The following is a 57,671-nucleotide window of genomic DNA, read 5'->3' on the forward strand; positions in this document are numbered from 1 at the left end:
GGTCGTCGCGGCGGAAGCCGCCCGAGGGACGCTCGTCACGACGGTCACGGTTGAAACCGCCCGAGGGACGGTCGTCACGGCGCTCGAAGGAACGGCCGCCACGGTCGTCACGGCGGTCGCGGTTGAAGCCACCGGTGGGGCGGTCGTCGCGGCGGAAGCCGCCCGAGGGACGCTCGTCACGACGGTCACGGTTGAAACCGCCCGAGGGACGGTCGTCACGGCGCTCGAAGGAACGGCCACCACGGTCGTCACGGCGGTCGTTGTCCCGACGGAAGCCACCACGGTCGTTGTCACGACGCTCGAAGGAACGGCCACCACGGTCGTCCCGACGGTCGTTGTCCCGACGGAAGCCACCACGGTCGTTGTCACGACGCTCGTACGAACGACCGCCACGGTCGTCCCGACGCTCGTCCTGCGCGACCGGCTGCTCGGGCACGGACAGGGCCTCGGCCGCCTCCGCCACCACGGCCTGCGCCTCGGCGACCGCGGCCTCCGGGTCCTCACCGCGCTCGCGGGCGGCACGGGCGACCAGGCGGTCGGCCTCCTCGCGCAGCTCGGTCGCGCGGCGCTGCGCCCGCTCCAGCTCCTTGGTGAGCTGGGCGACCTCGCGCTCGGCCTGCTGAGCCGCGTTGGCCGCGGACTCGGACTGGACCTCGGTCATCGAACGGGCGCCGGTGATCTCGGCGACCTCGGGCTCGAAGGCCGTACCGGAGTTGATGATGTGACGCCCGGCGTCGACGCCCGCGTCCTCCATCAGCCGGAAGATCTGGCGGCGCTGGTGCGGCAGCGACAGGGACACGACCGTGCCGGTGCGGCCGGCGCGAGCGGTACGGCCCGCGCGGTGCAGGTAGTCCTTGTGGTCACCGGCCGGGTCCACGTTCAGGACGAGGTCGATGCCGTCGACGTGGATGCCGCGGGCGGCGACGTCGGTCGCGACGAGCGCGTTGACGTAACCGTCCTTGAAGTCGGCCAGCGTGCGGGTCCGCGCGCCCTGGGTCATACCGCCGTGCAGCGCGTCGGCCTTCACACCGGCCTCGCGCAGCTGCTCGGCGATGCGGTCGGCGCCCAGCTGGGTGCGGACGAAGATGATGGTGCGGCCCTTGCGGGAGGCGATGGCCGCGGTGACCGGCGCCTTGTCCTTGGGCTTCACGATCAGGATGTGGTGCGACATGGTCGTCACGTTGCCCTGGGCGCTGTCGACCTCGTGCGTCACGGGGTTGCTCAGGTAGCGCTTGACCAGCGTGGAGATCTCGTTCTCCATGGTGGCCGAGAACAGCATCCGCTGGCCGCCGGCCGGGACCTGGTCGAGCAGCTCGGTGACCTCGGGCAGGAAGCCCAGGTCGGACATCTGGTCGGCCTCGTCGATGACGGCGACCTCGATGTCCTGGAGGGAGCAGGCGCCGCGGTTGATGAGGTCGCGCAGCCGTCCCGGGGTGGCGACGAGGATGTCGACGCCGCGCTCCAGGGCGTAGATCTGGTTGCTCATGGACGTACCGCCGCAGACGACCTTCATCTTCAGGCCGAGCTGGTCGCCGTAGGGCTGCAGCGCGTCCGCGACCTGCATCGCGAGCTCACGGGTCGGGGTGAGGATGACGGCGCGCGGCCGGTGCTTCTCGGTGCGGCCGCCGGACAGGCGGGCCATGGTCGGCAGACCGAAGGAGAGGGTCTTGCCGGAGCCGGTGCGGCCACGGCCGAGGATGTCCTTGCCGGCCAGGGCGTCCGGGATGGTCGCGGCCTGGATCGGGAAGGGGGTGGTCACGCCGTTCTGCGCGAGCTTGCGCACGACGGCCTCGGGGAGACCGAGGTCCGCGAAGGTGACCTCGGGAGCTTCCACGACGTTTTCGGTGCCCTCGTTCTCGGGCACGACGACGTGATCAGTACTGGAAATGGACATGCGTATGCGAAACCTTCCGGAGTCTCGTCGGCACGCGCCCGTCAACTCCGTGATTCGCAATACGACCGCCTCTATGCGGTCAGCCACGGCAAGGGAGAGAACGCGCCACACGGCGCTCTTCTGTCTTGGCGCCGGGCAAATGATCAAACGATCTATAACCATACGCACCCGTCACCCCCGAAGGCAAACCGATGCCCGCGTATGTATCGGAGGTCACTCCGGGCCTTTCGCCGTCTCCGGGCCTTTCGCTGTCACACCGGCGAACCGGCCGTGGGTGCGGGTTCGCGCTGGCTGAGCTGCGTCCCGGTCTCCGGCTGCGCCGACGAGGAGGGCTCGGCGGGCGGCGGCGAGGGCGTGGGCGACGCGGGCGGCTCACTGGGCAGCGGCGGCTCGGGATCGGGCGAACGCGTGGGCGCCGGGTCGGTCCTCGTCGGCGAGGGCACCGGTTTCACCGAGTGCCCCGGCTTCGCGCCCGCCGAGGCCGACGCGGCGGCTCCCGCCGAGGCGGACGCGGACGGGGAGGCGGACTCCTCCCCGGGCTTCCCCTTGCCGTGCTTGCCGTGTTTGCCGTCCGAGCCCGTCCCGCCGAGCCCCACGGAACCACCCGAGCCCGCCGGTCCCCCGTCCGGCGCCTTTCCGCCCCGCTCTCCGGCGGAGTGCGACGGCTTCGCGCCGCCGCCTCCGTCGTCCCCGCCCACGCTCATGCAGCCCGCTGCGGCGGCGACGGCCATGACCGTGGCGGCCAGACGGACGGGTACGTACAAGGGGCGCACGAGCAGCCACCTCCGAGGGCGGTCGTCAAAGAGTCAACCTGCCCAACTCCCGCCGCCCACAAGAGGACACGCGCCCCGTTCGAAACCCACTCACCCGTACCCGAGCGCGTGCAGCCGGGCGTCGTCGATCCCGAAGTGATGGGCGATCTCGTGCACCACCGTGACCTCGGTCTCCGCGACGACGTCCTCGCGCGACTCGCACATCCTGAGCGTCGGTCCCCGGTAGATCGTGATGCGGTCCGGCAGCACCCCGGCGTACCACTCGCCCCGGTCGGTCAGCGGGGTGCCCTCGTACAGCCCGAGCAACTCGGGATCGTCCGCCGGTGGTTCGTCCTCGACGAACACCGCGACGTTGTCCATCAGCCGCGTCAACTCCGGCGGAATCCGGTCCAGCGCCTCGGCGACCAGTTCCTCGAACTCCTCGCGCGTCATCTCCAGCACACGCCCATTCTCCGGTACGACACCGTCGTACGAGAGTCATGAGCACGCCCGCATATCCACGAGCGGACTTGGGCATACGGGACCAATGGCCCGCGTCCCCGCCGCAGTCCTGAACGTCCGGAGCATCCTGAACACGCTACGAAGGCCCCCGCGAGCCCTCGCCCGCCACTACGGCAGGCGCCGCTCCCACCCGTCCGTCGAGCTCGTCCACCAGCCGCACCCCTGGGCCCGCGCCCTCGGTCTCGTCGCCGTCGTCCTGATGGGCACCTGGCTCGGACTGCTGATCGTCGGCAACGTCCGGGTCCCGGTCGGCCCCATGAACACGACGATGACCCTGCGCCCGTCCCTGACCGGCGGCACGAAGATCAACATCTCCCCGCTCGGCGCGCTCCAGCTCGACAGCCACCAGGCCCCGGTCCGCCTCGACGTCAACGTCGACCAGCTCGACCCGGAACGCTCCCAGGCCCTCGTCGACCACCCCGAGCGGCTCTCCGGCCTCCAGGACGAGGTCGCCAAGGACGTCGAGCACGGCACCCTCGACCTCGCCCTGCGCTCCTGCGTCGCCGTGGTGGCGGGCGCCACCGCACTCGGCCTCGCGGTCTACCGCCGCCCCCGCCGCGCCCTCGCGGCCGGCGGCCTCGCCCTCACGCTCCTGGCGGCCTCCGGCGGCACGGCGTACGCCACCTGGAACCCGGAATCCGTCCTGGAGCCGAAGTTCTCGGGGCTGCTCTCCTCCGCGCCCTCCCTGGTCGGCAACGCGCGCAGCATCGTCACCGAGTTCGACGTCTACCAGAAGGAGCTGGCCCGCCTGGTGACGAACGTGACGAAGCTCTACGACGTCACGTCCACGCTCCCCGCCTACCAGCCGGACCCCACCACGATCCGGGTCCTGCACGTCTCCGACATCCATCTCAACCCGGCGAGCTGGAAGATCATCGCCTCGCTGGTGGAGCAGTACAAGGTCGATGTGATCGTCGACTCCGGCGACACCATGGACCACGGCACGGCGGCGGAGAACGGCTTCCTCGACCCGATCCCGGACCTCGGGGCGCCGTACGTCTGGGTCCGCGGCAACCACGACTCGCTGACCACCCAGCGCTACATGGAGGGGCTGAAGGGCGTCCACGTCCTCGACAACGGCCGGGCGCAGACGATCGCCGGACTGCGGTTCGCCGGCATGGGCGACCCCCAGTTCACCCCCGACCGCTCCACGAACCCGGGCGCCGACGAGTCCCAGGAGGCGGCGGGCGACCGCCTTGCCGCGGCCCTGCGCGCACAGCGGGCCGCGGGCACGCCGGTCGACCTCGCGATCGCCCACGAACCCTCGGCGGCCCGCCGGGTCGACGGCGAGGTCCCGATGATCCTGTCCGGGCACCTCCACCACCAGGAGATGGAGGTCATGGACAAGGGCACCCGGCTGCGCGTCGAGGGCTCCACGGGCGGCAGCGGACTGCGGGCCGTGGAGGGCAAGTACCCCGACCCCATCGAGGCCTCGATCCTCTACCTGGACCGCGACACCCGCCGTCTCCAGGCCTGGGACGAGATCAAGCTCGGCGGCCTCGGCCTCACGACGGCGGAGGTCAGCCGCCACCTCCCGGAGGACAACCAGCCAGGAGCGACACCGTCCCCGACCGGCTCCCCCACGCCCTCGCCGTCCGGCTCCTCCTCGGGCAGCCCTTAAACCGTTTTGGCGATACCTCCCGGCATCCCATATGCTTCTCACGTCCCCGACGCGCTGAGAAGCGCCCAGGCGGGCCGATAGCCCTCATCGTCTAGCGGCCTAGGACGCCGCCCTTTCAAGGCGGTAGCACGGGTTCGAATCCCGTTGGGGGCACGCAACACCGTGTGCGACACTGTTCGTGCACAACGCTTGGTCCTGTGGAGCAGTTTGGAGTGCTCGCCACCCTGTCAAGGTGGAGGCCGCGGGTTCAAATCCCGTCAGGACCGCTGAGGTTTCCCCGGAAGCCTCGCGGCTGGGTAGCTCAGTTGGTACGAGCGACCGCCTGAAAAGCGGTAGGTCGCCGGTTCGACCCCGGCCCCAGCCACAGCACAGACCCCGATCTCCGGATCGGGGTCTTGTTGTATGTGCCGCGCGACGCCGGACAAAACCGTTCGCCAGTAATTTCCCGGGGATGAGATCCTGGATCGCGTATGTCTACGCACCCTGCCCCCGCCCCCGGCTCTCCCTCCTTCGGGGACCTCGCCGCCCGCCTGACCGAGCTGTCCCTGCGTGACGCGCACCGGCTCGGGCGCAGGCTCGAAGGCGCGCGCAAGATCCGCAAACCGGAGGCGCGGGCCGCCGTGCTGGCCGAGATCGAGGCGGAGGTCGGCAAGGGCGAGGAGCGCGTGGGCGCCCGGCGCGCGCGGGTGCCCGCCGTGTCGTATCCCGAGCAGCTGCCGGTCAGCCAGAAGAAGGGCGACATCGCGGCCGCCATCCGCGACCACCAGGTCGTGATCGTGGCCGGCGAGACCGGCTCCGGCAAGACCACCCAGATCCCCAAGATCTGCCTGGAGCTCGGCCGGGGTGTCAAGGGCATGATCGGGCACACCCAGCCCCGCCGGATCGCCGCCCGCACGGTCGCCGAGCGGGTCGCCGAGGAGCTGGACACCCCGCTGGGCGAGGCCGTCGGCTGGAAGGTGCGCTTCACCGACCAGGTGAACCCGGAGGCCACCTTCGTCAAGCTGATGACGGACGGCATCCTGCTCGCCGAGATCCAGACCGACCGCGAGCTGCGCGCCTACGACACGATCATCATCGACGAGGCCCACGAGCGGTCCCTCAACATCGACTTCCTGCTCGGGTACCTGGCCCAGCTGCTGCCGAAGCGCCCCGACCTCAAGGTCGTCATCACCTCGGCGACCATCGACCCCGAGCGGTTCTCCCGGCACTTCGGAGACGCCCCGATCGTCGAGGTCAGCGGCCGTACGTATCCCGTGGAGGTCCGCTACCGGCCGCTCCTGGAAGAGGACTCGGACGACTCCGACCGCGACCAGATCACCGCGATCTGCGACGCGGTCGAGGAGCTCCAGGGCGAGGGCAAGGGCGACATCCTCGTCTTCCTCTCCGGCGAGCGGGAGATCCGCGACACCGCCGACGCCCTGGTGAAGAAGAACTACCGCTTCACCGAGGTCCTCCCCCTCTACGCCCGGCTCTCGCACGCCGAGCAGCACCGCGTGTTCCAGCCGCACACCGGGCGCAGGATCGTTCTGGCGACCAACGTCGCCGAGACCTCCCTCACCGTCCCGGGCATCAAGTACGTCATCGACCCCGGCTTCGCCCGCATCTCCCGCTACAGCCACCGCACCAAGGTGCAGCGGCTGCCCATCGAGCCGGTCTCGCAGGCCAGCGCCAACCAGCGCAAGGGCCGCTGCGGCCGTACCTCGGACGGCATCTGCATCCGCCTGTACAGCGAAGAGGACTTCAACGCCCGCCCGGAGTTCACGGACGCCGAGATCCTGCGGACGAACCTCGCCTCCGTCATCCTCCAGATGACCGCGGCCGGCCTCGGCGACATCGAGAAGTTCCCCTTCATCGACCCGCCGGACCACCGCAACATCCGCGACGGCGTCCAACTCCTCCAGGAACTGGGCGCATTGGACCCGGCGCAGAAGGACGTACGCAAGCGGCTGACCGACACCGGCCGCAAGCTCGCCCAGCTGCCCGTCGACCCGCGCCTCGCGCGCATGGTCCTGGAGGCCGACAAGAACGGCTGTGTCCGCGAGGTCATGGTCATAGCCGCCGCGCTGTCCATCCAGGACCCCCGCGAGCGCCCGGCCGACAAGCAGACCCAGGCCGACCAGCAGCACGCCCGCTTCAAGGACGAGACCAGCGACTTCCTCGCGTACCTGAACCTGTGGCGGTACGTCCGCGAGCAGCAGAAGGAGCGTGGCTCGTCGTCCTTCCGCCGGATGTGCAAGCAGGAGTACCTGAACTTCCTGCGCATCCGCGAATGGCAGGACATCTACACCCAGCTGCGCACGGTCGCCAAGCAGATGGGCATCCACCTCAACGAGGAGGACGCCGCCGACCAGTCCGTCCACGTCTCCCTCCTCGCCGGCCTCCTCTCCCACATCGGGATGAAGGACGTGAAGGACGGCAACAAGAACGAGTACCTGGGCGCCCGCGGCGCCAAGTTCGCGATCTTCCCTGGCTCCGCGCTCTTCAAGAAGCAGCCGCGGTTCGTGATGTCGGCGGAGCTGGTGGAGACCTCGCGCCTCTGGGCCCGGGTCAACGCCAAGATCGAGCCCGAGTGGGTCGAACCCCTCGCGGAACACCTGCTGAAGCGGACGTACTCCGAACCGCACTGGGAGAAGGACCAGGCCGCGGTGATGGCGTACGAGAAGGTCACGCTGTACGGCGTGCCGATCGTCGCCCAGCGGAAGGTGAACTACGGCCGTATCGACCCGGAGTCGAGCCGCGAGCTCTTCATCCGCAACGCCCTGGTCGAGGGCGACTGGCGCACCCACCACAAGTTCTTCGCCGACAACCGCAAGCTGTTGAGCGAGGTCGAGGAGCTCGAACACCGCGCCCGGCGGCGGGACATCGTGGTCGACGACGACACCCTCTTCGACTTCTACGACCAGCGAGTGCCCGAACACGTCGTCTCCGGCGCCCACTTCGACTCCTGGTGGAAGCGGAAGCGGCACGAGGAGCCCGAATTCCTGGACTTCGAGCGGGAGATGCTCATCCGGGAGTCGGCGGAGGCGGTCACCAAGGACGACTATCCGGACTCGTGGCGGCAGGGGCCGCTGAAGTTCCGGGTGACGTACCAGTTCGAGCCGGGCGCGGACGCGGACGGTGTGACGGTCCACATCCCGCTCCAGGTCCTGAACCAGGTGAAGGACGAGGGCTTCGACTGGCAGATCCCGGGTCTGAGGGAGGAGTTGGTGACGGAGCTGATCCGTTCCCTCCCCAAGCCGATCCGCCGCAACTACGTCCCGGCACCGAACTTCGCGAGACGCTTCCTGGACACGGCGGTACCTCTCCAGGAACCGTTGACGGTCACGATGGCCCGCGAGCTGAAACGCATGGTCGGAGTTCCCTTCGAGGCCGACGACTTCGACCAGTCGCGGATCCCGGACCACCTGCGGATCACCTTCCGGATCGTCGACGAACGGCGCCGCAAACTGGCCGAGGACAAGGACCTGGAGTCCCTGCGCCTGAAGCTGAGGCCGAAGGCACGCCAGGCCCTCTCACAGGCCGCTGCGGCGACGGCGGAGCGTCAGGGCGGCGAATCCCTGGAGCGCAAGGGCCTGACCGACTGGACGATCGGCACGCTCACGCGCGTCTTCGAGACCCGTCGGGCCGGTCAGCCGGTGAAGGCCTACCCGGCCCTGGTCGACGACGGCGACACGGTCTCCGTCCGCCTCTTCGACACGGAGGCCGAGCAGGCCGAGGCGATGTGGAAGGGCACCCGGCGGCTGATCGTGCGCAACATCCCGGTGAGCCCGGCGAAGTTCGCGTCCGAGAAGCTGACCAACCCCCAGAAGCTGGCCCTGTCGGCGAACCCGCACGGCTCGATCCAGGCCCTGTTCGAGGACTGCGCGACGGCGGCCGCGGACAAGCTGATCGGGGACTTCGGGGGGCCGGCGTGGGACGACGAGTCGTATCGCAAGCTGTACGACAAGGTGCGCGCGGAGATCGTCGACACGACGGTCCGTACGGTCGGACAGGTGCAGCAGGTGCTCGCCGCCTGGCAGGCCTGTGAGCGGCGCCTGAAGGCCGTACGGAGCCCGGCGCTGCTGGCGAACCTGGCGGACGTGCGCAAGCAGTTGGACGGGCTCGTGAAGCCGGGCTTCGTGACGGAGACGGGCCTGCGCCGGCTGCCCGACCTGATGCGCTACCTGGTCGCCGCCGACCGCCGGCTCCAACAGATGGCGACGAACGTCCAGCGGGACACGACCCGCATGGAGAAGGTCCACGAGATGCAGGACGAGTACGCCTGGCTCCTGGAACAGCTCCCCCAGGGCCGGCCCGTGCCCCAGCAGGTCCTGGACGTCCGCTGGATGATCGAGGAGCTGCGGGTCAGCTATTTCGCCCACGCGCTCGGCACCGCGTACCCGATCTCCGACAAGCGGATCGTGAAGGCGATCGACACGCTGGCTCCGTGACGACGCCCACACGGAGGGTGAGTTCGACCAGGACCTCCCTGCTCCTGTACAGTCCTTCTCGCAGCGCAACGCAGCAGTAAGCGCCGCGAAACCTGGTCCTGTGGAGCAGTTTGGAGTGCTCGCCACCCTGTCAAGGTGGAGGCCGCGGGTTCAAATCCCGTCAGGACCGCAGTAGAAGCGAGGCCCGCATCCCGGCAACGGGGCGCGGGCCTTCTTCGTCCCCACAGGCCGCGCCCGCGGCGGAGCCGCAATCAGACACAGCAAATCCCGTCAGGACCGCAGCAGAAGCGAGGCCCGCAACCCGGCAACGGGACGCGGGCCTTCTTCGTCCCCAGAAGCCGCGCCCGCGGCGGAGCCGCAACCAGACACAGCAAAACCCGTCAGGCCCGCAACAGAAAGCCAGGCCCGCAACCCGGCAACGAGGCGCGGGCCTCCTTCGCGTGTGGACGCCGGTCCAGGCATTCCAGCCCGTCCGGCGTTTGAGGACGAGGCCCCTTCAGGGCCGAAGCGGGGGGCTGGGGGCGGCAGCCCCCAGGACGACCACTGGAGCGCCGAACAAGGGCTCGACAGCGGCCACGCCATCTTGACGGCGCCCCCAGACCCCGGTACCCAGAAACCAGGCCCCCGTTCCCAGCGGAGCCCGGAGGTGGCGTATGGCGGCAACGGTCAGGCACGAGACGCGGGCGCTGCTCCGCGCGCACCTGTCGGCCGCGTCGTCGTATCGGCATCTGACCCGCCACTGCCCGATCTGCCACCGCCTGTTGCGGCTGGCGATGGACTCCGCACCGGCAATCCCCGTCACGGCCCCGGAGGAGGCCGTCGAGGACGAGAGCCCCTCCCCGGCGTAACGCCCTTTAGCGCACCGGGCTCGACGGCAACAAGGACTCTGGCATGTGACGGGAGTCACCGCATGAGTTTTTGAAACCGTGGAACTTACCCCTCCCCTACAATAGGTCAATTTAATATGTGCAATTGCACTCCTGCCCGCACTGCCGACCGCGCTCCCGCTCGCACGTGCCCCAGGGCCGCCCCACAGGAGATCCGACACCCCTCCCCAGACTCCGACAAGGCCGCTCACAGAGCCGCCCGCCACCCACAGTCCGCGCACAAAAAAGATCGCGCTGGACTCGGCGGAGTCCAGCGCGATCGACGACGAGGTTGAGAATGGGCCCTGTTGGGGCAGGACCCGCGTCGCTTGGAGCTAGTGTTCGGACGCCGCGGCCAGCTGGGGGGCAGGCCGGTTTGTCCGGTTATTCAGTTGTTCAGGCCTCGCTGCGCTGCTGCGGGATGCCCGCGAGCAGAGCGCGGACCTCAGCCTCGCGGTAACGGCGGTGCCCGCCGAGCGTACGGATGGACGTGAGCTTGCCGGCCTTCGCCCACCGCGTGACCGTCTTCGGGTCCACGCGGAACATCGTGGCGACCTCAGCCGGGGTCAGCAGCGGCTCGGCATCAGGGGTGCGAGCGGTCATGAGCGGCCTCCTCGGGAGAACCGAACCTTCTCGGTTCTTTCCTCTAAATTCTGCACCTTGACCCGCGTTGCCCGAAATGGCGGATGCGGGTCGAGTCGGTTATAGGACGAACGGCTTGTCCTCGGCACTACAACTACACCATCTGTCCAGCCGCGTCGGCCAAACCGATGGAATTGCCCCCCAGGTGTTCATCGGCGACGGAAGCCGATGGACCATGCCATAGCGGACAGTCACGCCACTGTGACGATCAGTCACGCCAGCGATCAGGAGTCACCAGACCCCCCAAAGCGGAACCTCCCCCGGGCCCCTTGTCCTATTTTGGCATGAGGAGGGGCAAGAGATGCAAGAGCCGGGTACGTGCGGTCCGTCACGCTTGACACTCCGTGAGGTGTACGCCCGGATCGGGACCTACGTCCCTTGTCGGTGAGACTTCAGGGGAAGTTGAACACCTTGAGCGAGGACGAAACCCCAAAACGGGCGTCAGGTCAAACGCCTGTTCGTGACATGGGGCACATTCAGTTCGCCGAACGACGGTCCCTGACGGTCCGCCAGCGCTCCACGAGCCGCCCGTAGGCCTCGCCGGCCGCGGCCCCGTCACCGTGCCTGAGCGCCTCGATGCCCTCGGCCACATCCGCCGCCGAGTGGTCGTCCTCCAGCTCGCCCGGCGGCAGCACATGCACCAGACCGCCGTAGTCCAGCTCGACCAGCGAGCGCGGGTGGAACTCCTCCAGCCAGCGCCCCACATCGATCAGGCCGTCGATGAGCGGCCCTTCGTCGACGGCGTCCTTCAGGGCCCGCAGAGCCCGCGCCACGCGCCGCCGGGCCTGCACCATGGGCGTGCGGTAGCGCAGCATCGGCGGGATCTCGCCGGAGCCCTTGTCGAAGCGCCGCTCCTCGTCGGAGACGAGCACGAACCAGTTCAGCGGCACCTGCCAGGTCGCGGTGCGGATCCAGGGCCGGGCGTCCGGGTTGCGGGCGAGCCAGCGCTCGTAGTCCTGCGCGGTCTGGCGCCGTACGACCTCCGGCAGCACCGCGTCCAGCACCGGGCCCGGCAGCTCCTCGCCGAGCTCCTCCAGGGCCAGCCAGCCGCGCAGCCGGGTGCGCCACGGGCACACGCACACCACGCCGTCCACGTCGAGCACGAACGCGTCGCTGCTCTCGTGCACCGGCACCGGGACGGGCGGGGTGGGCAGCAGATCGGCCAGGGAGCGGCGCAGCTCGTCCTGGTACGAGGGACGGTCCGGGCGGCGGGCGTAGCGCGCCCAGTGGCTGCGCTCGGGCTCGGGGAAGGCGGCCAGCGGTTCGTACACGCGCAGATAGGTCGCGTACGGGACGATCACCGAGGACACCTTGGGCACGCCTGCTCTCTCCCCCGCCGCCTGCCGGGAAAACCTGCGAAACCCGCACACAAACGTGCGGGAAAACTATGCAAATCGTCGCACGTCCGTACGCCGGGAGAAGGTGATCCTGAGCACTGCACGGTCCAGGGCCCCGACAGGCCCTAATCTCGTGCTCACAGGCCCCGCCACCCTTACGGGCGCCTGTGTCCCATCGCCGCAATGGACCCAGGAGTCACCACAGTGACCGACGTAACCGGCGCCGCCGCCGACGTGCTGCACACCCTGTTCCACTCGGACCAGGGCGGTCATGAGCAGGTCGTGCTCTGCCAGGACCGCAAGAGCGGCCTCAAGGCCGTCATCGCCCTCCACTCCACCGCGCTCGGCCCCGCCCTCGGCGGGACCCGCTTCTACCCGTACGCGAGCGAGCAGGAGGCCGTCGCCGACGCGCTGAACCTCGCGCGCGGGATGTCGTACAAGAACGCCATGGCCGGGCTCGACCACGGCGGCGGCAAGGCCGTGATCATCGGCGACCCGGAGCGCGACAAGAGCGAGGAACTGCTCCTCGCGTACGGCCGTTTCGTGGCCTCACTCGGCGGGCGCTACGTCACCGCCTGCGACGTCGGCACCTACGTCGCCGACATGGACGTCGTCGCACGTGAGTGCCGCTGGACGACCGGCCGCTCCCCCGAGAACGGCGGCGCAGGCGACTCCTCCGTCCTCACCGCCTTCGGCGTCTACCAGGGCATGCGGGCCAGCGCCGCGCACCTGTGGGGCGACCCGTCGCTGCGTGACCGTACGGTCGGCGTCGCCGGTGTCGGCAAGGTCGGGCACCACCTGGTCGAACACCTCCTGGAGGAGGGCGCCCAGGTCGTGATCACGGACGTACGGCAGGAAGCCGTGCGGCGGATCGCCGACAAGCACCCCTCCGTCGGCGTGGTGGCCGACACCGAGGCGCTGATCCGGGTCGAGGGCCTGGACATCTACGCCCCCTGCGCGCTCGGCGGGGCGCTCAACGACGGCTCCGTGCCCGTACTGACCGCGCGGATCGTCTGCGGCGCCGCCAACAACCAGCTCGCGCACCCCGGCGTCGAGAAGGACCTCGCCGACCGCGGGATCCTCTACGCGCCGGACTACGTGGTGAACGCCGGCGGGGTCATCCAGGTCGCCGACGAACTGCACGGATTCGACTTCGAGCGGTGCAAGGCGAAGGCGGCGAAGATCTACGACACCACGCTCGCCATATTCGCACGTGCGAAGGACGACGGGATTCCGCCGGCCGCGGCGGCCGACCGGATCGCCGAGCAGCGGATGCACGAGGCGGCCGGGAAACGGGCGTACTGACGTGTGAGCGGTACCCGTCGGCGCACTCTTGGAGAGAACTCTCACGTTCGTCGGCGGGTCGGCCGCTCAGAAGTGGTTAAAATCGCGGTTGACCAGCGGGGACGGGGCTCCCCGAGGGTCCTGTGGCCGGGCCCGTGGTGCGGGCGACGTACCGTATGGGCGTGGGCTCAGGTACCGTGGAAGCCCTACGGACCGGTCTCTCCGCGGAGAGCCCGTTCCAGATCATGAACGCGTGTCAAGACTCTGGGGCCACCGAGCCCCGTATCCGAGGGGGTCGAGCCATGGGGCGCGGCCGGGCAAAGGCCAAGCAGACGAAGGTCGCCCGCCAGCTGAAGTACAGCAGCGGCGGGACTGATCTGTCGCGTCTGGCCAATGAGCTGGGCGCTTCGACTTCGAGCCAGCCGCCGAATGGCGAGCCGTTCGAGGACGACGACGAGGAAGACGACCCGTACGCCCAGTACGCGGATCTCTACAACGACGACGAGGACGAGGACGAAGAGTCCGGCCCGTCGTCCCAACACCGCCGCGGCGCTTGACGCTCCAGCTGTGCTCAACCCGGTCCGGTAGTGGTCCACACCACCGGACCGGGTTTTGCGCTGCCTGTCAGGCGCTGTAGTCGCCCACCAGCTCGGCGCCGGTCTCCTTGTCGCCGCGGTCGGTGATCTCGCCCGCGACCCAGGACTCGACCCCGCGGTCGGCCAGGGTGGCCAGGGCGACGTCCACCGACTCCCCGGGGACGATCGCGATCATGCCGACGCCCATGTTCAGCGTCTTCTCCAGCTCCAGGCGCTCGACCTGACCGGTCCTGCCGACGAGGTCGAAGATCGGGTCCGGGGTCCAGGTGGTGCGGTCGACGATCGCGTGCAGGCCGTCGGGGATGACCCGGGCCAGGTTGGCCGCCAGGCCGCCGCCGGTGACATGCGAGAAGGCGTGCACCTCGGTGGTGTTGATCAGGGCCAGGCAGTCCAGCGAGTAGATCTTGGTGGGCTCCAGGAGCTCCTCGCCGAGAGTGCGGCCGAGCTCGTCGATCCGGGCGTCCAGGGCGAGGCCCGCCTCGTTCAGGAGCACATGCCGCACCAGCGAGTACCCGTTCGAGTGAAGACCCGAGGCCGCCATGGCGATGACGGCGTCACCCTTGCGGATGCGGTCCGCGCCGAGCAGCCGGTCGGCCTCCACGACGCCCGTACCGGCGCCGGCGACGTCGAAGTCGTCCGGGCCGAGCAGACCGGGGTGCTCGGCCGTCTCGCCGCCCACCAGGGCGCAGCCGGCGAGCACACAGCCCTCGGCGATGCCCTTGACGATCGCGGCGACGCGCTCGGGGTGGACCTTGCCGACGCAGATGTAGTCGGTCATGAACAGCGGCTCGGCACCGCACACCACGATGTCGTCCATGACCATCGCGACCAGGTCGTGGCCGATGGTGTCGTAGACGCCCAGCTGGCGTGCGATGTCGACCTTGGTGCCGACGCCGTCGGTGGCGGAGGCCAGCAGGGGACGCTCGTAGCGCTTGAGGGCGGAGGCGTCGAAGAGGCCGGCGAAACCGCCGAGGCCGCCGAGGACCTCGGGGCGCTGCGTCTTCTTCACCCACTCCTTCATCAGCTCTACGGCGCGGTCGCCCGCCTCGATGTCGACGCCCGCGGCTGCGTAGCTGGCACCAGTTGTCTCAGACATGGCTAGTGAGAACCTTCGTGTCGTACTGCAGGTGGGACGGGCTGCCTACGGGCGACGGATCGCGTCGGCGGCGGCCGTGGCGGCGGGCCCCGCGGCCAGCTCGGTCTCCAGGAGCTGCTTGCCGAGCAGCTCGGGGTCCGGGAGCTCCATCGGGTACTCGCCGTCGAAGCAGGCGCGGCAGAGGTTCGGCTTGGCGATGGTGGTCGCCTCGATCATGCCGTCGATGGAGATGTAGGCGAGGGAGTCCGCGCCCAGGCTGGTGCCGATCTCGTCGATCGTCATGCCGTTGGCGATGAGCTCGGCGCGGGTGGCGAAGTCGATGCCGAAGAAGCAGGGCCACTTGACCGGCGGCGAGGAGATCCGGATGTGGACCTCGGCGGCGCCCGCCTCGCGGAGCATGCGGACCAGGGCGCGCTGGGTGTTGCCGCGCACGATCGAGTCGTCGACGACGACCAGGCGCTTGCCCTTGATGACTTCCTTGAGCGGGTTCAGCTTCAGGCGGATGCCGAGCTGGCGAATGGTCTGCGAGGGCTGGATGAACGTACGGCCTACGTAGGCGTTCTTCACCAGACCGGCACCGAAGGGGATGCCGGACGCCTCGGCGTAGCCGATGGCCGCCGGGGTGCCGGACTCCGGGGTCGCTATGACCAGGTCCGCCTCGACGGGGGCTTCCTTCGCGAGCTTGCGGCCCATCTCCACGCGGGAGAGGTAGACGTTCCGGCCGGCGATGTCGGTGTCGGGGCGCGCCAGATAGACGTACTCGAAGACACAGCCCTTGGGCTTCGCTTCCGCGAATCGGGAGGTGCGCAGGCCGTTCTCGTCGATGGCGACGAACTCGCCCGGCTCGATCTCGCGGACGTAGCTGGCGCCGCAGATGTCGAGGGCGGCGGACTCGGAGGCGACGACCCAGCCGCGCTCCAGACGCCCGAGGACCAGCGGGCGGATGCCCTGCGGGTCGCGGGCGGCGAAGAGGGTGTGCTCGTTCATGAAGACCAGCGAGAAGGCGCCCTGGACCTGGGGGAGGACCACGGGAGCGGCCTCCTCTATGGTCAGCGGCTTGCCGTCCTCGTCGACCTGGGCCGCGAGGAGCGCGGTGAGCAGGTCGGTGTCGTTGGTCGCGGCCACCCGGGGGCTGCGGCCCTCCTGCTTGGGCAGGTCGGCGACCATCTCGGCGAGCTGCGCCGTGTTGACCAGGTTGCCGTTGTGGCCGAGCGCGATGGAACCGTGCGCGGTGGCACGGAACGTCGGCTGGGCGTTCTCCCAGACGGAGGCGCCGGTGGTCGAGTAGCGGGCGTGACCGACCGCGATGTGACCCTGGAGCGAACCGAGAGAGGTCTCGTCGAAGACCTGGGACACGAGGCCCATGTCCTTGAAGACGAGGATCTGGGAGCCGTTGCTGACCGCGATACCCGCGGATTCCTGGCCCCGATGCTGGAGGGCGTAGAGCCCGAAGTAGGAGAGCTTGGCGACCTCTTCGCCCGGAGCCCAGACACCGAAGACGCCACAAGCGTCCTGGGGGCCCTTCTCACCGGGGAGCAGGTCGTGGTTGAGTCGTCCGTCACCACGTGGCACGGTTCCGAGTGTAGGCGAGATCGACCACCGGTCCGAATTCGCGGAGAGTGGGCTTTCTTACTCCGCTCGGGCCGTAACGCTCCTCCCGGGAGCCTTGGTGATCTTCAGGGAATCGTGTTCCTGCTGGTAGGAGACCTTGCCGGTGAGGATTCCGGCGAGCTCGCGCTCGGTCTTCATCACCGGTCCCGAACACATCATGCGTGTGGTCGCGAGGCGCCCGAACTCGATGGTGCCGTCCTTCACCGTCGCCTTGCCGTGGAAGGTGTTGCAGCCGAGGCTGCCGGTGATGGTGTTGTTCTTGGTGAGGGTGAGGTAGGCGTTCTCGCCGAGGTGCCAGCGGGTGCCCTTCAGGGCGGGCGGCTTCTCCTCGCGCAGGGTGATGGTGTCGCGCCGCGGGCTGGTCAGGGTGAGGGTCCTGGCACCCGCGGGCCCGTCGAGCCCGGCCTTCAGGTCGTTGTCGAAGACGTCGACGAACTTCTCCTCGAACTCCCCTACGGCCCCTGGGCAGCCCATCAGTGTCCTGACGAGGTCGGTGACCTTCACGGTGTCGCCCCGGATGGCCACGTCGGCTCCGATGCTGTTGCACCCCACGGAGCCACCGGAGTCCCCGCCGTCCATCTCGGGTTCGGCGGCACCGGGATGGAAGTCGATGTGGGCCCTCTTGAGGGCGCCCTTCGTGGGCAGGGTGTAGTCCTTGCCGTCGACGGTGACCTTCCGCGGCACCCAGGAGGTGTCGGCGATGGTCGAGACGTCCTCGGCGGGGCTGCCCACCGACTCGGTGCCGCAGGCGGTCAGGACGGTGGTCCCGGCCAGGGCCGCGGCCGCGTACTTGGCGTATGTCGTCCGCTTCATGGCTCTTTGACGCATGAGGCGGGAGAAGGGTTCAGCCCGTCATGAGCCGATCAGCTCATCAGCTCATCAGCGGAAGCAGCCCGCCCAGGTCCGCCCGCTCCCCGCTCGCGCTGACCTTGGCCGCGTCGAGCGCGTCCTTCCAGGTCAGCCGGCCGGTGGCGAGGCGGATCCAGGTCAGCGGGTCGGTCTCGACGACGTTCGGCGGGGTGCCGCGGGTGTGCTTCGGCCCCTCGACGCACTGCACCACGGCGTACGGCGGGATCCGCACCTCGGTCGAACCGCCGGGTGCCTTGGCGGCGAGGGCGTCGGCGAGGAGACGGGTGCAGGCGGCGAGGGCCTGGCGGTCGTAGGGGATGTCCAGGCCGGGCACGGCGGCGCTCAGGTCGTCGGTGTGGACGACGAGTTCGACGGTCCGGGTGACCAGGTAGTCGGACAGGGTCATGGCACCGGTGCGGGCGGCGAGGACGCGGGAGTCGGGGGCGGTCAGCGCTTCGAGGAACCGCTCCTCGGTCCGGGCGTACAAGGCGTCGAGGTCCGGGTGGGCGGTGGCCAGCTCCCGGGTGCCGTCGGCGATGTCACCGGCCCGGGCGGCGGTGGCGAAGGGCCAGTCGAGGAGGGAGAGCCGCGGCGCGGGCGGCTCGTCCCGGGCGAGGTTCCGGCTGACCGTCTCGACGGCCATGGTGAGGTGTGCGGCGAGGTCCCGCACGGTCCACTCCCCCAGCCGCGTGGGGAGCTCCAACTGCTCGGGAGACAGTGTGCGTACGGCCTCTCGTACGTGTCCGAACTGGGCCTGCACGGCCTTGCGGATCTTGACGGAGTCGTAGGTGCGGGTGCGCTTCCTGGCCGGGGGCATGGCGGTGAGCCTAGTCCGGTCACCCCACGGCGAAGGCCCCGTCCGTCACGACGACGGGCGGGGCCTTCGGAGTCGTACGGCCGCCGGCTACTTGAGCAGGGCCGGGATCGTCTCCTCGTGCGCCGTGCGCAGCTCCTCCAGGGAGAGTTCGAACTCGCCCTGGAGCTCGATCGTGTCGCCGTCGACGACGCCGATGCGGGTGACGGGCAGGCCCCGTGCGCCGCACATGTCGTTGAAGCGGACCTCCTCGGAGCGGGGGACGGCCACGACCGCGCGGCCGGCCGACTCCGAGAACAGCAGCGTGAAGGCGTCCAGACCGTCCGGGACGATCAGACGGGCGCCCTTGCCCCCGAGCAGCGCCGACTCCACGACTGCCTGGATCAGGCCGCCGTCGGAGAGGTCGTGCGCGGAGTCGATCATGCCGTCGCGGCTGGCGGAGATCAGGATCTCGGCGAGCAGGCGCTCACGCTCCAGGTCGACCTTGGGCGGCAGACCGCCGAGGTGGTCGTGGATCACCTGGGACCAGGCCGAGCCGCCGAACTCCTCGCGGGTGTCGCCGAGGAGGTAGAGCAGCTGGCCCTCCTCCTGGAAGGCGACCGGGGTGCGGCGGGCGACGTCGTCGATGACGCCCAGGACCGCGACGACGGGGGTCGGGTGGATGGCCACCTCGCCCGTCTGGTTGTAGAGGGAGACGTTGCCGCCGGTGACCGGGGTGCCCAACTGCTGGCAGGCGTCGGCCAGTCCGCGGATGGCCTCGGCGAACTGCCACATGACGGCCGGGTCCTCGGGCGAGCCGAAGTTCAGGCAGTCGGAGACGGCGAGCGGCTTGGCACCGGTCGTCGCCACGTTCCGGTAGGCCTCCGAGAGCGCCAACTGCGCGCCCGCATAGGGGTCCAGCTTCGCGTAACGGCCGTTGCCGTCGGTCGCGATGGCGACACCGAGGCCGGTCTCCTCGTCGATGCGGATCATGCCGGAGTCCTCCGGCTGGGCCAGCACCGTGTTGCCCTGCACGAAGTGGTCGTACTGCGAGGTGATCCACTTCTTCGAGGCCTGGTTGGGAGAGGACACCAGCTTCAGGACCTGGTCCTTCAGCTCCTCGCTCGACGAAGGCCGCGGCAGCTTGTTCGCGTCGTCCGCCTGGAGCTCGTCCTGCCAGGACGGGCGGGCGTACGGGCGCTCGTAGACCGGGCCGTCGTGGGCGACCGTGCGCGGGTCGACGTCGACGATCTTGCCGCCGTGCCAGTAGATCTCCAGGCGGTCGCCGTCGGTGACCTCACCGATGACGGTGGCGATGACGTCCCACTTGTCGCAGATCTCCAGGAACCGGTCGACCTTCTCCGGCTCCACGACCGCGCACATGCGTTCCTGCGACTCGCTCATGAGGATTTCCTCGGGCGAGAGCGTCGAGTCGCGCAGCGGTACGTCGTCCAGGGTGACGCGCATGCCGCCGGAGCCGTTGGAGGCGAGCTCGGAGGTGGCACAGGACAGACCGGCCGCGCCGAGATCCTGGATGCCGACGACCAGCTTCTCCTTGAAGGCCTCCAGGGTGCACTCGATGAGGAGCTTCTCCTGGAAGGGGTCACCGACCTGGACGGCCGGACGCTTCGACGGCTTGGCGTCGTCGAAGGTCTCGCTCGCCAGGATCGACGCGCCGCCGATGCCGTCGCCGCCCGTGCGGGCCCCGTACAGGATGACCTTGTTGCCCGCGCCGGACGCCTTCGCAAGGTGGATGTCCTCGTGCCGCATCACACCGATGGCACCGGCGTTGACCAGCGGGTTGCCCTGGTAGCAGGCGTCGAAGACGACCTCGCCGCCGATGTTGGGGAGCCCGAGGCAGTTGCCGTAGCCGCCGATGCCGGCGACGACACCGGGGAGCACCCGCTTGGTGTCGGGGTGGTCGGCCGCGCCGAAGCGCAGCGGGTCGACCACGGCGACCGGGCGCGCGCCCATCGCGATGATGTCGCGCACGATGCCGCCGACCCCGGTGGCCGCGCCCTGGTAGGGCTCGACGTACGAGGGGTGGTTGTGCGACTCGACCTTGAAGGTCACGGCGTAACCCTGGCCGACGTCCACCACACCCGCGTTCTCGCCGATGCCGACGAGAAGGGCATCGCTCTGCGGGGCCTTCTCGCCGAACTGGCGCAGGTGCACCTTCGACGACTTGTACGAGCAGTGCTCGGACCACATGACCGAGTACATGGCGAGCTCGGCACCGGTGGGCCGGCGCCCGAGGATCTCGACGACCCTCTCGTACTCGTCCTTCTTCAGGCCCAGCTCGGCCCAGGGCAGCTCGACGTCGGGGGTCGCGGCCGCGTGCTCGACCGTGTCCAGAGGCGTCCGGCTCATGCGTTGACCAGCTTCTTGAGGATCGACGTGAAGAACGGCAGCCCGTCGGTACGGCCCGTACCGATCAGCGGCTCGGTGGCGTGCTCCGGGTGCGGCATGAGGCCCACGACGTTCCCGGCCTCGTTGGTGATGCCGGCGATGTCACGGAGGGAGCCGTTGGGGTTGAAGTCGAGGTAGCGGAAGACGACCCGCCCCTCGGCCTCCAGCTTGTCGAGGGTGTACTCGTCGGCGACGTACCGGCCGTCCATGTTCTTCAGCGGGATGTGGATCTCCTGGCCGGACGTGTAGTCGACGGTCCAGGCGGTGTCCGCGTTCTCCACCCGCAGCTTCTGGTCGCGGCAGATGAAGTGGAGGTGGTCGTTGCCGAGCATCCCGCCCGGGAGCAGGTGGGCCTCGGTGAGGATCTGGAAGCCGTTGCAGATCCCGAGGACCGGGAGTCCCGCCCTGGCCTGCTCGATGACCGTCTCCATCACCGGCGAGAAGCGGGAGATGGCGCCGGCCCGCAGATAGTCGCCGTAGGAGAACCCACCGGGGAGGACGACCGCGTCGACCTGGTGGAGGTCCTTGTCCTTGTGCCAGAGGGCGACCGGTTCGGCACCCGCGAGACGGATCGCACGCTGGGTGTCCCGGTCGTCGAGGCTGCCGGGGAAAGTGACGACGCCAATACGAGCGGTCACTTCGCGGCCTCCGCGACTTCCTCCACCTTGACGGTGAAGTCCTCGATCACGGTGTTGGCGAGGAAGGATTCCGCAAGATCGTGGATGCGGGCGAGCGCGGCCTCGTCGACCGGTCCGTCAACTTCCAGTTCGAATCGCTTTCCCTGACGTACGTCGGAGATGCTGTCGAAACCCAGTCGCGGCAGTGCGCGCTGGACCGCCTGGCCCTGGGGGTCGAGGATCTCCGGCTTGAGCATGACGTCGACTACGACGCGTGCCACTGGCACTCCCGGTGGTGTGGTGCTGAGCAGGTTCCTTCAGACTACCCGCACAAAATTTCTACGCGCGTTGAGTTGTAGGAATCTACGTGACGGCCATCACGGAGCATCGCCGACGTGGCCGGTCGCGAAAATTTCCGGGAAAGATCTCAGATCGACACCCGATACCTATTGCGCTCGGACACGCGGAAGGATTTAGTCGAGCTTCACAATGCATTGTCGGGCACTGTACAAATGAATTGGCAACGTGCCGTACGAAGGGACCGATATTCGTGGCGCAGAAGGTCGTGGTCACTCTCTTTGACGACATCGACGGCTCGGAAGCGGCGGAAACGATCGCCTTCGGACTCGACGGCAAGTCGTACGAGATCGACCTGAATCAAGCCAATGCCGAGAAACTGCGTAAGGCGCTCGAGCCCTACGTGGAGGCCGGCCGCAAGCGGTCCAGGTCGGGCAAGGCGTACCGGCAGACCGAGGTCGCTCCCGACCCGGCGGCGGTCCGGGCCTGGGCCCAGGCCAACAAGATGGACGTCCCCGCCCGCGGACGGATCCCGAAGAAGGTCTACGAGGCGTTCACCGAGGCGCAGTAGACCCCTGTCGATGCCGGGTCACCCGCCCCTCGGAGCAACCGACTTGCGTTGCACCCCACCTGGTCAGCTAGAGTCTGGAGCACGCCGAGGGGCGAGGCCGAAAGGCCCAGCTCACGGAGTCACGCGGGTGTAGTTCAGTAGTAGAACATCCCCCTTCCAGGGGGAAGGCGCAGTGTGCAATTCCTGTCACCCGCTCTGCACCACCGATCCGATCCGGTCCTGTGGATCAGGTAGGATGGTGCCCGCGCCGATCGGTGAGAGCCGGTCGGATGCAATGCGGACGTAGCTCAGTTGGTAGAGCGCAACCTTGCCAAGGTTGAGGTCGCGAGTTCGAGCCTCGTCGTCCGCTCTGAATCAAGCCCTCCGGTTTCTGCCGGGGGGCTTTTTCATGTCTCGCCGGTGATCGACCGGTCGTCTGACATTTGTCATACGGAGTGGTGACAGCGCGCACTGCTGTCGCAACCGGTCCGCCGGGACGCTGGGTTCATGAACACCGACGAACACGAACACGTGATTGAGGTCACCGACCTGCGGCGTGTGTACGGGGGCGGGTTCGAGGCCGTGCGCGGGATCAGCTTCTCCGTCGACCGCGGAGAGGTCTTCGCGCTGCTCGGCACCAACGGCGCCGGCAAGACGTCCACCGTCGAACTCCTCGAAGGGCTCGCCCGGCCGAGCGACGGCCGGATCCGCGTCCTCGGACACGATCCGTTCACCGAGCGTGCCGCCGTACGGCCGCGGACCGGGGTGATGCTCCAGGAGGGCGGCTTCCCGTCCGAGCTGACCGTCGACGAGACCGCGCGGATGTGGGCCGGCTGCGTCAGCGGGGCCCGGCCGCCGCTGGAGGTACTGGAACTGGTCGGACTCGCCCGGCGTACGGACGTACGCGTCAAGCAGCTGTCCGGCGGTGAACGCCGGCGCCTGGACCTGGCGCTCGCGCTGCTCGGCGACCCCGAGGTGCTGTTCCTCGACGAGCCGACGACCGGGCTGGACGCCGAAGGGCGCCGGGACACCTGGGAGTTGGTGCGGGCACTGCGCGACCGCGGGACGACGGTGCTGCTCACCACCCATTACCTGGAGGAGGCCGAGGATCTCGCCGACCGGCTGGCGATCCTGCACGAGGGGCGGATCGCGGCCACCGGGACACCGGCCGAGGTGACCGCGGCCCAGCCGGCGCGGATCTCGTTCGAGCTGCCGGACGGCTACTTCGTGGGGGACCTGCCGCCGCTCGGGGAGCTCGGGGTGTGCGGACACGAGGTCGACGGGGGCCTCGTACGGCTGCGGACGCGGGAGCTGCAGCGGACGGCCACCGAACTGCTCGTGTGGGCCGAGCGTGCCGGGGTCGAACTGCGGCGGCTCGATGTGCGGTCGGCCTCGCTGGAGGAGGCGTTCCTGGGGATCGCGGCGCGCGAGGAGGTCGCGGCATGAGCACGCTCACCACTCCCGCGGGCAGGCTGGGCGCCCTCGCCCGCGCCGAGTTCACGCTGCTCGGGCGCAGCAAGGCCACGCTCGTCGCGGCCGTACTCGTGCCGCTCGCACTGCCCTTCAGCCTGCGGTCCGTCGTGGACGACATGGACGTCGAGGAAGCCGGGCTGAGCGTCGGCCTGGTGCTGCTGCCGGCCTCGATCGGCTTCGCCCTGCTGTTCGGTGTGTACGGCGCCCTCGCCGCGATCTACACCTCCCGGCGCGAGGAGCTGGTGCTGAAGCGGCTGCGCACCGGGGAGCTGCGGGACGTCGAGATCCTCTGCGGGACCGCCTTGCCGATCGGCGCGACCGGGCTCACCCAGTCCCTGGTGCTGGTGGGCGCGAGCACGGTGCTGCTCGACGTGCCCGCGCCGCGCTCGCCCCAATTCGTCGTTCCGGGGCTGCTGCTGGGCCTGCTGATGTGCGCGGCGCTCGCGGCCGTGACGGCGGCCGTGACCCGGACCGTGGAGAGCGCGCAGGTCACCACGCTGCCGTTCGTGATGATCTCGATGATCCTCTCGGGCGTGGCCGTACCCCTGGAGCTGCTGCCCGACACGTTCGCGTCGGTGTGCGAACTGCTGCCGCTGTCACCCGTGATCATCCTGATCCGCGGCGGGTGGGCGGGAACGCTGTCAGGGTACGAGGCGCTGGGCGCCGTCGCGACCGCGGTGGCCTGGACGGTACTGGCCGTGTTCGCTGTGGGACGGTGGTTCCGGTGGGAGCCGAGGCACTGACGTACGGGGAGAACATGCGGGAGCCGGGGGGCTGTTGGCGGCGGGAGAACTCGCCGGCGCGGGAGCCGGGGGGCTGGTGGCGGCGGAAGAGCACGCCGGCGCGGGAGCCAGGGGGCTGGTGGCGGCGGAAGAGCACGCCGGCGAAGGTGGAGACGTACACGCGGTGGTCGTTCCATTTCTTTGCGGTGATCTACGTCGCCTCGATCGGTCTCCCGGTCCTCGGACAGGTTACGGGGCAGCTCGCGGTCTGGCTGGTGCTGCTGGTGAGCGTGCACGCCGTGATGTGTGCGGTGACCGCGTCGCGGGCGCTCGACTGGACGCGTGGGCGGCGTGAGCAGCCGGTGCGGACGCTGGGGGCGCTCGGGGCGGTCACGCTCGCCATCGGCGTCGCGGTGATCGGCATCGCCGAGCGGGGCCCGCACGACGACGGTCTCGACATGGCGACGGGCTCGGTCTTCGTGGGCGTGCTGACCTTCGGGGCGGGCATCGGCGCGCTCGGTGTCCGCAGGCGCCGACGGGTGCTCGCGCTCGTGGGCGGCTTCGCCGGGGGCGCCGCGCTCGGCGGTTTTCCGCTGGGACACGCCCTCCCGGAGTCCCTGGTCACCGGGGTCGTGGTGCTGACCGCCGCCGGATTCCTCGCCTTCACCTCCGTCTTCTCCGTCTGGCTCCTGAACGCCGTCTACGAACTCGACACGGCCCGCGAGACCCGCGCCCGGCTCGCCGTCGCCGAGGAACGGCTGCGGTTCGGGCGGGACCTGCACGACGTGATGGGCCGGAACCTGGCCGTCATCGCGCTGAAGAGCGAACTGGCCGTGCAACTGGCCCGCCGGGGGCGTGCGGAGGCCGTGGACCAGATGACCGAGGTGCAGCGGATCGCGCACGAGACACAGCGCGAGGTGCGGGACGTCGTACGGGGATACCGGGAGGCCGATCTCGAGGTCGAACTCTCGGGAGCGCGAGGCGTGTTGACCGCCGCCGGTATCGACTGCGAGGTCACCGGGCAGCCGGGCGGACTGCCCGCCGAGGTGCAGTCGGCGCTCGGCTGGGTGGTCCGGGAGGCCACCACGAACGTCCTGCGGCACGGGGACGCCAAACGCTGCGTGGTGGCGCTGCGGAGAGAGGAGGAGCGGGTGGTGCTGACCGTGGAGAACGACGGGGTGTCACGATCGCCTGGCAGCGGCGGGTCCGGGCTCGCCGGGCTGCGGGAGCGGCTCGCGGCCGTGGCCGGGACGCTGGAGGCGGGGCCGGTGCGGGAGGGTGTGTTCCGGCTGGCGGCGCAGGTGCCGCTGGTGGCGACGGAGGGGGTCTCGTGACCGTGGGTGTGCGGGTGCTGCTCGCCGACGACGAGCATCTGATCCGGGGGGCGCTCGCCGCGCTGCTCTCGCTGGAGGACGACCTGGCGATCGTCGCGGAGGCGGCCACCGGACCCGAGGCGCTGGCGATGGCCCTGGCGCACGGGCCCGACGTCGCCGTACTGGATCTCCAGATGCCCGGTGCGGACGGTGTGAAGGTCGCCACATCCCTGCGGTCCGAACTGCCCGGGTGCAAGGTGCTGATCGTCACCAGCCACGGGCGGCCAGGGCACCTCAAGCGGGCCCTGGAAGCGGGCGTGCGCGGGTTCGTCCCGAAGACGGTGAGCGCCCAACGGCTCGCGGAGATCATCCGCACGGTGCATGCCGGAAACCGTTACGTCGACCCGGAATTGGCCGCCGACGCGATCTCCGCCGGGGACTCGCCGCTGACCGCCCGGGAGGCCGAGGTCCTGGAACTCGCCGCCGACGGAGCGCCCGTCGCGGAGATCGCCGAACGGGCCGCGCTGTCCCAGGGGACCGTACGGAACTACCTGTCCTCGGCCGTCTCCAAGCTCGGGGCGGAGAACCGGCACGCGGCCGTGCGGCTCGCACGGGAGCGAGGTTGGGTATAGTGGTTCTCGCGCCACGGCGCATGCGAACGTAGCTCAGTTGGTAGAGCGCAACCTTGCCAAGGTTGAGGTCGCGAGTTCGAACCTCGTCGTTCGCTCCGTTGAGAAGAAGCCCCCCGGTTTTCACCGGGGGGCTTTTCCGTTACGACCAGCTCGTGCCGGTCAGTCGCTCGTACGCCTCGATGTACTTGGCGCGGGTGCGGTCCACGACCTCCTGCGGCAGCGCCGGCGGGGGATGCTCGCTCTTCCGGTCCCAGCCGGACTCCGCCGAGGTCAGCCAGTCGCGCACGAACTGCTTGTCGTACGACGGCTGTGCGTGCCCCGGCTCCCACTGGTCGGCCGGCCAGAAGCGGGAGGAGTCCGGGGTGAGGACCTCGTCCGCGATGACCAGGGTGTCGCCGTCGAAGCCGAACTCGAACTTGGTGTCCGCCAGGATGATCCCGCGGTCCCTGGCGATGTCCCGGCCGCGGCTGTACACGGCGAGGGTCGCCTGGCGCAGCTGGGCGGCGGTGTCGGCGCCGACCTGGCGGGCGACCTCCTCGTAGGAGACGTTCTCGTCGTGCTCGCCGACGGCGGCCTTGGTGGCCGGAGTGAAGATCGGGGCGGGCAGCTCGCTGCCGTCGGTGAGTCCCTCGGGGAGGGCGAGGCCGCAGACCGTGCGGGACTCGTTGTACTCCAGCAGGCCCGAGCCGGTGAGATAGCCGCGGGCGACCGCCTCCACGGGGACCATCTGGAGCGACTTGCAGACCAGGGTGCGGCCGGCCCAGTCGGCGGGGGCGCCTTCCGGCACGTCGGTGCTCAGGACGTGGTTCGGCAGCAGGTCGGCGATCTGGTCGAACCACCACAGCGACAACTGGGTGAGGACGCGGCCCTTGTCGGGGATCTCGGTCGGCAGCACCCAGTCGAAGGCGGAGATACGGTCGCTGGCGACCATCACGAGGTCGCCCGCCTCGTTCTGGTACAGCTCGCGCACCTTGCCGGTGTGCAGGTGCACCAGGCCCGGAACCTGGAGCGGCTCGGGCTTTTCTACGAATCCGGACACGGTTCCTCCCCGTGGTTATTTCCAACGGGTCGATTGTCCCGTATGGGGCGCTGACCTTGGACTTGGGGTGTGCTGAGGGTGTGCTGCGGGTGTGCTGCGCGGGCGGTGCGGGTGGGGTGCGCGGGCGGTGCGGGTGTGGTGCGCGTCTGTTCTGAGCGCGGTGCGGGTGGGGTGTGTGAGCTCAGTCACGCTTGCAGATGTGGTCCAGGAGGTTGGCGGTGGCGCGCTGGACACGGGTGTCGACATGGCCCGGGCGGTCCAGTGCCGGGGACCAGGCGAAGGTGCCGGCGGCGAAGACCAGGGCGCCGGACGGGGCGCGGTAGAGGGAGGTCTCCTGGTGGCGGAGGGTGCCCTCGCTGTCGGCGTAGGGCGAGTGCGCGAGCAGGATGCGGTCGTCGTGCTCGGGGAGCGGGGTGCGCGGGAAGTACCGGTCGGCCTCGCCCGCGACCAGGCCGGCGATCTCGTCGCCCTCGTGCGCGCCGGTCGCGTCCCACAGCCAGTGCTCGGCGTTGCGGACGATCAGGGGGTGCGGCTCGGGCACCCTTCCCGCGTACTGGATGCCGACCAACTGCTGTTCCGGACGGTCGACTTCACGCCAGAGCACCGGCTTTCCCGGCCCCTTGCGCTTTCGGCAGGTGAGCAGCCGGTCGGGGACGCCGGACGGCGAAGGGCCCAACTCGACCTGCCAGTACATGGTGTTGGCGGACAGGAAGACGAGCGAGGTGCCGCCGTCCCGCGCCCGCTCGACCGTGCGGCGCATGGCCGTCGACCAGTACTCGTCGTGGCCGGGGAAGACCAGGCCCCGGTAGCGGGTGGGGTCGAGGTGGCCGGCGTGCAGGTCGCGGGCGTCGGCGTAGGCGAGGTCGTAGCCGTAGCGCTCGGCGAAGCGGATGAAGTCGTAGGCGTGGCCCACATGCATCGGCAGACCCGCGCCCGCGTACGGCCGGTCGAAGGAGACCGTGGTCGCGGCGTCGGCCTCACCGAGGAGCCGGCCCTGTTCGTCCCAGGCGTGGTAGAGGCTGGCGCCGGTGCGGCCGTCCTCCGGGTAGAGGTTGTACGCCTGCCAGGTCACGTCGGGCAGCAGGAGCAGCAGGTCCGCGGGGTGGTTGTCCCGGACCGTGAAGGGGATGTGCGACCGGTAGCCGTCGGCGGTGGTGAGGACGGCGACATACGCCCCGATGCTCCAGTACGACGGGATCTGCAACCGCCAGGACAGCCACCAGTGGTGGCAGGACACCGTGCGGTCCGCGGTCAGCGGCGGAGGCTGGACGATGCCGGAGAGACGGGGGCTGGTGGTGATCTTCGCCGCGCCGTCGCCGCCGTAGTGGCCGATGCGGTAGATGTCGACGCCGAACTCCTGCGGCGGGTCGACGGTGATGTGGAAGTCGACGGCCTCACCGGGGGCGACCGCGCCGGTCGAGGCGAAGCCCTTGATCTGGCGGCGGACGTCGTCGGCGGAGCGGGGGCCGCCGCCGGGGGCGGTGCGGGGGGCTGTGTGAGGGCCTGTGTGAGGGGCTGTGCGGGGGGAGGGGACGCGGGGCGTGTTCGTGTTTGTGTTCGGGGTGTGTGCCGGGTCCGTCTCGACGTACCAGGGGACCACCTGGCCGGTGTCGTCGAAGTACGTCTCACTGCCGCGCAGCCAGGGAACGGGGCCCTGGCCGAAGGGGTCGGTCACGGCGTGCGCGAGTGCTCCCGACTCCCAGCGGCGGATGTGCTCCGGGCCTGGCCCTGGTCCCATGGTCGGTCCCCTCCCTCGTGCCCCCGTTGGTCGTCCTGTGCGGTGCGATGCCGTGCGGCGCTGTGTGGGGCGCTTCGGGCGGTGCTCTCTTGTCCTGTGCGGGATCGGTCCCAGCACATCACATTCCGCACTCAGGCTGTCACTACTCGTGGGGAATCGACCGGAAGTGGAAGCCGGTGTTCCGTCTCTGTCAGACGAGGCGGACGGGCTTCTCGGGGCGTATCCCCGACTTGACCAGCCAGGCACGCAGAGGGGCCGGGTCGCCGTCCTCCACGAGGCTGAGCACGCGGGGGGCGAGGTCCGCGGCGCGCTCGCCGTTGATGAGCAGGGACGGACCGTCGAGCCAGTCCAGGCCCGGGGTGGCGCCGGCGGTGTCGATCGCGGCACAGCAGACCATCGCGGTGACGTGGTCGGTGAGGAGCTCCCGGGCACTGCGGGGCGGCTGGAGCGGGAAGAGGGGGAGGGCGGTCTCGTCCCAGCTGGTGGTGTCGGGGGTGGTGCGGGTGCGGGGAGCGGCGGCTTCCTCACGAGCGAGCTCGGCGGTGAGGGCCGCGGCGAGGGTCTCGGCTTCGAGTGCTGGGGGGCTCTGGGGGGCGGTATCGCCGTCGGCGACCGGGGGAGCGGGGGGTGCGGGTGCGTTGGGGGCGGCGGCGTTGGGTGCGGCGGCTTTGGGTGCGGCGGCGTTGGGTGCGGCGGCTTTGGGCGCGAGTGCGGGTGCCGTGTCCGGCTGGGCGGGTGCGTCGGGCGTGACTTCGGGTGCGACTGGTCGGTTCTCGGCCGGGGGCGATTCGCTCTCTACGGTCGGGCCGTCGCCGGAGGGGTCCGGGCTGTGCTCCGCGGTCGTGTCGCCGCCGGAGGGGACCGGGCTGTGCTCCGCGGTCGTGTCGCCGCCGGAGGGGACCGGGCTGTGCTCCGCGGTCGTGTCGCCGCCGGAGGGGACCGGGTTGTGCTCCGCGGTCGTGTCGTCGTCCCGTGACGCTGGTACGGGGGCCGCGGGGTCCGTGTCCTGCAACGGCGGCGCAGGCTCTGCGGCCGCGGAAACGGGCGTGTGCGGTGAGGTGGGGTCGAGCAGTGCGGCGGCGCGGTCGGCTGCCGTGGTCGGTGCGCGGTCCGTCGCCGTGTCGTCGGTGGGCGGGGTCGGTACGAGGTCTGCGGCGCCGGAGGTCGGCGCGTGCGGGTGGGGGGGCGCCGGGTGACCGGGCATCGGGTGACCGGGCGTCGAGTGACCGGGCTCGTCGGCGGACTCGACCGCTGCCGTGGACTGTGACTCCGGACCGGCAAGCCGATCCCGATCAGTAGGGCTGAACTGTGGCATCGGGTCGGCGGCGGCCCCGTCCACCGCCGTGGACTGTGCCGTGGCGTCCGTCAGCCTGGGTGAGGACAAGTGGGCCAGGACCCGGGAGAGGGTCGGGGCGTCGGATTCCGGCGCGGTGGTGCCGGGGGCTCGGCTGACGCCCTGGGCGTCGAGGACCCGGTGGAGGCGGGCCGCGTCCAGGCGCCACTTTCGGTCCACGACCTCCTCCGGATACTCCTGCCAGTCCACCGGCGACCAGTCCGGGCCGGTCTCCGCCGGGCCGCCGTGGAAGAGGCGGGCGGCGAGCAGGGAGGCGGCCTCGTCGATCGCGCCAGGTTCTTCGAGCAGGTCGCAAGCGGGGCGCTCACCCAGGCGGGAGGCGAACCCTTCTGCCAGGCGGTCGCGCCGCGACAGCTCGGTGAGGGCGGCCACCACTCCCGCGTCCAGACGGGAGGGCCAGCGGCCCATCCGCCAGGCGGGCAGCGCGACCCGGGTCAGCAGCCGGTCCCAGCCCGCGTACGCGAGTCCCACCTGCTCCTGGGCCACGATCCGGAGGCCGTAGTCCACAGCCTGTGCACGCTCGGCGGCCGCGGCGGCGACCCCGCGCTCCATCTGCGTCGCGTGCTCCCGACAGCCGCGCAGGAGGAGACGGGCCACCCAGGCGACCCCCGCGCACACCACACGGGTGAGCGGGCAGCGGCCGGGGACGGACCCGACGGCCACCGCCGCGTCCAGCCCCCGTACGAAACGGCGGGCCGCCGCTATGTCGGGGTGGGCCGAGGGGCCCGTACCCGCGACGACCGGCGCGAGGACCGCGCGCAGTTCACCGACGCGCATCCACCACAGGAACGGCGAGCCGATGACCAGCACCGGTGCGGCCGGCACCCGGCGGTGGGAGCCGCGGACGCCCGCGATCTCGTCGTCCCGGCCCTCCTGCGGGGGCGGGCCGTGGGCAGGGTGGGTGCGGTCCTCCAGCCAGCTGTCGCAGTCCGGGGTGAGCGCTATCGCGGAGGGGGCGGGGACGTCCAGGCGGTCGGCGAGGTCGCGCACCATGCGGTACAGGTCGGGCGCGGACTCCTCGGCGATCGCGACGGTCGGACTGACGGCGGGCCGGGCACGGGCGATGACCAGGGCGACGGCCCCGGCCGCGAGCAGCACCCCGGCCCCGAGAACGCTCATGACCACCCGGGCGCTGTCCCAGAACCCGCCCACGAGATGGCCGGTCGAACCCCCGGCGAGCAGCACCACGGCCACCGCCGCGGGCAGCAGCGCCACGGCCAGCGCGCGGCTGCGGACGCGCAGCACGGCGACGGCCCGGGAGCGCGCGGCCTGCGCGCCCATCTCCACACCGATGCCGGTCATGACCGGACCTCACCCCCTCGCTGCCGTCCTGAATGCCCAGCTGTCCTGGCGTTGCTCACTCCCCCACTGTGGCACCCACCACTGACATCGCAATGCCGGTGGGCCAAGTGCCGGACCGCTTGCGCCGCACCCTAGTTGGGCCCCGGATCCCCGTCAGCCGTATGGAGTCGCGGTCACTCGATGGAATGGCTTTGGGGAAAGGTGGATGACGTACAGCAAAGATCAGGCCCCGAATCCTTAGACGGATCCAGGGCCTGTCGGGTTGTTCGGGGCGGTGGTTTCGCCCCGGTTTTCGGGCTTGCTTCCGGGCTTGATTCGGGCTTGTTTGATTCGGGCTTGTTTGATTCGGGCCTGTCAGGCGCCGGACGCCGCCTTCGCCGCGATGTCCGTCCGGTGCTGGGAGCCGTCGAGCCGGATGCGTCCCACGGCCCGGTACGCGCGCTCGCGGGCCTCGGTGAGGTCCTTGCCGGACGCCGTGACCGACAGGACGCGGCCGCCGGCGCTGACGACGGAGTCACCGTCCCGCCTGGTGCCGGCGTGCAGGACGTACGCGTGCGGGGCGTCCTGCTCGGCCACCTCGTCGAGGCCGGTGATCGGGTCGCCGGTGCGCGGGGTGGCGGGGTAGTTGTGGGAGGCGACGACCACGGTGACCGCGGCGTCCTCGCTCCAGCGCAGCGGCGGCAGGTCCTCGAGGCTGCCGTTCGCGGCGGCGAGCAGGACACCGGCCAGCGGGGTCTTGAGGCGGGCCAGGACGACCTGGGTCTCGGGGTCGCCGAAGCGGGCGTTGAACTCGATGACCCGCACGCCGCGTGACGTGATCGCGAGACCGGCGTACAGCAGACCGGAGAAGGGGGTGCCCCGGCGGCGCATCTCGTCGACCGTCGGCTGCAGAACCGTCTGCAGGACCTCGTCCACCAGCTTCGGGTCGGCCCAGGGCAGCGGGGAGTACGCGCCCATGCCGCCGGTGTTCGGACCCTCGTCGCCGTCGAGGGCGCGCTTGAAGTCCTGGGCGGGCTGGAGCGGCAGCACGGTGTCGCCGTCGGTGATGGCGAAGAGGGAGACCTCGGGGCCGTCGAGGAACTCCTCGATGACGACCCGCTCGCATGCGTTCGCGTGGGCCGTCGCGGCCTCGATGTCGCTGGTCACGACGACGCCCTTGCCCGCGGCCAGACCGTCGTCCTTGACGACGTACGGGGCACCGAAGGCGTCGAGGGCCTCGGCGACCTCCTCGGGGGTCGTACAGACGTACGAGCGGGCGGTCGGCACTCCGGCGGCGGCCATGACGTCCTTGGCGAAGGCCTTTGAGCCCTCGAGCTGCGCGGCCTCCCCGGACGGGCCGAAGACCGGGATGCCCACCTCGCGCACGGCGTCGGCGACCCCCGCGACCAGCGGGGCCTCCGGGCCTACGACGACCAGGTCGGCGCCGAGTCGCTGCGCGAGCGCGGTCACCGCCCCGCCGTCGAGGGCGTCGACCGGGTGCAGCTCGGCGACCTCGGCGATACCGGCGTTGCCGGGTGCGCAGTGCAGTGCGCTGACGTCGGGGTCGAGGGACAGGGAGCGGCACAGGGCGTGTTCGCGGGCGCCGTTACCGATGACGAGGACCTTCACGGGGGTCAGCCTAACGGGGTTTTTGTGGGGGGTTCCTAAGGGGTGGAGGCAGCGGAGCCGTAGGTTCCTCCAAGGTGCTCATCCAAGGTGGTCCTCCAAGGTGTCCTCCAAGACGCCTTCGGGGGAGGCGTCCTGTTCCTTGCCGAGGCGTTGTGTTGCTTGGCGAGGCGCCTTCAGATGAGCCGGCGCTGCTCCCCCGTAGCTGCCTCCCCTACTCGTTGGTGATCTCCTCCACCACGGTCGCCCCGAGCTCCCGCACGATCAGTTCGCGGCCGGAGAGGGCCGACTCGTTGAGGTCCGGGTCGTCGTCCTCGGGGATGTCGTCCTCGATGGAGACGGGCGGGGGTTCCGGCGCGGACCGCCGGGGCGCGGGGGCGGTGGCCGGTGTGGGGGCGGGCGACGGCGTGGGCCGGTCCGCCGGGGCGGGCGTCGGCTGGGGGGAGGCGGGGGTCTGGGGGGCCGGGGCGCCGTAGCCGCCCGAGTTGCCGGTGCCGGTGCCGGTGCCGTAACCGCCTGTGCTGCCGCCTCCGCCGTAGCTACCGCCGCCGTTGTTGAAGCCACCGCTGTTGAAGCCGCCGGGCGCCGGGGGGGCCGCGCCGCCGCCCGACGGGTCGACGACGGCCTCGATCTTCCACTGCACGCTGAACTGCTCGGCGAGCGCCTGCCGCAGCACCTCCTCGCTGCCGCTGCTCGCGAAGTTGTCGCGGGCTCCGGCGTTGACGAAGCCGAGCTGGAGTGTAGTGCCGTCGAAGCCGGCCACCTGGGCGTTCTGGCTGAGCAGGATCCAGGTGAAGCGGCGGCGGTTCTTGACGGCTTCCAGGATGTTGGGCCAGAGCTGGCGGGGGTCGAGACCGCCGGCCGGCGGAGCGTAGGCGGCCGGTCCGGGTGCCGAGGCCGGGGAGGCCGCGGGGGCCGGCTGGGCCGGTGCCGGGGTGGCGGCGGGACGGTGCGCGGTGGGTGCCGCGGGCTGGCCTCCGCCGGCCGGGGTCGCGGTGGGCCAGCCACCGGGTCGTCGACCGCCGCCTGCGGGGGCGGCGGCGGGCCAGGCGCCGGGGGCGGGGGCGGGGGACGAGGAGGCGGAGGCGGGTGCTGATTGCGCGACGGACGGCTGGTGGGGTGTGGGGGGTGCTTGGGGTGCTTGGGGCTGGCTGGGGTGGGGGCCGGCCGGAGAAGCGGGGGCCTGATCTGCGGAAGCGCCCTGCGCCGGCGACCCGGCGGGCGGCGCCAGGTCGGCGGGCGGCGCCGAGTCGGCCGTAGCACCGGGGAATCCGCCCGGGCCGACGGCTCCTCCGGGGATGCCGCCGCCCGGGAGCCCGCCCCCTTGCGCACCAATGCCAGCGCCAGTGCCCATGCCTCCCGTACCGCCGGCCGGGCCCGAGGCTCGTACCGCCGCCCGGGCCGCGGCAGGGCCGCCGCCGGGCGGGACCGGAGCGGACGGCGGGATGGCCGCTGCGACAGGGCCCGAGGCCACTCCCCCGTGGGCCTGCGCCTCCGACCCCGGTCCCGGCCCCGGCACGTACCCCATCGCGGGAGCACCGCCGCCGGCCGAGAAGTTCACGCCTCGCTCGATGCGGTCGAGGCGGGCCATGACGGAGCGCTCGTCCCCGTAGGCCGCGGGGAGCAGCACCCGCGCGCAGATGAGCTCCAGCTGGAGACGGGGCGAGTTCGCGCCGCGCATCTCGGTGAGGCCTTCGTTGACGAGGTCGGCGGCGCGGCTGAGCTCGGCGGCGCCGAAGGTGCCGGCCTGGGCCTGCATGCGCTCGATGACGTCGGCGGGGGCGTCGATGAGCCCCTTCTCGGCGGCGTCGGGAACGGCGGCGAGGATGACCAGGTCCCGCAACCGCTCCAGCAGGTCGGCGACGAAACGGCGCGGGTCGTTGCCCCCCTCGATGACACGGTCGACGACCTCGAAGGCCGCGGCCCCGTCACCGGTGGCGAAGGCCTCGACGACGGAGTCGAGGAGAGAGCCGTCGGTGTAGCCGAGGAGAGAGGTGGCCATGGCATACGTCACACCCTCCTCCCGTGCTCCGGCGAGCAGCTGGTCCATGACGGACATGGAGTCACGAACGGAGCCCTGCCCGGCCCGCACGACGAGCGGAAGCACCCCGTCCTCAACGGGGATGTTCTCCTTGCCGCACACCTCGCCGAGGTATTCCCGCAGGGTGCCGGGCGGTACGAGCCGGAAGGGGTAGTGATGGGTCCGCGACCGGATCGTCCCGATGACCTTCTCGGGCTCGGTGGTGGCGAAGATGAACTTGAGGTGCTCCGGGGGCTCCTCGACGACCTTCAGCAGCGCGTTGAACCCGGCCGACGTGACCATGTGGGCCTCGTCGATGATGTAGATCTTGTAGCGGCTGCTCGCCGGGCCGAAGAAGGCCTTCTCCCGCAGCTCACGGGCGTCGTCCACGCCTCCGTGGGAGGCGGCGTCGATCTCGATGACGTCGATGGAACCCGGCCCGTTGCGCGCGAGGTCCTGGCAGGACTGGCACTCGCCGCAGGGGGTCGGTGTGGGCCCCTGCGCGCAGTTCAGACACCGGGCGAGGATCCGCGCGCTGGTCGTCTTGCCGCACCCGCGCGGACCGCTGAACAGGTACGCGTGATTGACCCGGTTGTTCCGCAGCGCCTGCTGCAGCGGGTCGGTGACATGCTCCTGCCCGATGACCTCGGCGAACGACTCCGGGCGATAGCGGCGGTACAGCGCGAGAGACGACACGCCTACGAGGTTATAGGCGCCCACTGACAACCGGCCCCGGTGAGCCCTCACCCGGGTCCCGGGAACGCGAACGCCCCCCACGCACCCGCCAGAGCCAACCTACCCTTGCTGCCTTCCGGCCCTGGGGGAGTTCAGTCAGATAGCGCCGCGTGAGGGGCTGCCCAAACAGTACCCGATGGCGAGGGGTGGGAACGAGTTCGCGAGCACTCCTCAACGTCTTGTATTGTTTGCGGCGGAGGATTCGCCTAGAGGCCTAGGGCGCACGCTTGGAAAGCGTGTTGGGGGCAACCCCTCACGAGTTCGAATCTCGTATCCTCCGCCAGTGCCTCACCGGGCACGATGTCGAAGGGCCCCGCTGTTCGCAGCGGGGCCCTTCGTCGTTGTCCGTCTCAGTTTCCGTCTCAGTTGGGCTTCAGGTCGTCTTCGGTGGCTCCCAGAGAGCGTCACCGACTTGTTGGGCGACCTTGCGCAGGAGCGTTCCGGTGACGTGCATGTAGCGGGCGCGCATGCGTGCCGCTCCCCCGGGCTCCCAGCCCATGATCGCGTCGACCACGACGTCGGGGACGCCGAGGATCAGGAGGACGGTCGCGGCGGTGTGGCGAGCGTCATGGAGACGGCCGTCTCGTACGCCCGCGTCTCGCAGTAGTCGCTTCCAGATGTGGAAGTCGGTGTTCGGGCTGAGGGGGCCGCCGGTCGGGGAGGCGAAGACGTATCCCTTGTCCTCCCAGTCGGCTCCGGCCTCAATCCGCTCCTTCTCTTGCTGCTCCTGGTGCTGGCGGAGGAGCTTGATCAGCGGGTCGGGGAGGCCGATCGTGCGGCGTCCGGCGCGGGACTTGGTGGACTTGTGCTCGCGGCGGGTCTGCTGCTTCTGGGGGCAGTAGCCAGCTTTACGGCCGCACGGGGTGTCTCCGCAGCAGTGGGCGTACTTGGGGCGGAGACGGTTCTTGCGGATGCGTACGTACCCGGCGTCCAGGTCGACGTCTTCCCAGTGGAGGCCGAGGGATTCTCCTTGGCGGAGGCCGAGCGCCAGGGCGACGACCCACCGTGCGCTGTTGCGGAGCTTGGCGGCTTCGACGAGGAGGCTCTGAACCTCCTCGATCGTGAACGGCTCGATGTCCTCCTCTTCGAGACGCGGAGCCTTGGCGATCTCGGCGACGTTGGTGGCGACGTGTCCACGCCGCTTGGCCTCACCGAGGGCGACCCGGATCGCCCGGTGCGCGTGGTGAGCGGTGCCGGCGGAGCTCCCGGAGTCCTGCATCTTTCCGTAGAAGCGTTCCAGGTGCTCGGGCTCCAGCTTGTCGAGCTTGTGAGCACCCAGGCCGGGGACGAGGTGTACGCGTACGTCGACCTCGTACCCGTCGTACGTGTTCTCTGAGACGTACGGCTTGGCGATGTTCTCGACCCAGTGCTCAAGCCAGGCTTGCAGGGTCCAGCTCTGGCCCGGCTTCCTGAGCTTCTTGTCGTCCCGCGCCCGCTCCATTTCGCGGACGGCCTTGGTCACCTCCGTCTTGGTCTTGCGCTCGATGTGGCGGCGGTCCGCCTCGATGCTCTCGAACGCGCCGCAGTCATCGAGGAGTTCACGCCGCAGCGTCTGATGGAACCGCTCGACCTTGCCCGTCGTGGTCGGCGACGCCGGCTGAGTGAGCCGGTGCGCGATCCCGTTCTCCCGGCAGATCCGGTCGAACAACACCTCACCGCCCTGCCCGAACCGGTCGGTGAACTGCTTGCCGTTGTCCGTCAGCACCTCCTCCGGCACCCCGAACGCCTGCAAGGCCCGGGCGAACGCCGCGCAGACCGCCCGGCCGGTCGCCCGCTCGACCACCGACGCAATCACGCAGTACCGGGAATGGTCATCCACACCGGTCACGACCTTGGCCTCGGTCAACTCGCCCGTCACCGGGTTGACCAGCATCACACCGCCGACGATGTCCATCTGCCACAGCTGCATCGGCCGATCCCGCTGCCAGCGCTTGTAATCCGACCGCTTCCGCCGCCGCACCCCCGGCCCCACCAGCCCATGACGGACCAGGATCCGATACACGGTCATTCGCGACGGCACCGGGCTCACCGCCCCGGACCGCTCCAGCACATGAGCGATCCGCCGCGGACCCCACCGAGGATGCTTGCGCCGCAGCTCACGCACGGCCGCTTCGACCTCAGCAGACGCCTGATGCGGACACGACGCCGGCCTGCGCGAACGGTCCGCCAACCCGGCCAGCCCCGAAGCCTCATACCTCGACTTCCAGCCGCTGACCATCTGCCGGGACACCCCAAGCGACGCGGCGACCTCGGTCACCGTCGCACCCGCCAGCACGGCCAGGACAGCCCGATATCTCTGCTCGACAACCGACAACTCCACCAGCGCCAATCCCGGCCTCCCCACACACGCCGCAACAACGCGCACAGAAAAGCCGATCACGGCCACTGCCAACCATCAGCTGGGACCGAACTGTCAAGCATCTACCGGGATCGGACAAACCCCAGCAGGCCGACTGAGTTACAACTTTCTCTACTGGTTCAAGGCGGCTCGCTCCGCTCCCCGCGCGCGGCCCGGCCCCCGGCCGGGCCTGCGCTCCTGTCTCCGCCCCGCTCCAGCCCGGCCGGCGCCCGTGCCGCGCTCAAAAGCATGCAGCCGCCTGACGCCAGAGAAGGGCTGCGTCGTGGCTGGGGCGGTCGGCTCCACGGCTTTAGGCAGCCACTTTGGGGCGAGCCTCGAAGATCATGGCCCCGACGTCGTGCTTTACCGGGCAGGTCCACAGACTGTCCGACGCGCCGGAAGCTTACGGGGCCATGATCACTCGCGCCAAAGCAGCTCCAGCCCAAAGCCGCTGCGCCGACCCAGGTGCCTACTCCGGGGAGTCGAGCTCTTCCTCTACGAAGGCCCGAGTAAGCCCAGCCACCACCGCTCCGATGATGATCTTGATAAACGGAATGATCTTCTTCATCTTCCCACTCCCTAACCTCTACCAGCGGATCTCCTCGACCCGGTATCACCCTCCCGCTCACCTTCAGGCAGGCGTACGCAACTAGTTTGTTATTGATGAAAGTTGACCCCTGTAGACATGGCAGAGGAGGCGCTTGGTTTGCCATACTTGACCCCGCCAGAAGGGGCAGGCACCTCTTTGTTCAACTCGAAATTTTGACCAAAGATATCCAGACATCTCCATCTAACGCAAAAGCAATCAGCAATTCGGAGATAAAAATGATCCACCTTCCAAGTGAAAAGGATTTACCTCCAGGAGTGCATCGAAATATAGTAATCAAGTTGCATGAACTCTACAGGAGAGCCGGATTCCCCGGTATCAAATCCATCAGCAATGCTTCAATTCATCTTGGCGATAATTGCGACATTATCTCGCACCAAGGGGCTTCAAATATTCTCTCCGGTAAGTCGATCCCGAGATGGAATAAGCTAGAGGCCCTGGTTCTAGTTCTGGCCGGCCTAGACGTAACCAGACCTGAACCTCGAAAAGTTGCTCAAGAATTTCACACTCTCTGGATTCCGCTGGTAGAAGGAACACCGGTCTCGCACCCAGCTCCCAACCACAGCCATAATCTGCCCGCGCGCGAAAAGTCAGAGATTACTTCTCCTGCGCCAGCCTCCTCGGAACCCCCCACCATCTCCACGCCATCGCGAGTTAGACGAACTATCTCGACCAGGCTAAAGAGAGACCTCAGACTTGAGGTTGGCGGGAAGTGTCCCGTCCCTCACTGTCAAAGTACGACTATTGAATTGGCGTACATCACCTCAATAGCGACGGGAGGGAATGACAGCTTTGGGAATCTACTCTTCTTGTGCCCGAACCATCACCGGCAGTACGAAACCGGAGGCTTTTCAGAGCAGGACATACGCCTAATTAAGGCCCGCCTTGCCTGGAGCCTCAACCGTTACACGCACGACGAGCTTATTTGGCTAGGGGTATTTTCCAAGCGTGGAGGAACCCATTTCGTTCACCCTAGAAGGGGTCGCATCTCCTTGCGAACCCTCGAATCCGACGGCTATATTAGATTGGTCGAAGCCGGGCCAGAAGATTCGGAAAGATCAACAGATACTTGGCGCCTAACTGAGATCGGCACTCGCCTGGCAAATGTGTGGACCGATTCCGGCGCACCTGCTATAGACATCGCATAGCGACTTTTGTGAGCACGCCCTATCTGTCGACTCATTCAGGAATCAGGTCAGCGGGGGGCAATGCAGCACATCGGCCCCTGACCATTTGACCTGGTCAGGGGCCGACTGTTTTGAGAATGCTTAGGGTATCGACATATCCATAAGGCTCTGTCGACGCGCGCTTTACGGGAAACGCTTGAACAACCTCCCGACATCACGCGCCGCAACCTCAATTGTGCTGGACCCCTGACGTTCATACCACTTATCGACGTAAGGAACCGGATGCCCAACAGATTTCACGGTAAGCAGCAAAACGGGTTTTCCGTGGTAGTTCGCGGGACGCATGTCACGGAGTACCTGAGACTTAAGGTCAGCCTCCAGGCCGGATGCTCTCACCTTCTCGGTGAAGAAACTCATGTACCCGTCAAGGGAGCCACCGTGTTGCTGGAATTCATGCTCGACTCCAGTAATCCAAAAGTCACCGTCACGAACTGCCGGGGCTCCGTATAGGCTCCGTACCCTGTCCGCATCACTCTTAGTATCGGCGATACCGATCACAACATACCCGACAGTACCGTCGCCATCGTTTGCAATGGCCGATACCGCCTTCAAGATCCGCTCGAAGCCGCGGGAATCGAAATTCCCACTGCCGTCGAGAGAATGCAACCCTTGCTTCAGCTCAAAAAGGCTGTGCTCAGCGAGGGCAGCACGAAGAAGCCGATGAATCCTAGCCTCATTGGCCTCAAACAGGACATCACGCTGACTACTTTCCGGAACCGTAAGATCCCTGAGGACTCCCGCCACAGCAGAAACGTTATCCCGCTTGTTCTCTGCAGACCAGGTGCCCCCGCCAGCGGTGATGTTCAGAACTCGATCACCGATTCCATCGAGGGCTTTGACCATCTTCCCGGAATCCCTAATTGATCGATTCTCGCGAATCAACAAGGTATAGAGGGCCAGGAAAATAGTCGCATAATAACGTGGCACGCGTTGCCGAGGAGCTTTGAATACTAGCTGTGAGAAACTCTTGCCGGACTTCTTGAGGAGATCTTCCAGGACGCTGTGGACGTGCTCAAATCGACCCTTAATCAGGTCTGCGCCCTCTCGTTGCACAGAAGATTCAATGCGATCCCTCCTGCGCTCCTTCGAATCCCCAGGCTTGATCCCATAATACTCGTCAAGCGTTTCGGATGCGTACCTGGGAACGTTATCCAAAATCATAGTTGCAAGCAGGTCAGCGACAATCTCTTCGTCTCGCGACTCTCTAACTTGGTCCTTCTCCAAGATCTTGTGGCGCACCCAGAATACATCTTCAATGAAGACGCCCGGACCATTTCGATCGCTCGAAATACTGATGGCAGGCATACCAGTGAGGGCCACCAGATCCCGAACCGATGTATCGCCCCTTACGAAGGAGGATACTTCGCGGACGAGATCTGCGAAATTTGATACGGCTCCGGCTTGACGAATCTCCTGCCGTGAGAGGTAGCGACCGTTGGAATTAATTCTCCGGAATACCTCTTCCACGATCTCTTCGTCAGGAGCTCGATAGGTCGACATCGGAAGAACGTAATTTGCGATGCTAACACATTCTCGACGGTCTAGCACCGGCAGGCGCTGGTCAAGTTTCCCTTCGTCTCGCCTTAGCTTTGTCTCGGCAAGCGTTTCGAGATCGAAGTAATAGCCATCGAGCGCATACTGGTTCTCAATGAATGAAAAGATAGCATTCAGCCGTTGCAAGCCATCGATGATTTCGAGGGTAGTCTTCCCTCCAATGGTCCGCTCGGCAGTCAAGACAAGCGGAACGGGCAACTGCTTGCGAAGAGAATCGATGAAGGCAGCTTTTTCGCTAATCGCCCAAACAAGCTTTCGTTGGTAACGTCTGTTAACAACGAAAGACTGATTCACATAGCTGTTGTACAGCGTTTGAATGTTCTCGCCTCGGACGATCAGATTACTGCTCAGCTCGGCCATCGATTCTCCGCAAGTTGTACCTCAACGTGATCCTCCGCTGAGCAGATGGCGCGTTCAGGCGAAGAGCAGCCTCCTGACTCTGCTGCAAGGACGCTACCAGTCACGCTCACTGCGAGGATGGGTCATCTATGAATCGGGGGGGGGCGGGCGGTGGATCGGCCGTGCCAGACCCGTGCCAGATGGTGCGGGGAACCACGGGGAACACCGGGGAGCCAGTCGACCGCCTGCCAGGTGCCCACACCGCTCCGCCGCAGCTCAGTCCCGGTGCAGGCTCTAGATGCCCTTAACTTCCCAAGCTGAGATCCCCAGGGCCATCTACCTCGTTCGCGCCGGCCTTGACCTCGTACGATCAGCGTCCATGGCAGAGACAAGCGGAGAACTCGGTTGGCTGGAGCAGTGGTACCGCGCCCAATGTGATGGTGACTGGGAGCACGAGTGGGGCGTTCGGATTGCAACGCTCGACAACCCAGGCTGGACAGTGGAAATCGATCTTGAAGAGACGCCCCTGTCTGGCCGGCCCTACGAGAGGACAGCCAGCCGGCGCAGCGATTCCGACTGGGTGATGGCGACGGTGTCGGACGAGGTCTTCCAGGCGTCCTGCGGTCCGCTCAACCTTGGGGAAGTGCTGCGTTTGTTCCGCGACTGGGCTACCTCGATGAGCGACGAGCGTTAGCCAACGAGGGCTCACGACCGGGTCTGGCCGTCTCAGTTTCCGTCTCATTCACCGTCGTTCACTGCCGTTCAGACCAGACCTAGGGGCGTTGCCACAAAGGTGGCCGGTCACCCACGAACGCTGGTGAACGCCCCTGAACGCCGCCCCGAGAGGCACCCCCACAGTTGGAAAGCATGTTGGGAGCATCCCCTCACAAGTTCGGATCTCGTATCCTCCGCCAGGCAGGCCGGAGGACTGCCTCACCGGCCACGATGTCGAAGGGCCCCACCGTTCGCGGTGGGGCCCTTCGACATCGTTTCTTTCGGGCGACGTCCTTGCCTCAGTCCAGCATGAGCAGTCGCCCGCTCTGGGCACCTCCCCCGCGCTATGGAGAAGCGAGGCGACCCGACCGCCCACGTCGCCGTCCCGATGGATGCCCTGGGCGGGTCAGCCGCCCTCCAGCGGCCGCGGCAGCCTCTCACCCCATCCGGTACCCCCGGATCACCCGGTACTCCACCGCTCCCCCGTCCGCGAACGCGGCGCTCGCCCGGAGCGACACATACCCCCCGGACACGGGCCGTCCAGGCAGCGGTACCGCCCACGCGTCCCGTCCGGTCCTCGCCAGGCGTGTCTTCCGCCAGCTCTTGCCGTCGTCGTACGACACCTCCACCGACACCGACCGCACCGCCGAAGGAGCGGCTCCCGGCTGCCGTAGCAGCCGCATCGGGAGGACCGGCAGGCGGCCCGTGTTGTTCTGGTCGACGACGGGCGCGAAGTCGAAGGCCGAGACGCCGAGCGCCTTCTCTCCGCCGCTGGTCTCGCCCGAGCGGAAGGTCCAGGAGCCGCTGATGCTCGTACCGAGTCCGAAGCCCCCGCCCTTCGCGCTGCGTTCGGCGGAGTACTCCAGGCGGTACGTCGCCTCGGCCGCCGGGACCGTGCCGGAGGCGTCCGTCCACGGGTAGTCCAGCTCCACGAGTTTCTGGTCGCCGTGGTAGAAGGCGACCCTGCTCGTGTCGTACGCCGAATAGCCGGTGTGGCCGGCCTGGTCGCCTGCCATCGGGACGTTGAAGGACAGCCGGTTGCCGTCCCGGGCGACGGTCGTCGTGCGGCTGAAGCGCGGGCCGGGGACCGCCTTCTGCCACTCCGTCGTATAGCGCTTGCCGGGCTTGTAGGTCTCGTAGTCCGTCAGGAACTGGGTCTGGAAGGTGCCGTCGGCCGCGTACTGGTTGTAGCGCGTCTCCCACATCGTGTCGTCGGCCTTGTAGTAGACGGTCCGGGGGCGGCCGGGACTGTCGAACCAGATGGCGCCCGCCGAGAGTGCGCTGCCGCCCTCCGGGGGGAAGCCGAAGGTGTGTGTGAACGCCCTCGACCGGCCTTCCGAGGTCACCGAGTAGTACTGCTGCTTCACCGTCGCCAGTTCGCTCTGCCGCACCACGTGGCTGAAGTTCGTCGGCAGGTGTCCCCGCTCGAACCACACCAGCACGTATTCGTACGGCGAGTCGTCGTACGTGCCGTTCGCGTTCTTCTTCGCCCAGAAGCCGCGTACGTCCGCCACCAGCGTGCCCTCGCCCGGGCCCACGTCGTCACCCAGCGCGGCGGTGAACACCTTGTCGTAGGAGTCGGCGATGGCCCTCATGCCGAAGCCCAGCCCGTTGGTGAGTTCGCGGCGGAAGCCGACCGCCGCCAGGCGCAGACTCGCGCCCTTGCGTGGGAGAGTCGCCGAGACCGGTGTGCCCTTGCGGGCGTCGAGGACGATCTCGGTGTCGCCGGTCACCGTGAGGGTGGGGCGGACCAGCAGGGTCGTGGTGCCGTCCGTCGGTGTGACGACCGACGCGTTCACCGTGTAGCGGCCTGCCGGGAGGGCCACCGTGCCCGAGCCCGACGGGTCGTACACGAAGCGGTAGACCGAGCCGTCCAGGCTGGTGATGTCGGTCCAGTAGTCGGCGGCCGGGTTGCCCGCGCGGTCGATGACCTTGACCGTCAGGTTGTGGGTGGGCGTGGCCTTGGTGATGGTCAGGGGTACGCGGACCGAGGTGTTGGTGGTCGCGTCCGTGCCCACCAGCGCGCCCTGGAACACCCCCGTGCCGCTCTGTACGCGTGTGTCGGCCGTGACCGTCACCTCGACCGATTCGCCCGCCGGTACGGTCGCGTGTTCCGGGCTGACCGTGAACATGCCGGCCGGGGCGGGCGAGTCCCCCGGTCCGGACACCTGCGCCGCCAGGTCCAGGGTCACCGGCTCCTTGCCGTCGTTGCGGTACGTCACCGTCCCGACGACCGGGATGTCGTCGTCCGCCGGGGCGGGCTGCGTGCCCAGGGACAGGGCCGTCGGCGTGGCGAGGACCGACTGGTGGACGGCTCTGGCGACGTCCACCCGGCCCGCGCCCTGCGCGTTGACGTTCGCGCCGCCGGTCGCCGTCGCCGATGCCATCAGGGCCGCCTTCAGCTCGGCCGCCCGCCAGTCCGGGTGCTGTCCGGCGAGCAGGGCCGCCGCTCCGGCCACGTGCGGGGTGGCCATGGAGGTGCCGGAGAGGGAGGTGTATCCGGGCTCGACCTCGATGTACTCGCTGCCCGCGTGCGCGGCACGGGCGGCGACGATGTCCACGCCGGGTGCGGTGATCTCCGGCTTGATCGCGCCGTCCTCGCGCGGGCCCCGGCTGGAGAAGGACGCCATGACGTCCTGCTTGTCGACGGCGCCCACCGAGAGCGCGGCGTCCGCCGTGGAGGGGGAGTCGACCGAGCCGTCCGCGCCGCCGTCGTTGCCCGCGGCCACCACGAAGAGGGCGCCGGTCTTCGCCGTCAGCGTGTTGACGGCCTCCTCCAGCGGGTCCAGGCCCGGGGTGTCGTCACCGGCGAGGCTCATGTTGATCACCCTGGCGCGAGAGGCGGCCCATTCCATCCCGGCCAGGATCGACGACTCCGCGCAGTCGCGGTCGCTGCACACCTTCCCGACGATCAGCGAGGCCCCGGGCGCGACCCCCTTGTACTTCCCGCCGCCGCCCGCCACCGTCGACGCCACGTGCGTGCCGTGACCGACGTTGTCGTCGGTGTCGGGCGCGTCGGTGAAGTTCTCGGCCTCCGCGACCCGTCCGGCCAGGTCGGGGTGGGTAGCGTCGTACCCGGTGTCGAGGACCGCGACGGTCACGCCGTGGCCGTCGTATCCGGCCTGCCAGGCCGCCGGCGCGCCGATCTGCGGCACGCTCCGGTCCAGGGTGACCTGCCGCTTCCCGTCCAGCCAGAGCTTGGCGACTCCGCTCGCGGCGCGCAGTCCGCTCGTACGGCTGCCCGCGGTCACCCCTTCCCAGAAGGCGCCCGCCGTCTTCTTGCCCACGGCCACCGCGGCGCCGTCGACGGCGGGCAGGGCACGGGTCACCCGGGCTCCGTCCGCGGCGCGCGGGCTGCGGCCGCCGAGGGTCGGGTCGGTGTAGGTCACGATGACGGGCAGTTCGGCCGTACGGGCGTCGTCGTACCCGGCGGCGACCAGTCCCGTCACGTCGAACAGCCGCTCGTCCATCTGGCCGCCGGCGACCAGGCGCAGTGCGTCGTTCGGGACGACGTACTGGTGGCCGTTCCGCTCGAACTGCTGGAAGCCCGTCGCCTCGCGGCCCGGTCCGGGCTCGATGGCGACGCCGGTGCCCGACAGGTCCACGCGGTCGCCGGTGACGAGGGTGACGCGATGGGTGGTGGCGTCCTGCGGTCCGGTTCCGCGGGTCCAGGTGGGGACCGTGACGGTGTCCGGCGCGGCGGAGGCGGGCGTGGCGGAGGCCGGCGTGGCCGCCGCAACTCCCTGGATCAGTAAGGCGGTTATCAGTGTGCCGGCCAGTTTTCGAGACATGCGGGACATAGGGCCTCCCCTGTGCCGGTGGTGACTCCGGTTGCGGTCGACTGTCCCCTCGGAGGCGATCTTCCGGATACTCCCAACCGCCCATAACATCGCGCTATGGATCTGGAGGTCCGCCACTTACGCGTCCTGAACGCGATCGCCGAGGCCGGCTCCATCACGCGTGCCGCTGCGGCCCTCGGCTTCACCCAGCCCTCCCTGACCGCCCAACTCCAGCGCATCGAGCGCATGTTGGGCGGTTCGCTGTTCGTGCGGGACGGTGGCGGCTCCCGGCCCACGGCGTTCGGCGCGATGGTGCTGGCGCACGCGCACGGCATCCTCACAGCCCACGAGGACCTCATGCGTGACGTACGGCAGCGGGGGCCCGAGGACTCCGACCTGACCGCCCTGCGGCTCGGCTCGCTCCCGGGCCCCCTCACCGCCTTGCTGGTGACGACCGCGCAGCATCTGCTCCCCCGGGCCGAGATCACCCTGCACACCTGCGACACGGAGGAGGAGCAGCTCGAACTGCTCGCCTCAGGGCGGCTCGACTTCGGCCTGGTAGTGGACTACCCGGAGTACGAGCTGGCGTTGCGCCCCGGGCTCAGCGACGCCGTCCTCGCCGAGGAACCCGTCTTCGTGCTGATCTCCGAACGGCACCCGCTCGCCGCCCGCCCCGACATCCCTCTCTCCGCCCTCTCCGGCGAGGCCTGGCTCGTCGGGGAGAACAAGGACGTACGGATGCGGGCGCAGTTCCGGGCCGCATGCCGACGGGCCGGGTTCGTACCGCGCCGGGTGCAGCGGCTGAGCGCGAGCGTGGTGTTCCCGCTGGTCGGGCGGGGTCACGGGGTCGCTCTCGCGCACCCGCTGGTGACCGAGCGGGAGGGTGTCGTCGCACGGCCGCTGGCCGGGGACCCGATGGGTGTGCGGCAACGGCTGGTGTGGGCGGCCGGCAGTCCCCTCGCCGAGCATGCGCCGGTGCTGCACGACGCGCTCACCAAGGCGTACTGGACGGAGGTGCGGCGGGCGGGGGTGTACCGGGAGTGGCTGGAGGGGAGGGGGCTGCTGCCCCCGCCCCTCTGACCCTGTTCCTCAGCGACCGTTCCTCAGCGACCGTTCCTCAGCGACCGTTCCTCAGCGACCGTTCCTCAGCGACCGCACGGTCGAGAGCCACCTGTCGGCCGTCCACCGCGAGACCGAACTGCCGTCCCGGTCGGCGCCGACGGGCCTCGTGAGGCGGGCCCCCCTCCAAGCAGGAGCCCCCACCCGCAGAGGCCCCACCCGCCGGCCCTCACCTGACCCCACCCTCACGCCCCCAACACCCGAGCCAGCAACATCACCCGATTGTTCGTCGCCGTCTTCGCGAAGATCGACTTGAGGTGGTCCTGGACCGTATGGGTCGAGAGGGACATGTGGTCGGCCACCATGTGGCTGTCGCCGCCGTTCGCCAGGTGGTGCAGTACGTCGGTCTCGCGGGGGCTCAGGGCGAAGGATCTGGCGAAGAGGGCGAGCCGTTCCGCCGGGGAGGTCTCGACGATCGTGACGGCGATGCTGTGGCGGCGTTCCGAGGGCAGCACGCCGCGGATGCGGGCCGCGCTCAGGGTCAGCCACAGGCCGTCCGCGAGGTGGACCCGGGAGCGGGGCGGGTGGGTGTCGACGCCCTCCTCGACGGCCAGCAGCTGGGCGGCGACGTCGTACACGCAGGCGTGCCCCGCGGGCCGGCCGTCCCCGGGCGGCACCAGGCGGCTCAGGCAGGACGAGGTGGCCGGGGTCTGGGCGAGCACCCGCAGGTCGGGGTCGAGCAGCAGGGCCAGCGGGCTCGGCAGCCGCGCGTGGGGTGGCCGTACGACGAAGGTGTCGGCCTGACTGCGGCGCAGCGCCCTGGTCACCGGGGCGGTCAGGCGGGCCAGGCAGGCGGTCTCGGCGGCGCTGAAGGGGCGGCCGTGGCGGTACAGGTCGAGGTGGCCCCAGCAGCCGAAGCGGTCCTTGAAGACCAGCGAGGCGATGTCCCGGACGCCGTGGTCGCGCAGCAGCTCGCGCCACAGGCAGCTGTCGGCGGGGTCGGGGAGTTCGCTCAGCAGGGCCACTCCGTCGAGGGTCGTCCAGCGGTTCGCCCTGGTCAGGTATCCGAGGCGGGTGAGGGCCGGCAGTTCCGCGGGGCAGGGCACGTCGGCGACCGGGGACCAGCCGACCGCGGTCTCGGGGTCGGTGAGGAGGAAGGCGTGGGCGTCGAAGCCGACGGTGGTCCGCAGTGCGCCGAGGAGCCGTTCGCGCAGGGTCCGGGAGTCGCCGCCCGCCTCGCAGATACGGACGATCCGCTCGTGCCACCGCGCGTACGGAACGGCGGGAAGGGCAGGAACGGCCATGATTCGAGCGTACGAGCGTGTCTCGGGATTCCCCACATTTATGGGATGGGCCGGGCTGCGTACCAGGTCAAGCATGGGAGGGGTCAGAAGCGTCGGAAGTCAGCGACCGAGGAGCCACCGATGAGCACGACCTCGAGAATCCCCGTCGTCCTGGCCGCCGCCGCGCTCGCCGCCGCGGCCGGGCTCGCCACCGCCGCACCGGCCGGGGCCCAGGCCCCCACGGTGACCCAGCAGAGCACGGTGTACGCGTGGATCGACGGCTGGGGCGGTGGCACGGTCACCAGCAGACCCGCCGGGATCAGCTGCCACACGACGGCCTGGGACCCCTACAGCGGAGAGGAGCCCCCGGCGGGCTCGACCGGCCCGTGCGAGGCGCGCTTCCCGGTCGGCACCACCGTCACCTTCACCGCCACACCCGACCCGGGCTCCTACACCAACGGCAGCGTCGATCCGGCCTCCCTGACCGTGCGCGCCGGCTACAACGCCGTGTGGGCCATGTTCTGCCCGACGGACGGTCTCTGCTCCGCCGGGTGACCGGACGGCCCGGGGGGCGGAAAAAACGAGGGACGGGGACGGGGACGGGGACGGGGACGGGGACGGCTCAGTGCACCGACAACCCCCCGTCCACGAAGATCGACTGCCCCGTGACATAGGCCGAGGCCCCGCTCGCGAGGAACACCGCCGCGCCCGCGAAGTCCTCCGGGACGCTGTTGCGGCCGGTCATCGTGCGGGCGGCCAGGGACGCGACCTGCTCGGGGTCGTCGGCCAGGCGGGCGTTGAGGGGGGTCAGGACGAAGCCGGGGACGAGGGTGTTGCAGGTGACGCCGTGCGGGGACCAGGCCTCGGCCTGGGAGCGGGCCAGGGACTCCAGGCCGCCCTTGGAGACGCCGTAGGCGCCGCTCTGGACGAAGGCGCGGTGAGCCTGCTGGGACGTGATGTGGATGATCCGGCCGAAGCCGCGCGCGGCCATGCCGGGGCCGAAGCGCTGGCCGAGGAGGTAGGGGGCCTCCAGGTTGACCGCCATGGTGGTGTCCCACACCGCGTCGGTGAGGTCGGTCATCGGTGGACGCAGGTTGATCCCGGCGGAGTTGACCAGGATGTCCGGCTCACCGAACACGGCGGCGGCCGCCTCCGCCGCCGTACGCACCCCGTCTCTCGTGCTCAAGTCGCCGCTCACCCAGCCGACCCGGCAGCCGCCGGACGTCAACTCGTCGGCAGCCGCGGCCAGTTCCGCCGTCCTGCGAGCCACGATCACCACGCTCGCCCCCGCCCGCGCCAACGCCCCCGCGATCGCCCTGCCGATGCCCGAGCTCCCGCCGGTCACCAGTGCCACGCGGCCTTCCAGCGAGAAGAGTTGGGAGAGATACGCCTGGGAAGTCATGGCCGAACCCTAAGGCGGTACCCGGCTCCCCATGACCACCCGCATCCTCGTCGGCACCTGCTCCTGGACCGATCCCGCGCTCGTCCGCAGCGGCTGGTATCCGCCGGGGCGGCGGGACGCCGAGGGGCGGCTGCGGTACTACGCCGAGCGGTTCCCGGTGGTGGAGGTGGACGGCACCTTCTACGCCCTGCCCAGTGAGCGCAACAGCCTTCTGTGGGTGGAGCGTACGCCCGCGGGGTTCGTGTTCGACGTGAAGGCGTACGCCTCGCTCACCGGGCATCCGGTGAAGCAGGCCGCCCTCGCCGACGTGCCCCTGGACGAGGTGTGGGCGCGGTTCGCCGCCGGGATCGGGCCGTTACGTCAGGCCGGGCGGCTCGGCGGGGTGCTGTTCCAGTTCCCGCCGTGGCTGCGGCCGGGCTCGCGGGCGGAGCGGTTCCTGGAGGAGACCGCGCAGCGCACCGAGGGCTGGCCCGTCCATGTGGAGTTCCGGCATCCGTCCTGGTGGGAGGAGGGGCAGGAGGATCTCACCCGCGCACTGCTCGGCAAGTACGGCTTCGCGGCCGTCGGTGTGGACATGGCCCAGCACCTGCCCGCCTCCCTGCCTCCGGTCACCCCCGTCACCGCGCCCCGGCTGTCCGTGGTGCGCTTCCACGGACGCAGCACCTCCTGGGGGCGCGGCAGCAAGGAGGACCGTTTCCGGTACGCCTACTCGCGCGCCGAACTCGCCGAGTGGGTACCGCGGTTGCGCGCTCTGGCCGGGCAGGTCGACGAGCTCCACGTCCTGTTCAACAACTGCTGCGGAGCAGCCGCCGTACACGCCGCCGAGACCATGGCCGACCTGCTCAGCCCACGATCCTGACCGTCCTGGTCACACTGATCTGGTCGACGTCGGAGACCCTGATGGTCGCCTTCATCCGCCAGTCGCCCGGGAGGGGCAGGGTGAGGTCGTTCGTGCCCCAGTAGCCGCCCCTGTTCTTCACATGGGCGTCGATGGGGCCGATCTGCTTCGCCGGGAGGGTGAAGGAGAGCCGGAGTTCGGGGACCGTGGCGAGGCCTCCGTCGGCCGCGTAGACGATGGCCTGGACCGAGTTGTCGCCGGTGCGGCCCGGGTCGAGGGTGACCTGCACCTTGCCGGAGGCACCCCCCACGGCGAAGGGGAGCTCGGTCAGGGACGCGGCGGGCAGTCCGCCCGTGGCCGGTCCCGCCTCGGCCGCCTCGGCCTGCGCCCGGCCGGGCAGCGTGCCGCTCAGCACGGTGCTCAGCACCAGGACCACGACCCCGACGGCCACCTCGGCGAGGACCGAACGGCGCAGACCGTGCCGGTAGGCCGGGGCGGCCGGTTCGGGGGCGGCGGGCGCGGGTTCCGAGGCAGCCGGTGCGGTCGGTTCAGTCGGTTCGGGGGTGGCGGGCGCCGGTTCCGAGGGCGACGACGGGCCGCCCACCCGCTCGGCCACCTTCTCCCGTACGACCGTCTGCGCCCGCACCTCCCCCGCGGCCGTCACCGCCTTCGCATCCGCCCGCGCATCCGCATCCGCCGCCACCGTCACCAGCCGTCCCGTCCACCGCCGCGACAGCCTCGCCGCCGCCAGCAGCAGCGTCACCGCGAGCAGCTTGAGGACGAGCAGGTGGCCGTACGTCGTGCCGGTGACCGCGCCCCAGGAGCCGAGGCCGCGCCAGGACTGGTAGACGCCGGTGGCGACGAGGACGGTCACGGAGGCGAAGGCCAGGCGGGAGAAGCGGGCGACGACGGCGGCCGGGAGCTGCGAGGGGGCCCGGTGCAGAAGGGTGAGCAGGGCCGCGAGGCCGCCCAGCCAGACGGCCATCGCCAGGACGTGCAGCACCGCGGACGTCATCGCCACCGGCACCTGGATCCCGGCGGAGGCGTGCTCGGCGGCGGCCCAGGTCAGCGCGAGACCCACGGCGAGCATCCCGCCCGCCGCCTGCCACGCGCGCGGCAGCCTCGACTCGCCGCCGAGCCGCGGCAGTCGTACGACGAAGAAGTACGCGACCAGCAGCAGCGCCAGGCGGACCAGGAGGGCCTCGCCGGGGCGGGTGGTGAGGGTGCGTTCGAAGGCCTTCAGGGAGAACGCGGCGGCCGGGCCCGCTCCCGACTCGTACGGCGCCCGCAGCACCAGCAGGAACAGCGTCGAGCCGAGCAGGGTGCCCCAGCCCGCCCACAGCAGCGGGCGCAGGCGGGACGGCTCGGGCGGCTGGCAGGCGGTGAGGAAGACGGCGGTGCCGATGAGCAGGGCGACGGCCAGGTAGGCCAGGTAGCGGCCCATGTTGAACAGGCTCTCCGTGGCCGGGTCCTCGGTCGGGCCGGTGTCCGGGACCACGATGGCCGGGGAGGGTTTGCCGACGGAGAAGGTGAAGGCGCCGGAGACCGGGTGGCTGTCGGCCGAGACCACGCGCCAGGCCACCGTGTAGGTGCCCTGGGCGAGCTTGGCCGGCAGGGTGACACGGGCCGTGTCCGAGCCGGACGGCCCGTGTCCGGCCTCGCCGGCCTTCAGGCGCTTGCCGTCGGGTCCGAGCACCCGGAAGGAGTCGTCGAGGAGGCCGACGGACTCGGTGAAGGTCAGGGTGATGTCGCGGGGGGCGGACTTGAGGACGGTCCCGTCCCCGGGGTCGGTGGACCGGAGGGCGGCGTGGGCCGACGCCGCTCCGGCGCCGCCGAAGAGGAGCAGGACCAGCACGCCGCCCAGCAGCACCAGCCCTTGAAGTCCCCGCCTTCGCCGGCCTGCGCTGCTGCCTGCACGCTCACACCTCACGTCACTACTCCGTACCTGGGCTCGCGGTCTTCCCGATAGGTACGGACGCGGACCCCGGAGCGCTCACCAGGTCGGCCGCGCGGACATCCCGCCGTCCACGACCAGGTCCTGCCCTGTGACCCAGGACGCGAGCGGCGAGGCGAGGAACACGCACGCGTCGGCCACGTCCTCGGGCCGCCCGAGCCGCCCCAGCGGCGCCTGCCTCTCCCACCGCTCGACCCCCTCCGGCCAGGCCTCCCCCAGCCCCTCCCGGTCGATCAGCCCGGGCGAGACCGTGTTGACGCGGAGGCCGCGCGGGCCGTACTCCAGGGCCGCCGCCCGCGCGTGCGCCACGATCGCGGCCTTGGCGGCGGAGTAGTGGGCGTGCCCGGGTGCGGGATGCCCCGCCTCGATGGACGCGATGTGGGTCACGGCCCCGCCCGGGCCCATGACCTCGGCCGCCGCCTGCGTGCACGCGAAGACGCTGGTGAGGTTGGTGTCCACGACGGCCCGCCACTCCGCCGCCGTCATCCCGGGCAGCGGTCGGACGGGCTGCACGCCCGCGTTGTTGACCAGCGCGGTCAGCCCACCGCCCCACGCGGCGGCCTCCCGGACCAGCCGCCGGCACGCGTCCTCGTCCCGCAGATCCGCTTCCAGTACGACGGCCCGGGCGCCCGAGTCCTTGATCCGGGACGCCGCTTCACGCGCCGCCGCCACCGCCGTACGGCAGTGGAGCGCGACCGCGGCGCCCTGCTCGGCGAACCGCAGCGCGATCCCCCGCCCGATGCCGCCGCCCGCGCCCGTGACGAGGGCGACCTGCCCTTCCAGGAGTCTCATGGGCGGCACAGTCCCGCGATCCGCGCCGCCTCGGAGGGATAACGCGCCGTCAGCTCGGCGGCGTTCCCGTGCTCGTAGTCCTCGTAGGTGAAGCCGGGTGCCATGGTGCAGCCGAAGAAGGTCCACGCGCCGCGGGTGCGGGCCCCCATCCAGGTGCCCGCGGGCACGGTGAACTGGGGGTGCTGGCCCTCGCGTATGTCCGGGCCCAGGACGGCGGTGGCCGCCGTGCCGTCCGGGGCGAGGAGCAGGAGGTCCAGCGGGTCGCCGAGGTAGTGGTGCCAGATCTCGTCGCTGGGCAGGCGGTGCAGGGCGGAGTAGTCGTCCGCGGTGAGGAGGGCGACGATCGCCGTGCCGTGCGGCCTTCCGTCGGCGCGTTCCGTTCCGGCCCAGGTCTGCCGGAAGAGCCCGCCCTCACGCGGGATGGGTTCCAGGCCGTAGTGGGCGACGAGGTCGTCAGGCGTCACCCGGGAAGGCTACCTCCCTTGTCAGAAAGGCCAGTTGGGCGTGCTTCTCGGGCAGTTGCACGTCGGGGAGGTCGATCTCCGGCAGCACGACCGCGTCCCCGGCCACGAAGCCCTGCTTCAGGAAACGGGCGATGGCCTTCTCGTTGCGCACGTCGGGGTCGACCACGACCCGCTTGTTGTCCAGGCCCAGCAGCACGTAGGAGGCCACGGCGGACAACAGGGCCTTCGACCAGCCGGGACGGCTGCCGTGCGGGCCGGGGGGCCGGAGCAGCAGGTGGATGCCGATGTCACCGGGTTCGACGGGGTAGCACTCGCTGACGCGGTCGGCCTCCGGCTCGTAGGTCTGCAGGAGTCCGGCCGGTTCGCCGTCCTTCTCCAGCAGATAGGCGTGGTGGGTGTCGAGGGTGTCCAAGTGGGCGTAGGTGTCGGCCACTTGCTGCTGGGTGAGGCCGTTCATGCCCCAGAACGCGGCCCGTTCCTCGCGCACCCAGGCGTGCACGGTCGCGGCGTCGGCGTGCGGGTCGAGTCGCAGGACGCGGACGGTGCCGAAGCCGTCCACCTCCTGGGTGTGGACCGCTTCACGGGTGGGGGTGTCGGACATCGGTCTCCTCAGTCTTCCTTCTTCAGCCGCTGCCAGTCGGTTTCGACCGGTACGAGATCTCCCCTGACCCACAGGGGGAGTTGGTCACGGTGGTGGGGTGAGCCGGGCGTGCCGGAGGCGCCCAGCGGAACCACCCAGAGACTGTCCTCGCGGCGGGCCAGGTCCCAGACGTAACGTGCGGCCGGGCCACGCGCGGCGAGGTCGGTGAGCCCGGGCACCGCGGAGGTGCACAGGACGCAGTCGTGGTCTCCGGAGAGGGCGGGGGCGTCCCACGCGCTGTCGGGGAGCGCCTGCCAGGGGGCGAGACGGTGGGTGTCGCCCCAGGTGCCGTGCGGCGGCTCGGCGGCCACCTCCGCCACGGCGGCCCGCACGGTCGCGGCGCGGTCGATGCCGTACAACTCCTCGGCGCGCAGCAGGTGTTCGAGCGCGAAGGCGATGCGGGGGACGAGACCGAGCCAGGGCAGGAGGATGTCGGGGTAGGCGGGCGGGCTGGTCAGGGCCGCGAAGGCGGGGTGCGCGGCGAGCCGTCGTACGACCGCGCCGCGTACGGCGGCGTAGAGGGCGGCCTCCCGGCTGCTCGCGTCCATACGGCGATCCCAGCGCAGGATCGCCTTTCTCACGGACCCGGCCTCGGGGCTCAGGCCCTCCAGGGCCTCGATGTGATCCAGCAGGGGCTGTGCCGAGGCGAGATGGGTGTCCGTGTGGATCGACGGCATGTCGGCGGCCGACCACCGCTCCTTCTCCCGCAGCAGGGCGGTGATGCGGTCCGCCCGGTGCGGCGGGGCGAACTCGACGCCGAGCGGGGTGGCGGGGCCGCGCTGGTTGGCCATCACGGCGATGCCGTCGGTGAGACCGGCGCGGGGGGTGTCGTGCCAGCCCCGCCAGTCGTGCCCGGGCTCCCAGGCGGGGACGGGGCGGAGCCGGTTGGCCTCCGCGCGCACGGGGACCCGGCCGGCGACCCGGTGCAGCAGGCCGCCCTCGGTGTCGGCGGCCTGGACGACGTTCACCGGCTCGGCCCACCGGTCGAACGCCCGGTCCACGTCGGCGGTGCTGCGGGCGCGGAGCAGGGGGAGGAGGGCGCTGAAGCCGAGGTCCTCGGTGACGCGGGGCGGGTAGCGGAGGGCGAGGGCCACGGGCGGGCCCGCGAGGACCTGCCGTTCCGTGTCCGGCACTCCGGTCTCCGAGCCCTCCGGCACTCCCTCGTCGAACTCCTCCGGCACTCCCTCGTCGAACTCCTCCGGCACTCCCTCGTCGAACCCCTCCAGCACTCCCGCCTCCAGCCCCTCCGGGCCGCCCGCGATCACCGGTCCGCGCCCGGTCTCGATCACCTCGATCTCGACCGGGGCCTCCCCCGCCACCTCGACGGTCTCGGTGTGGCGGCCGGCGCGGTGCCAGCGGCCGTCCGGGCCGAGGGCCTCCACACCGGCCCCCGTGCGGCGCAGTCGCTCGCGGTACAGGTCCTGGTAGTCGGCCATGGCGTTGGTGATGGACCAGGCGACGGTGCCGGTGTGCCCGAAGTGGGCGATGCCGGGGACGCCGGGCACGGCGAGGCCGATGACGTCGAACTCGGGGCAGGCCAGATGGATCTGCTGGTAGACGCCGGGGTCCTCGATGTAGCGGTGCGGGTCGCCGGCCAGGACGGCGTGCCCGGTGGTGGTGCGGGCGCCGGCGACCAGCCAGCCGTTGCTGCCGGAGGTGCCCGGGCCGTCGGCGGCGAACAGGCCGACCGCGTCCGGGCCCAGGTGCCGTATCGCCTCGTCCCGCCAGAGCTTGGCCGGGAAGCCGGCGAACAGGATGTGGGTGGCGAGCCAGACGCCGAGCGGCGTCCAGGGCTCCCAGCGCCCGGGGGCGAGGCCGGTGCGGGCGAACTCCGGGGCCGCGGTGCCCGGCAGTTCCTCGTTCACCCCGTCCACGTACGCCCGCACCCACTCGGCCGTCTCCGGGTCCTGTCTCTCCAGCGCGCCGAAGCAGCGTCTCGCCGTGTCCTCCAGACGGGCCCGCCTCGCGAGGATGTCCCAGGACAGGGCCCCGGCGCCGAGGAACGCGGCCGAGGTGCCCTGCGCGCGGTGCCGTTCGACCTCCAGCTGCCAGGCGCGGTCGCGGGCGGTGATCCGGCCCTGGGCGCGGGCGAGTTCGACCGCGCTGCCCGCGCGGAGATGGGGGACCCCCCAGGCGTCGCGGTAGATCTCGATGCTCACCCTCGAACCCGCTTCCCTTTAAGTTAGGCTTACCTAAGTTCTGGTGGGGGAATCGTACGCGAAGGGTGAAACGCCATGGGGCAGGGGCACGGCTGGGAGGGAGCGGTCCTGCGACTGCTGCGGGCGAAGGACTTCGTGTGCACCGTGACCGGCGCCGAGGACGTCACCGACGCCTACCGGCGGGTGTCCCTCACCGACGGCGGGATGCTCGCCGTCACCGGCGTCCACCCGACGATGTGGGTGCGCCTGTGGTTCTCCGCCGCCGGCAAACCGCACCAGCGTGCCTACACCCTGGTCGACCCGGACCCCGAGAAGGGCACGTTCACCCTGGAGTTCGCCCTGCACGACGGCGTCGCCAGCGACTGGGCCCGGACGGCGAAGCCCGGCGACACCATCGAGGCCACCGTCCACGGCACCGGCTTCGACCGCCCCGACCCCGAGCCCACCCATGTCTTCGCCGTCG

At 69.9% G+C, this 57,671-nt stretch carries 42 protein-coding genes, 8 tRNA genes, 1 other RNA gene and 1 pseudogene (1 of these 52 cut by a window edge); 23 read left to right on the plus strand and 29 right to left on the minus strand.

Features of this window, described 5'->3' with window-relative positions:
• The 3 genes from ACFYZ8_RS30545 to ACFYZ8_RS30555 all read right to left on the minus strand — a co-directional run.
• The coding region (locus ACFYZ8_RS30545; protein WP_389050152.1) for a DEAD/DEAH box helicase at positions 1–1,894 on the minus strand (1,894 nt) is incomplete at its 3' end.
• A 251-nt stretch (positions 1,895–2,145) separates the two neighbouring features.
• Positions 2,146–2,667 (minus strand): hypothetical protein, encoded by a 522-nt coding sequence (locus ACFYZ8_RS30550; protein WP_388542113.1) that lies wholly within the window; start codon positions 2,665–2,667, stop codon positions 2,146–2,148.
• A 90-nt stretch (positions 2,668–2,757) separates the two neighbouring features.
• Positions 2,758–3,108 (minus strand): metallopeptidase family protein, encoded by a 351-nt coding sequence (locus ACFYZ8_RS30555; protein ID WP_009327618.1) that lies wholly within the window; start codon positions 3,106–3,108, stop codon positions 2,758–2,760.
• 85 nt (positions 3,109–3,193) lie between these two features.
• Here ACFYZ8_RS30555 and ACFYZ8_RS30560 point away from each other — a divergent pair, with 85 nt between their 5' ends.
• The 7 genes from ACFYZ8_RS30560 (at position 3,194) to ACFYZ8_RS30590 (ending at position 10,067) form a co-directional block, all read left to right on the plus strand.
• The gene (locus ACFYZ8_RS30560; protein WP_388542115.1) at positions 3,194–4,789 is read left to right on the plus strand and encodes a metallophosphoesterase; all 1,596 of its coding nucleotides are present in this window, start codon (positions 3,194–3,196) and stop codon (positions 4,787–4,789) included.
• A gap of 80 nt (positions 4,790–4,869) precedes the next feature.
• A tRNA-Glu gene (locus ACFYZ8_RS30565) sits at positions 4,870–4,942 on the plus strand.
• A gap of 38 nt (positions 4,943–4,980) precedes the next feature.
• Positions 4,981–5,055, plus strand: a tRNA-Asp gene (locus ACFYZ8_RS30570).
• A 24-nt stretch (positions 5,056–5,079) separates the two neighbouring features.
• Positions 5,080–5,153, plus strand: a tRNA-Phe gene (locus ACFYZ8_RS30575).
• 106 nt (positions 5,154–5,259) lie between these two features.
• Positions 5,260–9,219 carry an ATP-dependent RNA helicase HrpA gene (hrpA, locus tag ACFYZ8_RS30580; protein WP_388542117.1) on the plus strand — a complete coding sequence of 1,320 codons (3,960 nt, stop codon included), beginning with the start codon at positions 5,260–5,262 and terminating at the stop codon, positions 9,217–9,219.
• 94 nt (positions 9,220–9,313) lie between these two features.
• Positions 9,314–9,388, plus strand: a tRNA-Asp gene (locus tag ACFYZ8_RS30585).
• Between the two features lie 484 nt (positions 9,389–9,872).
• Positions 9,873–10,067 carry a DUF6274 family protein gene (locus ACFYZ8_RS30590; RefSeq protein ID WP_359037556.1) on the plus strand — a complete coding sequence of 65 codons (195 nt, stop codon included), beginning with the start codon at positions 9,873–9,875 and terminating at the stop codon, positions 10,065–10,067.
• A 414-nt stretch (positions 10,068–10,481) separates the two neighbouring features.
• Here the strand turns inward: ACFYZ8_RS30590 and bldC are convergent, their stop codons facing one another.
• Complete coding sequence (bldC, locus tag ACFYZ8_RS30595; protein ID WP_003949541.1) at positions 10,482–10,688, minus strand: developmental transcriptional regulator BldC; 207 nt, start codon at positions 10,686–10,688, stop codon at positions 10,482–10,484.
• A gap of 515 nt (positions 10,689–11,203) precedes the next feature.
• On the minus strand, positions 11,204–12,046 hold the full coding sequence (locus ACFYZ8_RS30600; RefSeq protein ID WP_388542119.1) for a hypothetical protein: 843 nt from the start codon (positions 12,044–12,046) through the stop codon (positions 11,204–11,206).
• 222 nt (positions 12,047–12,268) lie between these two features.
• On the opposite strand from ACFYZ8_RS30600, the gene ACFYZ8_RS30605 reads away from it, so the two are divergent.
• Both ACFYZ8_RS30605 and ACFYZ8_RS30610 read left to right on the plus strand, forming a co-directional pair.
• Positions 12,269–13,369 (plus strand): Leu/Phe/Val dehydrogenase, encoded by a 1,101-nt coding sequence (locus ACFYZ8_RS30605; RefSeq protein ID WP_388542121.1) that lies wholly within the window; start codon positions 12,269–12,271, stop codon positions 13,367–13,369.
• Between the two features lie 281 nt (positions 13,370–13,650).
• On the plus strand, positions 13,651–13,905 hold the full coding sequence (locus ACFYZ8_RS30610) for a DUF3073 domain-containing protein (protein ID WP_359037550.1): 255 nt from the start codon (positions 13,651–13,653) through the stop codon (positions 13,903–13,905).
• A gap of 67 nt (positions 13,906–13,972) precedes the next feature.
• Here ACFYZ8_RS30610 and purM read toward each other — a convergent pair whose 3' ends face one another.
• The 7 genes from purM to purS all read right to left on the minus strand — a co-directional run bounded on the left by purM (position 13,973) and on the right by purS (position 21,600).
• Positions 13,973–15,040 (minus strand): phosphoribosylformylglycinamidine cyclo-ligase, encoded by a 1,068-nt coding sequence (purM, locus tag ACFYZ8_RS30615; protein WP_388542123.1) that lies wholly within the window; start codon positions 15,038–15,040, stop codon positions 13,973–13,975.
• A 45-nt stretch (positions 15,041–15,085) separates the two neighbouring features.
• On the minus strand, positions 15,086–16,612 hold the full coding sequence (purF, locus tag ACFYZ8_RS30620; RefSeq protein ID WP_356110794.1) for an amidophosphoribosyltransferase: 1,527 nt from the start codon (positions 16,610–16,612) through the stop codon (positions 15,086–15,088).
• 57 nt (positions 16,613–16,669) lie between these two features.
• On the minus strand, positions 16,670–17,464 hold the full coding sequence (locus tag ACFYZ8_RS30625) for an META domain-containing protein (RefSeq protein ID WP_388542125.1): 795 nt from the start codon (positions 17,462–17,464) through the stop codon (positions 16,670–16,672).
• 58 nt (positions 17,465–17,522) lie between these two features.
• A complete protein-coding gene (locus ACFYZ8_RS30630) occupies positions 17,523–18,317 on the minus strand; it encodes a sterol carrier family protein (RefSeq protein WP_388542127.1) in 795 nt (264 codons plus the stop codon).
• Positions 18,318–18,404: 87 nt separating this feature from the next.
• The gene (gene purL / locus ACFYZ8_RS30635) at positions 18,405–20,663 is read right to left on the minus strand and encodes a phosphoribosylformylglycinamidine synthase subunit PurL (RefSeq protein WP_388542129.1); all 2,259 of its coding nucleotides are present in this window, start codon (positions 20,661–20,663) and stop codon (positions 18,405–18,407) included.
• The gene (purQ, locus tag ACFYZ8_RS30640; protein ID WP_037722174.1) at positions 20,660–21,340 is read right to left on the minus strand and encodes a phosphoribosylformylglycinamidine synthase subunit PurQ; all 681 of its coding nucleotides are present in this window, start codon (positions 21,338–21,340) and stop codon (positions 20,660–20,662) included. The genes purL and purQ overlap by 4 nt, the downstream gene beginning before the upstream one ends.
• The gene (purS, locus tag ACFYZ8_RS30645) at positions 21,337–21,600 is read right to left on the minus strand and encodes a phosphoribosylformylglycinamidine synthase subunit PurS (RefSeq protein WP_359037539.1); all 264 of its coding nucleotides are present in this window, start codon (positions 21,598–21,600) and stop codon (positions 21,337–21,339) included. The genes purQ and purS overlap by 4 nt, the downstream gene beginning before the upstream one ends.
• Positions 21,601–21,869: 269 nt before the next feature.
• Here purS and ACFYZ8_RS30650 point away from each other — a divergent pair, with 269 nt between their 5' ends.
• The 8 genes from ACFYZ8_RS30650 (at position 21,870) to ACFYZ8_RS30685 (ending at position 26,401) form a co-directional block, all read left to right on the plus strand.
• Positions 21,870–22,187 (plus strand): Lsr2 family protein, encoded by a 318-nt coding sequence (locus tag ACFYZ8_RS30650; RefSeq protein WP_359037537.1) that lies wholly within the window; start codon positions 21,870–21,872, stop codon positions 22,185–22,187.
• Between the two features lie 123 nt (positions 22,188–22,310).
• Positions 22,311–22,382: transfer RNA gene (locus ACFYZ8_RS30655), tRNA-Gly, on the plus strand.
• Between the two features lie 81 nt (positions 22,383–22,463).
• A tRNA-Gly gene (locus ACFYZ8_RS30660) sits at positions 22,464–22,536 on the plus strand.
• 137 nt (positions 22,537–22,673) lie between these two features.
• Complete coding sequence (locus tag ACFYZ8_RS30665; protein WP_359037536.1) at positions 22,674–23,612, plus strand: ABC transporter ATP-binding protein; 939 nt, start codon at positions 22,674–22,676, stop codon at positions 23,610–23,612.
• Positions 23,609–24,382 (plus strand): ABC transporter permease, encoded by a 774-nt coding sequence (locus ACFYZ8_RS30670; RefSeq protein WP_388542132.1) that lies wholly within the window; start codon positions 23,609–23,611, stop codon positions 24,380–24,382. Before ACFYZ8_RS30665 ends, ACFYZ8_RS30670 begins: the two co-directional genes overlap by 4 nt.
• The gene (locus tag ACFYZ8_RS30675; protein WP_388542134.1) at positions 24,364–25,695 is read left to right on the plus strand and encodes a sensor histidine kinase; all 1,332 of its coding nucleotides are present in this window, start codon (positions 24,364–24,366) and stop codon (positions 25,693–25,695) included. Before ACFYZ8_RS30670 ends, ACFYZ8_RS30675 begins: the two co-directional genes overlap by 19 nt.
• A 2-nt stretch (positions 25,696–25,697) precedes the next feature.
• Positions 25,698–26,306, plus strand: a complete 609-nt coding sequence (locus ACFYZ8_RS30680) for a response regulator transcription factor (protein ID WP_359037613.1) — start codon at positions 25,698–25,700, stop codon at positions 26,304–26,306.
• A 22-nt stretch (positions 26,307–26,328) separates the two neighbouring features.
• Positions 26,329–26,401: transfer RNA gene (locus ACFYZ8_RS30685), tRNA-Gly, on the plus strand.
• A 44-nt stretch (positions 26,402–26,445) separates the two neighbouring features.
• On the opposite strand, the gene ACFYZ8_RS30690 is transcribed toward ACFYZ8_RS30685, so the two are convergent.
• From ACFYZ8_RS30690 to ffs, 6 genes are all read right to left on the minus strand, one after another.
• Positions 26,446–27,345 (minus strand): phosphoribosylaminoimidazolesuccinocarboxamide synthase, encoded by a 900-nt coding sequence (locus tag ACFYZ8_RS30690; RefSeq protein ID WP_388542136.1) that lies wholly within the window; start codon positions 27,343–27,345, stop codon positions 26,446–26,448.
• Positions 27,346–27,526: 181 nt separating this feature from the next.
• Complete coding sequence (locus ACFYZ8_RS30695; RefSeq protein WP_388542138.1) at positions 27,527–29,083, minus strand: N,N-dimethylformamidase beta subunit family domain-containing protein; 1,557 nt, start codon at positions 29,081–29,083, stop codon at positions 27,527–27,529.
• A gap of 190 nt (positions 29,084–29,273) precedes the next feature.
• Positions 29,274–31,739, minus strand: a complete 2,466-nt coding sequence (locus ACFYZ8_RS30700; protein ID WP_388542140.1) for a hypothetical protein — start codon at positions 31,737–31,739, stop codon at positions 29,274–29,276.
• A gap of 354 nt (positions 31,740–32,093) precedes the next feature.
• Entirely contained in the window at positions 32,094–33,347 is a 1,254-nt protein-coding gene (gene purD / locus ACFYZ8_RS30705) for a phosphoribosylamine--glycine ligase (RefSeq protein ID WP_388542141.1), read from the minus strand.
• A gap of 211 nt (positions 33,348–33,558) precedes the next feature.
• On the minus strand, positions 33,559–36,060 hold the full coding sequence (locus ACFYZ8_RS30710; RefSeq protein ID WP_388542142.1) for a DNA polymerase III subunit gamma and tau: 2,502 nt from the start codon (positions 36,058–36,060) through the stop codon (positions 33,559–33,561).
• 63 nt (positions 36,061–36,123) lie between these two features.
• An RNA gene (gene ffs, locus ACFYZ8_RS30715) (signal recognition particle sRNA small type) lies at positions 36,124–36,222 on the minus strand.
• Positions 36,223–36,294: 72 nt separating this feature from the next.
• Between ffs and ACFYZ8_RS30720 the strand changes: the two genes are divergently transcribed.
• A tRNA-Ser gene (locus ACFYZ8_RS30720) sits at positions 36,295–36,382 on the plus strand.
• 90 nt (positions 36,383–36,472) lie between these two features.
• Here the strand turns inward: ACFYZ8_RS30720 and ACFYZ8_RS30725 are convergent.
• The 3 genes and pseudogenes from ACFYZ8_RS30725 to ACFYZ8_RS30735 form a co-directional block, all read right to left on the minus strand.
• Complete coding sequence (locus ACFYZ8_RS30725) at positions 36,473–37,540, minus strand: tyrosine-type recombinase/integrase (protein WP_388542166.1); 1,068 nt, start codon at positions 37,538–37,540, stop codon at positions 36,473–36,475.
• Positions 37,541–37,579: 39 nt separating this feature from the next.
• Positions 37,580–38,413, minus strand: a pseudogene (locus ACFYZ8_RS30730) (IS481 family transposase); the annotation flags it as partial.
• Positions 38,414–40,354: 1,941 nt separating this feature from the next.
• Positions 40,355–42,145: a DUF262 domain-containing protein gene (locus tag ACFYZ8_RS30735; RefSeq protein ID WP_388542143.1), complete on the minus strand. Its 1,791-nt coding sequence runs from the start codon at positions 42,143–42,145 to the stop codon at positions 40,355–40,357.
• Positions 42,146–42,503: 358 nt separating this feature from the next.
• Between ACFYZ8_RS30735 and ACFYZ8_RS30740 the strand changes: the two genes are divergently transcribed.
• Positions 42,504–42,818, plus strand: a complete 315-nt coding sequence (locus ACFYZ8_RS30740) for an immunity 53 family protein (protein WP_388542144.1) — start codon at positions 42,504–42,506, stop codon at positions 42,816–42,818.
• Positions 42,819–43,275: 457 nt separating this feature from the next.
• On the opposite strand, the gene ACFYZ8_RS30745 is transcribed toward ACFYZ8_RS30740, so the two are convergent.
• On the minus strand, positions 43,276–46,638 hold the full coding sequence (locus ACFYZ8_RS30745) for a S8 family serine peptidase (RefSeq protein ID WP_388542145.1): 3,363 nt from the start codon (positions 46,636–46,638) through the stop codon (positions 43,276–43,278).
• A 96-nt stretch (positions 46,639–46,734) separates the two neighbouring features.
• On the opposite strand from ACFYZ8_RS30745, the gene ACFYZ8_RS30750 reads away from it, so the two are divergent.
• On the plus strand, positions 46,735–47,697 hold the full coding sequence (locus ACFYZ8_RS30750) for a LysR family transcriptional regulator (RefSeq protein WP_359037487.1): 963 nt from the start codon (positions 46,735–46,737) through the stop codon (positions 47,695–47,697).
• A gap of 224 nt (positions 47,698–47,921) precedes the next feature.
• Here ACFYZ8_RS30750 and ACFYZ8_RS30755 read toward each other — a convergent pair whose 3' ends face one another.
• On the minus strand, positions 47,922–48,980 hold the full coding sequence (locus tag ACFYZ8_RS30755; protein WP_359037485.1) for a helix-turn-helix transcriptional regulator: 1,059 nt from the start codon (positions 48,978–48,980) through the stop codon (positions 47,922–47,924).
• 120 nt (positions 48,981–49,100) lie between these two features.
• Here ACFYZ8_RS30755 and ACFYZ8_RS30760 point away from each other — a divergent pair, with 120 nt between their 5' ends.
• Positions 49,101–49,514, plus strand: coding sequence for a hypothetical protein (locus tag ACFYZ8_RS30760; protein WP_388542146.1), 414 nt, complete (start codon positions 49,101–49,103; stop codon positions 49,512–49,514).
• A gap of 67 nt (positions 49,515–49,581) precedes the next feature.
• Here ACFYZ8_RS30760 and ACFYZ8_RS30765 read toward each other — a convergent pair whose 3' ends face one another.
• Entirely contained in the window at positions 49,582–50,361 is a 780-nt protein-coding gene (locus tag ACFYZ8_RS30765; RefSeq protein WP_388542147.1) for an SDR family NAD(P)-dependent oxidoreductase, read from the minus strand.
• A 31-nt stretch (positions 50,362–50,392) separates the two neighbouring features.
• On the opposite strand from ACFYZ8_RS30765, the gene ACFYZ8_RS30770 reads away from it, so the two are divergent.
• Complete coding sequence (locus ACFYZ8_RS30770) at positions 50,393–51,220, plus strand: DUF72 domain-containing protein (protein WP_359037479.1); 828 nt, start codon at positions 50,393–50,395, stop codon at positions 51,218–51,220.
• On the opposite strand, the gene ACFYZ8_RS30775 is transcribed toward ACFYZ8_RS30770, so the two are convergent.
• From ACFYZ8_RS30775 to ACFYZ8_RS30795, 5 genes are all read right to left on the minus strand, one after another.
• A complete protein-coding gene (locus ACFYZ8_RS30775) occupies positions 51,204–53,069 on the minus strand; it encodes a copper resistance CopC/CopD family protein (protein WP_388542148.1) in 1,866 nt (621 codons plus the stop codon). The two genes, ACFYZ8_RS30770 and ACFYZ8_RS30775, sit on opposite strands and share 17 nt — an antisense overlap.
• Positions 53,070–53,192: 123 nt before the next feature.
• On the minus strand, positions 53,193–53,945 hold the full coding sequence (locus ACFYZ8_RS30780) for an SDR family NAD(P)-dependent oxidoreductase (protein ID WP_388542149.1): 753 nt from the start codon (positions 53,943–53,945) through the stop codon (positions 53,193–53,195).
• Positions 53,942–54,409 carry a cupin domain-containing protein gene (locus ACFYZ8_RS30785; protein ID WP_359037473.1) on the minus strand — a complete coding sequence of 156 codons (468 nt, stop codon included), beginning with the start codon at positions 54,407–54,409 and terminating at the stop codon, positions 53,942–53,944. The genes ACFYZ8_RS30780 and ACFYZ8_RS30785 overlap by 4 nt, the downstream gene beginning before the upstream one ends.
• On the minus strand, positions 54,399–55,010 hold the full coding sequence (locus tag ACFYZ8_RS30790) for a GNAT family N-acetyltransferase (RefSeq protein ID WP_388542150.1): 612 nt from the start codon (positions 55,008–55,010) through the stop codon (positions 54,399–54,401). The genes ACFYZ8_RS30785 and ACFYZ8_RS30790 overlap by 11 nt, the downstream gene beginning before the upstream one ends.
• A gap of 8 nt (positions 55,011–55,018) precedes the next feature.
• Positions 55,019–57,208 (minus strand): penicillin acylase family protein, encoded by a 2,190-nt coding sequence (locus ACFYZ8_RS30795; protein ID WP_388542152.1) that lies wholly within the window; start codon positions 57,206–57,208, stop codon positions 55,019–55,021.
• A gap of 75 nt (positions 57,209–57,283) precedes the next feature.
• Between ACFYZ8_RS30795 and ACFYZ8_RS30800 the strand changes: the two genes are divergently transcribed.
• On the plus strand, positions 57,284–57,671 hold the 5' portion of the coding sequence (locus ACFYZ8_RS30800) for a siderophore-interacting protein (RefSeq protein ID WP_388542154.1). The gene runs 350 nt beyond the window's last position; only the first 388 of its 738 coding nucleotides appear in the window; the start codon lies at positions 57,284–57,286; its stop codon lies beyond the right edge, outside the window.

Origin of the sequence: Streptomyces sp. NPDC001668 (assembly GCF_042893155.1) — a bacterium.
Taxonomy (GTDB): Bacteria; Actinomycetota; Actinomycetes; order Streptomycetales; family Streptomycetaceae; genus Streptomyces.

Excerpts from the sequence above, each read along its gene's own strand:
- ACFYZ8_RS30630 (WP_388542127.1), bottom strand. The coding sequence starts at position 18,317 with ATGCCCCCGGCCAGGAAGCGCACCCGCACCTACGACTCCGTCAAGATC.
- ACFYZ8_RS30745 (WP_388542145.1), bottom strand. The coding sequence starts at position 46,638 with ATGTCCCGCATGTCTCGAAAACTGGCCGGCACACTGATAACCGCCTTA.
- ACFYZ8_RS30760 (WP_388542146.1), top strand. The coding sequence starts at position 49,101 with ATGAGCACGACCTCGAGAATCCCCGTCGTCCTGGCCGCCGCCGCGCTC.
- ACFYZ8_RS30765 (WP_388542147.1), bottom strand. The coding sequence starts at position 50,361 with ATGACTTCCCAGGCGTATCTCTCCCAACTCTTCTCGCTGGAAGGCCGC.
- ACFYZ8_RS30755 (WP_359037485.1), bottom strand. The coding sequence starts at position 48,980 with ATGGCCGTTCCTGCCCTTCCCGCCGTTCCGTACGCGCGGTGGCACGAG.
- ACFYZ8_RS30560 (WP_388542115.1), top strand. The coding sequence starts at position 3,194 with ATGGCCCGCGTCCCCGCCGCAGTCCTGAACGTCCGGAGCATCCTGAAC.
- ACFYZ8_RS30770 (WP_359037479.1), top strand. The coding sequence starts at position 50,393 with ATGACCACCCGCATCCTCGTCGGCACCTGCTCCTGGACCGATCCCGCG.
- ACFYZ8_RS30735 (WP_388542143.1), bottom strand. The coding sequence starts at position 42,145 with ATGGCCGAGCTGAGCAGTAATCTGATCGTCCGAGGCGAGAACATTCAA.
- ACFYZ8_RS30740 (WP_388542144.1), top strand. The coding sequence starts at position 42,504 with ATGGCAGAGACAAGCGGAGAACTCGGTTGGCTGGAGCAGTGGTACCGC.
- ACFYZ8_RS30790 (WP_388542150.1), bottom strand. The coding sequence starts at position 55,010 with ATGTCCGACACCCCCACCCGTGAAGCGGTCCACACCCAGGAGGTGGAC.
- ACFYZ8_RS30750 (WP_359037487.1), top strand. The coding sequence starts at position 46,735 with ATGGATCTGGAGGTCCGCCACTTACGCGTCCTGAACGCGATCGCCGAG.
- ACFYZ8_RS30725 (WP_388542166.1), bottom strand. The coding sequence starts at position 37,540 with ATGGAGCGGGCGCGGGACGACAAGAAGCTCAGGAAGCCGGGCCAGAGC.
- ACFYZ8_RS30780 (WP_388542149.1), bottom strand. The coding sequence starts at position 53,945 with ATGAGACTCCTGGAAGGGCAGGTCGCCCTCGTCACGGGCGCGGGCGGC.
- ACFYZ8_RS30610 (WP_359037550.1), top strand. The coding sequence starts at position 13,651 with ATGGGGCGCGGCCGGGCAAAGGCCAAGCAGACGAAGGTCGCCCGCCAG.
- ACFYZ8_RS30625 (WP_388542125.1), bottom strand. The coding sequence starts at position 17,464 with ATGAAGCGGACGACATACGCCAAGTACGCGGCCGCGGCCCTGGCCGGG.
- purM (WP_388542123.1), bottom strand. The coding sequence starts at position 15,040 with ATGTCTGAGACAACTGGTGCCAGCTACGCAGCCGCGGGCGTCGACATC.
- purL (WP_388542129.1), bottom strand. The coding sequence starts at position 20,663 with ATGAGCCGGACGCCTCTGGACACGGTCGAGCACGCGGCCGCGACCCCC.
- ACFYZ8_RS30590 (WP_359037556.1), top strand. The coding sequence starts at position 9,873 with ATGGCGGCAACGGTCAGGCACGAGACGCGGGCGCTGCTCCGCGCGCAC.
- ACFYZ8_RS30700 (WP_388542140.1), bottom strand. The coding sequence starts at position 31,739 with ATGACCGGCATCGGTGTGGAGATGGGCGCGCAGGCCGCGCGCTCCCGG.
- hrpA (WP_388542117.1), top strand. The coding sequence starts at position 5,260 with ATGTCTACGCACCCTGCCCCCGCCCCCGGCTCTCCCTCCTTCGGGGAC.
- ACFYZ8_RS30695 (WP_388542138.1), bottom strand. The coding sequence starts at position 29,083 with ATGGGACCAGGGCCAGGCCCGGAGCACATCCGCCGCTGGGAGTCGGGA.
- bldC (WP_003949541.1), bottom strand. The coding sequence starts at position 10,688 with ATGACCGCTCGCACCCCTGATGCCGAGCCGCTGCTGACCCCGGCTGAG.
- ACFYZ8_RS30665 (WP_359037536.1), top strand. The coding sequence starts at position 22,674 with ATGAACACCGACGAACACGAACACGTGATTGAGGTCACCGACCTGCGG.
- ACFYZ8_RS30670 (WP_388542132.1), top strand. The coding sequence starts at position 23,609 with ATGAGCACGCTCACCACTCCCGCGGGCAGGCTGGGCGCCCTCGCCCGC.